This window comes from Epibacterium ulvae, assembly GCF_900102795.1.
Taxonomy (GTDB): Bacteria; Pseudomonadota; Alphaproteobacteria; order Rhodobacterales; family Rhodobacteraceae; genus Epibacterium; species Epibacterium ulvae.
Window position 1 is genome coordinate 346030 of sequence record NZ_FMWG01000003.1, and the last position, 57278, is coordinate 403307.

General features: G+C 51.2%; 55 protein-coding genes and 2 tRNA genes (2 of these 57 only partly in view). 27 read left to right on the top strand and 30 right to left on the bottom strand.

Going from position 1 to position 57278, the window contains the following annotated elements; translation table 11 throughout:
• Positions 1–338, bottom strand: the 5' end (the start) of a protein-coding gene (locus BLP79_RS06620; protein ID WP_090217637.1) for a hypothetical protein. The gene continues 928 nt to the left of window position 1, outside the view; only the first 338 of its 1266 coding nucleotides appear in the window; it begins with the start codon at positions 336–338; its stop codon lies off the left edge, out of view.
• A gap of 99 nt (positions 339–437) precedes the next feature.
• On the bottom strand, positions 438–1190 hold the full coding sequence (locus BLP79_RS06625; protein WP_090217475.1) for a cytochrome c biogenesis CcdA family protein: 753 nt from the start codon (positions 1188–1190) through the stop codon (positions 438–440).
• A gap of 93 nt (positions 1191–1283) precedes the next feature.
• On the opposite strand from BLP79_RS06625, the gene BLP79_RS06630 reads away from it, so the two are divergent.
• Positions 1284–1517, top strand: a complete 234-nt coding sequence (locus tag BLP79_RS06630; RefSeq protein WP_090217477.1) for a sulfurtransferase TusA family protein — start codon at positions 1284–1286, stop codon at positions 1515–1517.
• 91 nt (positions 1518–1608) lie between these two features.
• On the opposite strand, the gene BLP79_RS06635 is transcribed toward BLP79_RS06630, so the two are convergent.
• From BLP79_RS06635 to purC, 6 genes are all read right to left on the bottom strand, one after another.
• The gene (locus tag BLP79_RS06635; RefSeq protein ID WP_090217478.1) at positions 1609–4824 is read right to left on the bottom strand and encodes an Rne/Rng family ribonuclease; all 3216 of its coding nucleotides are present in this window, start codon (positions 4822–4824) and stop codon (positions 1609–1611) included.
• 596 nt (positions 4825–5420) lie between these two features.
• Entirely contained in the window at positions 5421–6761 is a 1341-nt protein-coding gene (locus BLP79_RS06640; protein ID WP_090217480.1) for a sigma-54-dependent transcriptional regulator, read from the bottom strand.
• A 27-nt stretch (positions 6762–6788) separates the two neighbouring features.
• Positions 6789–8573, bottom strand: a complete 1785-nt coding sequence (locus BLP79_RS06645) for a sensor histidine kinase (protein WP_090217481.1) — start codon at positions 8571–8573, stop codon at positions 6789–6791.
• A 36-nt stretch (positions 8574–8609) separates the two neighbouring features.
• Complete coding sequence (gene purQ, locus BLP79_RS06650) at positions 8610–9278, bottom strand: phosphoribosylformylglycinamidine synthase subunit PurQ (protein ID WP_090217483.1); 669 nt, start codon at positions 9276–9278, stop codon at positions 8610–8612.
• Complete coding sequence (purS, locus tag BLP79_RS06655) at positions 9278–9508, bottom strand: phosphoribosylformylglycinamidine synthase subunit PurS (protein ID WP_090217484.1); 231 nt, start codon at positions 9506–9508, stop codon at positions 9278–9280. Before purS ends, purQ begins: the two co-directional genes overlap by 1 nt.
• Positions 9509–9627: 119 nt before the next feature.
• The gene (purC, locus tag BLP79_RS06660) at positions 9628–10389 is read right to left on the bottom strand and encodes a phosphoribosylaminoimidazolesuccinocarboxamide synthase (RefSeq protein WP_090217486.1); all 762 of its coding nucleotides are present in this window, start codon (positions 10387–10389) and stop codon (positions 9628–9630) included.
• Positions 10390–10662: 273 nt separating this feature from the next.
• Here purC and BLP79_RS06665 point away from each other — a divergent pair, with 273 nt between their 5' ends.
• The 6 genes from BLP79_RS06665 to BLP79_RS06690 all read left to right on the top strand — a co-directional run bounded on the left by BLP79_RS06665 (position 10663) and on the right by BLP79_RS06690 (position 16498).
• Positions 10663–11010: a DUF1476 domain-containing protein gene (locus BLP79_RS06665; RefSeq protein WP_090217639.1), complete on the top strand. Its 348-nt coding sequence runs from the start codon at positions 10663–10665 to the stop codon at positions 11008–11010.
• Positions 11011–11251: 241 nt separating this feature from the next.
• Positions 11252–11569, top strand: a complete 318-nt coding sequence (locus BLP79_RS06670) for a DUF1476 domain-containing protein (protein WP_090217487.1) — start codon at positions 11252–11254, stop codon at positions 11567–11569.
• Between the two features lie 207 nt (positions 11570–11776).
• Entirely contained in the window at positions 11777–13705 is a 1929-nt protein-coding gene (locus BLP79_RS06675) for a GNAT family N-acetyltransferase (RefSeq protein ID WP_090217641.1), read from the top strand.
• A 69-nt stretch (positions 13706–13774) separates the two neighbouring features.
• Positions 13775–14809, top strand: coding sequence for a betaine--homocysteine S-methyltransferase (gene bmt, locus BLP79_RS06680; RefSeq protein ID WP_090217489.1), 1035 nt, complete (start codon positions 13775–13777; stop codon positions 14807–14809).
• Positions 14810–15090: 281 nt separating this feature from the next.
• Positions 15091–15792: a corrinoid protein gene (locus tag BLP79_RS06685; RefSeq protein ID WP_090217491.1), complete on the top strand. Its 702-nt coding sequence runs from the start codon at positions 15091–15093 to the stop codon at positions 15790–15792.
• The gene (locus tag BLP79_RS06690; protein WP_408607917.1) at positions 15785–16498 is read left to right on the top strand and encodes a DUF1638 domain-containing protein; all 714 of its coding nucleotides are present in this window, start codon (positions 15785–15787) and stop codon (positions 16496–16498) included. Before BLP79_RS06685 ends, BLP79_RS06690 begins: the two co-directional genes overlap by 8 nt.
• 26 nt (positions 16499–16524) lie before the next feature.
• Here the strand turns inward: BLP79_RS06690 and BLP79_RS06695 are convergent, their stop codons facing one another.
• Positions 16525–16935: a SufE family protein gene (locus BLP79_RS06695; RefSeq protein ID WP_090217495.1), complete on the bottom strand. Its 411-nt coding sequence runs from the start codon at positions 16933–16935 to the stop codon at positions 16525–16527.
• 137 nt (positions 16936–17072) lie between these two features.
• On the opposite strand from BLP79_RS06695, the gene BLP79_RS06700 reads away from it, so the two are divergent.
• Positions 17073–17594: a hypothetical protein gene (locus tag BLP79_RS06700; protein WP_090217497.1), complete on the top strand. Its 522-nt coding sequence runs from the start codon at positions 17073–17075 to the stop codon at positions 17592–17594.
• Between the two features lie 62 nt (positions 17595–17656).
• Here the strand turns inward: BLP79_RS06700 and rnd are convergent, their stop codons facing one another.
• Positions 17657–18814: a ribonuclease D gene (rnd, locus tag BLP79_RS06705; protein WP_090217499.1), complete on the bottom strand. Its 1158-nt coding sequence runs from the start codon at positions 18812–18814 to the stop codon at positions 17657–17659.
• 234 nt (positions 18815–19048) lie between these two features.
• Here rnd and BLP79_RS06710 point away from each other — a divergent pair, with 234 nt between their 5' ends.
• On the top strand, positions 19049–19234 hold the full coding sequence (locus tag BLP79_RS06710) for a hypothetical protein (RefSeq protein WP_090217500.1): 186 nt from the start codon (positions 19049–19051) through the stop codon (positions 19232–19234).
• Here the strand turns inward: BLP79_RS06710 and purN are convergent.
• From purN to BLP79_RS06730, 4 genes are all read right to left on the bottom strand, one after another.
• Positions 19231–19833, bottom strand: a complete 603-nt coding sequence (gene purN, locus BLP79_RS06715) for a phosphoribosylglycinamide formyltransferase (RefSeq protein ID WP_090217502.1) — start codon at positions 19831–19833, stop codon at positions 19231–19233. The two genes, BLP79_RS06710 and purN, sit on opposite strands and share 4 nt — an antisense overlap.
• Positions 19830–20876: a phosphoribosylformylglycinamidine cyclo-ligase gene (gene purM / locus BLP79_RS06720; protein ID WP_090217504.1), complete on the bottom strand. Its 1047-nt coding sequence runs from the start codon at positions 20874–20876 to the stop codon at positions 19830–19832. The genes purN and purM overlap by 4 nt, the downstream gene beginning before the upstream one ends.
• Before the next feature lie 156 nt (positions 20877–21032).
• The gene (rpiB, locus tag BLP79_RS06725; protein WP_090217642.1) at positions 21033–21473 is read right to left on the bottom strand and encodes a ribose 5-phosphate isomerase B; all 441 of its coding nucleotides are present in this window, start codon (positions 21471–21473) and stop codon (positions 21033–21035) included.
• 148 nt (positions 21474–21621) lie between these two features.
• Positions 21622–22596 carry an MBL fold metallo-hydrolase gene (locus tag BLP79_RS06730; RefSeq protein ID WP_090217506.1) on the bottom strand — a complete coding sequence of 325 codons (975 nt, stop codon included), beginning with the start codon at positions 22594–22596 and terminating at the stop codon, positions 21622–21624.
• Between the two features lie 124 nt (positions 22597–22720).
• On the opposite strand from BLP79_RS06730, the gene BLP79_RS06735 reads away from it, so the two are divergent.
• Positions 22721–23656, top strand: coding sequence for a LysR family transcriptional regulator (locus tag BLP79_RS06735; protein ID WP_090217508.1), 936 nt, complete (start codon positions 22721–22723; stop codon positions 23654–23656).
• Positions 23657–23760: 104 nt separating this feature from the next.
• Positions 23761–23836: transfer RNA gene (locus BLP79_RS06740), tRNA-Ile, on the top strand.
• Positions 23837–23872: 36 nt separating this feature from the next.
• Here BLP79_RS06740 and BLP79_RS06745 read toward each other — a convergent pair.
• The gene (locus BLP79_RS06745; protein ID WP_090217510.1) at positions 23873–25195 is read right to left on the bottom strand and encodes an ATP-binding protein; all 1323 of its coding nucleotides are present in this window, start codon (positions 25193–25195) and stop codon (positions 23873–23875) included.
• 99 nt (positions 25196–25294) lie between these two features.
• Between BLP79_RS06745 and BLP79_RS06750 the strand changes: the two genes are divergently transcribed.
• The 3 genes from BLP79_RS06750 to BLP79_RS06760 all read left to right on the top strand — a co-directional run bounded on the left by BLP79_RS06750 (position 25295) and on the right by BLP79_RS06760 (position 28946).
• Positions 25295–26194, top strand: a complete 900-nt coding sequence (locus tag BLP79_RS06750) for an MBL fold metallo-hydrolase (RefSeq protein WP_090217511.1) — start codon at positions 25295–25297, stop codon at positions 26192–26194.
• Between the two features lie 66 nt (positions 26195–26260).
• Positions 26261–26335: transfer RNA gene (locus tag BLP79_RS06755), tRNA-Asn, on the top strand.
• 271 nt (positions 26336–26606) lie between these two features.
• The gene (locus BLP79_RS06760) at positions 26607–28946 is read left to right on the top strand and encodes a methyl-accepting chemotaxis protein (protein ID WP_090217513.1); all 2340 of its coding nucleotides are present in this window, start codon (positions 26607–26609) and stop codon (positions 28944–28946) included.
• Between the two features lie 228 nt (positions 28947–29174).
• Here the strand turns inward: BLP79_RS06760 and BLP79_RS06765 are convergent, their stop codons facing one another.
• The 7 genes from BLP79_RS06765 to BLP79_RS06805 form a co-directional block, all read right to left on the bottom strand.
• Positions 29175–29675 (bottom strand): DUF305 domain-containing protein, encoded by a 501-nt coding sequence (locus BLP79_RS06765; RefSeq protein ID WP_232716193.1) that lies wholly within the window; start codon positions 29673–29675, stop codon positions 29175–29177.
• A gap of 6 nt (positions 29676–29681) precedes the next feature.
• On the bottom strand, positions 29682–31058 hold the full coding sequence (locus BLP79_RS06770) for a YncE family protein (RefSeq protein ID WP_090217515.1): 1377 nt from the start codon (positions 31056–31058) through the stop codon (positions 29682–29684).
• Between the two features lie 112 nt (positions 31059–31170).
• A complete protein-coding gene (locus BLP79_RS06775) occupies positions 31171–31938 on the bottom strand; it encodes an anti-sigma factor family protein (protein ID WP_090217516.1) in 768 nt (255 codons plus the stop codon).
• Positions 31939–31945: 7 nt separating this feature from the next.
• A complete protein-coding gene (locus tag BLP79_RS06780; protein WP_090217518.1) occupies positions 31946–32467 on the bottom strand; it encodes a sigma-70 family RNA polymerase sigma factor in 522 nt (173 codons plus the stop codon).
• A 1412-nt stretch (positions 32468–33879) separates the two neighbouring features.
• Complete coding sequence (locus BLP79_RS06795; protein WP_232716191.1) at positions 33880–34248, bottom strand: DUF2322 family protein; 369 nt, start codon at positions 34246–34248, stop codon at positions 33880–33882.
• Between the two features lie 29 nt (positions 34249–34277).
• A complete protein-coding gene (locus tag BLP79_RS06800) occupies positions 34278–36758 on the bottom strand; it encodes a hybrid sensor histidine kinase/response regulator (RefSeq protein ID WP_090217524.1) in 2481 nt (826 codons plus the stop codon).
• A gap of 19 nt (positions 36759–36777) precedes the next feature.
• Positions 36778–37272, bottom strand: coding sequence for a putative pterin-binding protein (locus BLP79_RS06805; RefSeq protein WP_090217526.1), 495 nt, complete (start codon positions 37270–37272; stop codon positions 36778–36780).
• 304 nt (positions 37273–37576) lie between these two features.
• Here BLP79_RS06805 and BLP79_RS06810 point away from each other — a divergent pair, with 304 nt between their 5' ends.
• The 3 genes from BLP79_RS06810 to BLP79_RS06820 all read left to right on the top strand — a co-directional run bounded on the left by BLP79_RS06810 (position 37577) and on the right by BLP79_RS06820 (position 39889).
• Entirely contained in the window at positions 37577–38191 is a 615-nt protein-coding gene (locus tag BLP79_RS06810; RefSeq protein WP_090217645.1) for a response regulator transcription factor, read from the top strand.
• Between the two features lie 74 nt (positions 38192–38265).
• Complete coding sequence (locus BLP79_RS06815; RefSeq protein ID WP_090217527.1) at positions 38266–38604, top strand: TfoX/Sxy family DNA transformation protein; 339 nt, start codon at positions 38266–38268, stop codon at positions 38602–38604.
• Positions 38605–38716: 112 nt separating this feature from the next.
• Positions 38717–39889 carry a threonine/serine exporter family protein gene (locus BLP79_RS06820; RefSeq protein WP_090217529.1) on the top strand — a complete coding sequence of 391 codons (1173 nt, stop codon included), beginning with the start codon at positions 38717–38719 and terminating at the stop codon, positions 39887–39889.
• A 58-nt stretch (positions 39890–39947) separates the two neighbouring features.
• On the opposite strand, the gene ndk is transcribed toward BLP79_RS06820, so the two are convergent.
• Complete coding sequence (gene ndk / locus BLP79_RS06825; RefSeq protein WP_090217647.1) at positions 39948–40370, bottom strand: nucleoside-diphosphate kinase; 423 nt, start codon at positions 40368–40370, stop codon at positions 39948–39950.
• A 206-nt stretch (positions 40371–40576) separates the two neighbouring features.
• Between ndk and BLP79_RS06830 the strand changes: the two genes are divergently transcribed.
• From BLP79_RS06830 to BLP79_RS06840, 3 genes are read left to right on the top strand one after another with little or no spacing between them, the layout of a single operon-like run.
• Entirely contained in the window at positions 40577–42433 is a 1857-nt protein-coding gene (locus tag BLP79_RS06830) for an ABC-F family ATP-binding cassette domain-containing protein (RefSeq protein ID WP_090217531.1), read from the top strand.
• Positions 42433–43053 carry a MarC family protein gene (locus BLP79_RS06835; protein WP_090217532.1) on the top strand — a complete coding sequence of 207 codons (621 nt, stop codon included), beginning with the start codon at positions 42433–42435 and terminating at the stop codon, positions 43051–43053. The genes BLP79_RS06830 and BLP79_RS06835 overlap by 1 nt, the downstream gene beginning before the upstream one ends.
• A 40-nt stretch (positions 43054–43093) precedes the next feature.
• On the top strand, positions 43094–43675 hold the full coding sequence (locus BLP79_RS06840) for a TIGR02281 family clan AA aspartic protease (RefSeq protein WP_090217533.1): 582 nt from the start codon (positions 43094–43096) through the stop codon (positions 43673–43675).
• Positions 43676–43691: 16 nt separating this feature from the next.
• Here BLP79_RS06840 and BLP79_RS06845 read toward each other — a convergent pair whose 3' ends face one another.
• Positions 43692–44150 carry a DNA polymerase III subunit chi gene (locus BLP79_RS06845; RefSeq protein WP_090217535.1) on the bottom strand — a complete coding sequence of 153 codons (459 nt, stop codon included), beginning with the start codon at positions 44148–44150 and terminating at the stop codon, positions 43692–43694.
• Positions 44151–44157: 7 nt separating this feature from the next.
• Positions 44158–45630 (bottom strand): leucyl aminopeptidase, encoded by a 1473-nt coding sequence (locus BLP79_RS06850; protein ID WP_090217536.1) that lies wholly within the window; start codon positions 45628–45630, stop codon positions 44158–44160.
• A gap of 250 nt (positions 45631–45880) precedes the next feature.
• On the opposite strand from BLP79_RS06850, the gene lptF reads away from it, so the two are divergent.
• The 6 genes from lptF to rsmA all read left to right on the top strand — a co-directional run bounded on the left by lptF (position 45881) and on the right by rsmA (position 53472).
• Positions 45881–47023 (top strand): LPS export ABC transporter permease LptF, encoded by a 1143-nt coding sequence (lptF, locus tag BLP79_RS06855; RefSeq protein ID WP_090217537.1) that lies wholly within the window; start codon positions 45881–45883, stop codon positions 47021–47023.
• Positions 47020–48123, top strand: a complete 1104-nt coding sequence (gene lptG, locus BLP79_RS06860) for an LPS export ABC transporter permease LptG (protein WP_090217539.1) — start codon at positions 47020–47022, stop codon at positions 48121–48123. Before lptF ends, lptG begins: the two co-directional genes overlap by 4 nt.
• A gap of 1 nt (position 48124) precedes the next feature.
• Positions 48125–50296, top strand: a complete 2172-nt coding sequence (locus BLP79_RS06865) for an LPS-assembly protein LptD (protein WP_090217540.1) — start codon at positions 48125–48127, stop codon at positions 50294–50296.
• Positions 50281–51555, top strand: a complete 1275-nt coding sequence (locus BLP79_RS06870) for a peptidylprolyl isomerase (RefSeq protein WP_090217542.1) — start codon at positions 50281–50283, stop codon at positions 51553–51555. Before BLP79_RS06865 ends, BLP79_RS06870 begins: the two co-directional genes overlap by 16 nt.
• Positions 51548–52543 (top strand): 4-hydroxythreonine-4-phosphate dehydrogenase PdxA, encoded by a 996-nt coding sequence (gene pdxA / locus BLP79_RS06875; protein ID WP_232716186.1) that lies wholly within the window; start codon positions 51548–51550, stop codon positions 52541–52543. The genes BLP79_RS06870 and pdxA overlap by 8 nt, the downstream gene beginning before the upstream one ends.
• 83 nt (positions 52544–52626) lie before the next feature.
• Positions 52627–53472 (top strand): 16S rRNA (adenine(1518)-N(6)/adenine(1519)-N(6))-dimethyltransferase RsmA, encoded by an 846-nt coding sequence (rsmA, locus tag BLP79_RS06880; RefSeq protein ID WP_090217545.1) that lies wholly within the window; start codon positions 52627–52629, stop codon positions 53470–53472.
• A 67-nt stretch (positions 53473–53539) separates the two neighbouring features.
• Here rsmA and BLP79_RS06885 read toward each other — a convergent pair whose 3' ends face one another.
• From BLP79_RS06885 to prfA, 3 genes are all read right to left on the bottom strand, one after another.
• Positions 53540–54256: a DUF4167 domain-containing protein gene (locus BLP79_RS06885; protein ID WP_090217547.1), complete on the bottom strand. Its 717-nt coding sequence runs from the start codon at positions 54254–54256 to the stop codon at positions 53540–53542.
• Positions 54257–54475: 219 nt separating this feature from the next.
• The gene (gene prmC, locus BLP79_RS06890) at positions 54476–55318 is read right to left on the bottom strand and encodes a peptide chain release factor N(5)-glutamine methyltransferase (RefSeq protein ID WP_090217548.1); all 843 of its coding nucleotides are present in this window, start codon (positions 55316–55318) and stop codon (positions 54476–54478) included.
• The gene (prfA, locus tag BLP79_RS06895; protein WP_090217550.1) at positions 55315–56370 is read right to left on the bottom strand and encodes a peptide chain release factor 1; all 1056 of its coding nucleotides are present in this window, start codon (positions 56368–56370) and stop codon (positions 55315–55317) included. The genes prmC and prfA overlap by 4 nt, the downstream gene beginning before the upstream one ends.
• Positions 56371–56499: 129 nt before the next feature.
• Between prfA and BLP79_RS06900 the strand changes: the two genes are divergently transcribed.
• On the top strand, positions 56500–56709 hold the full coding sequence (locus BLP79_RS06900) for a hypothetical protein (protein WP_332835847.1): 210 nt from the start codon (positions 56500–56502) through the stop codon (positions 56707–56709).
• On the opposite strand, the gene BLP79_RS06905 is transcribed toward BLP79_RS06900, so the two are convergent.
• Positions 56706–57125, bottom strand: coding sequence for a DUF1499 domain-containing protein (locus BLP79_RS06905; RefSeq protein ID WP_090217553.1), 420 nt, complete (start codon positions 57123–57125; stop codon positions 56706–56708). The genes BLP79_RS06900 and BLP79_RS06905 overlap by 4 nt on opposite strands.
• 3 nt (positions 57126–57128) lie before the next feature.
• Positions 57129–57278, bottom strand: the end of a protein-coding gene (speB, locus tag BLP79_RS06910) for an agmatinase (RefSeq protein ID WP_090217648.1). It continues 795 nt past the right edge of the window; 150 of the gene's 945 nt are visible here — the last part of the coding sequence; the start codon falls outside the window, past its right edge — the gene reads right to left on this strand; its stop codon occupies positions 57129–57131.

Here is a 57278-nt window from a genome sequence, read left to right on the forward strand (position 1 = left end):
TAGGTCCAAGCGGTGCGCCCCAGTTGAAGATAGGTGCCCGCAATCGAGGCCTCCATACTATCCCGCACGATATCAGACCACACAAGGACGTCAAAATCCGTCGCTGTCTCATGGCCTTGTATGTTGGATCTTACATGCCAGCCATACCGACCAGATGTTGTTCGAGGGCTCAACCCTATCTTATATTCTGAGATCTCCGCCTGTATTGCGCTTTCTTTGCGATAAAGTTCACGATAGCGCCGCGGATGAATAGGGTCATATCCCGGAATGTAGAAAACACGCCGCCGTTTCACCGGTCTTGCGTTGTCGTTTTCAAATCTATTCTCTTCGTTTGTCATGTCTGCCCCAAGACGCTTTAAGGCAACCATAATTCTACTTTCCGGCAAGAGTAAGGCCCCAGATCGGGGCCTTAGATTTGTAGATCAAACTGTGTTGGATTAGCCCAAAGTTGCCAATCCTGGGAATGTTTCGACCAGCCACCAGCTAAAGTTTGTAAAGAGCCCCGTCACCAACATGATCCCAACCAGCAGCAATAGACCCCCCATGGCTTTTTCGATCATCCCCATATGACGCTTTAGCTTGTTCATAATGGTCATGGAACGGTTCAGGAAAATCGCAGCCAAGAGGAATGGAACACCAAGGCCCATTGCATAGATCCCCAACAAAAAGGTGCCGCGTGCAACCGAGGCCTCAGAAGCCGCAAGAGACAAGATCGCGCCAAGCTGTGGGCCAATGCAAGGTGTCCAGCCAAACGCAAAAGCCAAGCCAAGCACATAGGCTCCAAGTGCAGACCCTCCTGATTTACCAGCCTCCACGCGCGCTTCGCGATCAAGAATAGGAATGCGGAAAATCGACAAGAAATGCAGACCAAAGATAATCACGACAACACCTGAGACTTGCGCGAAGAGCTCTTGGTTCTGAAGCACAAAAGCGCCAAATACCGATGCCGTAAATCCAAGGAGGAGAAATACCGTCGACAAACCAAGCACAAAGAACAACGCCGCGAGGATCGCCTTTTGACGTGCCGCAGAAGATCCTTGGATTTCACCAATCGAAACACCGCTCATATAGGCAAGATAGGGCGGAACAATCGGTAATACGCAAGGGCTGAGAAAACTGATAAGCCCGCCAATCAAGGCCACCAGCATGGCAGGGACAAGGCCTGCGTCTATGATATCAATTCCAAACATGCTTCACATTTAGACACGCTTTTGCTCCACGTCACGGGGGCAAGCGGTCACATCCTTGTGGACAGGCTGTAATATCCCTTTTATTTGACAAATATGACAGATCACACAATGACATTAGACACGATTGGGCTGTTGTGTCCTCTTCCCGTTTTAAAAGCGCGCAAGCAATTGAAATCCATGCAGATAGGTGCGGTTTTGCGCATGCTTGCCGATGACCCTGCGGCCATAATTGACGTTCCACATTTCTGCGCTGAAGCAGGGCATGAATATTTAGGACAGGAAGACGCCGAAAATCATCAGATCTATCTCATCCGCAAAACAACCTAGTCTGATCGCTTTGCTGTAAGGATCAGGGTATTCATACAAAAAAAGCGCGCTTCAAAAAGCGCGCCTTTTCTAATGTCTTCTTATCTTTGATTTAGCGAGACCACCAACCACGTCTTTTAGGCTTAGCCGGAGTAGTTTCCTCAGCAGATTCACTGATCGCTGGTTCTGTTGGTTTCTCCGCTAAGGCGACGGCAGTGTCAGTATTTTCCGCTGCTGCAACCTCTGGGGTTGTTGAAGATGCGGCAGTGGCCACGGTTGATTCACTCGCAGGCGCGGCGTCGGCCACAACAACATCACTTTCAGGCATAGTCTCAGCCGCTGGCGTATCGTCTTCTGTTGAGACCTCTACAGGCACGGCGGACGAGGTTTCTGCAGGCCCTGTCTGTACTGCAGGGGCCTCTTCGACCATTGGCTCAACATCTGCCGTTACATCTGAAGCAGGTTCCTCAACCGTTTCAACTGACGCGTCGTCACCATCTACTGCCGTATCCGAAGATGTCTGCTCCGTTTCTGCAGGCATCTCATCGGCAATATCAACCTTGTCCTTGGTGCGTCGACGTGATCGCGTACGGGTCCGACGTTTTTTCTCCTCTTTGGGAGGCGTGTCCCCTTCTACGCTTGCGTCACTTTCGGCTGTTTCAGCCTCGGCAGCCTCATCTGATATCGCCTCTTCGGTCTCGGGTTTGGTCTCGGTGGTGTTTTGCTCATCACCATTAGACTTGCGGCGACGACGACGACGACGTTTGCGTTTTGGCTTTTGCTCGGTGTCTTCCGCCTCAGGCGTTACGTCAGTTGCTTCGCCTTCAATAGTCTGAGCAGCATCTTCGGCGTCCACCTCATCCATGATGCTTGTGTCCACAGACACAACAGGTGCTTCTGCTGCAACAACTGTGCGCGATGCTGTTTTGAACTTCTCGATGGTGAAATCCGGGCTGACCAGATGAACATCACCCTCAATTCGAACCGACAACCCATAGCGCGCTTCAATCTGTGCAATATGCTCCCGTTTCTGGTTCATCAAGAAATTCGCAATCGGCACAGGGCAACGCACCAAGACCTCGCGCGAACGACCGCGTGTGCCTTCTTCTTCGATCTGACGCAAGATTGACAGGGCCATACTATCGTCTGAACGGATCAAACCAGTGCCGTGACAATGCGGACATGGCTGTGTCGTCGCCTCAATCATACCGGGACGCAGGCGTTGGCGTGACATTTCCATCAAGCCGAATCCAGAGATGCGACCAACCTGAATACGCGCACGATCCGTTTTTAGTTTGTCCTTCATACGCTTTTCGACGGCGGCATTGTTCTTACGCTCATCCATGTCGATAAAGTCGATGACAATCAGACCCGCCAAATCACGAAGGCGCAGCTGGCGTGCAACTTCTTCCGCGGCTTCAAGGTTGGTTTTCAGTGCCGTCTCTTCGATTGATCCTTCTTTGGTTGCCCGACCAGAGTTCACATCAATTGCGACCAAGGCTTCGGTCACGCCAATCACAATGTAGCCGCCAGATTTCAGCTGCACAGTTGGGTTGAACATGCCACCCAAATAGCTTTCCACCTGATAGCGTGCAAACAGCGGCATCTGATCCTGGTAATGCTTCACGTTCTTTGCATGAGACGGCATGATCATTTTCATGAAGTCTTTAGCAATGCGATACCCGCGCTCACCTTCGACAAGCACTTCATCAATCTCGCGATTATACAAATCACGAATCGAACGCTTAATCAGATCACCTTCTTCATAGATCTTTGCAGGTGCGATAGATTTCAGTGTCAGCTCACGGATTTGCTCCCACAAGCGCTGCAAATATTCATAATCGCGCTTGATCTCAGCCTTGGTGCGCTTGGCACCCGCAGTGCGTACAATCAGCCCGGCACCCGTTGGCACATCCAATTCAGTCGCAATCTCTTTCAGCTTCTTGCGATCCGATACATTGGTGATTTTACGAGAAATACCACCACCACGCGCAGTATTCGGCATCAAGACGCAATACCGCCCCGCCAAAGACAGATATGTGGTCAATGCAGCACCTTTGTTGCCGCGTTCCTCTTTCACGACCTGAACCAACAGGACCTGACGAACCTTGATCACTTCTTGGATTTTATACCGGCGTGGGCGTGGCTTGCGAGCAGGACGAATGTCTTCGCTGTCGTCTTCGTCTGCAACAGATTCAATACTGTCATCTTTAGACGTCGCATCAGCACGCTTTTCGCTTTGATCGTCCTCAACTTCGTCCGAAGTAATCTCTTCACCAAGCTCTGCCTCAACCTCCTCAGCATCAGCACCGCTAGGTGTTGTCTCGTCAGTCGCAGGAGCACCCTCTACTTGTTCAGAACTCTCTGCATCAACGGTTTCTGGTGTCTCCGCATCCACATGTTCAGCAGTGCCATCAGTATTTGAAGGAACCTCTGCACTGATAACCGCGTCGTCTTTATCCGCTTCTGCAGCGATCGTACTTGGCCCTTTGGGCGTCTCATCCGAGTTTTCTTCCGCCTCAGTCGCCGTCTGATCGCTTACCTCGTTGGAAGGTTCAACATCAGATACAGGCGCAGCTGCCGCTACTTCCTCCGACTCGACATAATCCGTCACAACAGCAGCCTGAGCCTCTTCAGCCTCAGCATCTCGCGTGGCTTGTGTCGCTGGTTCTACGATTTCAGAAGTCGGTTCTTCGGTCGCAACACCCGCAGCAGGCGTCTCTTTGGTTGCCTTAAGCGCTATCGCGTCGCTCGTTTCTGGCACATCGGCGATCACAGAATCTGAACCGCTCTCAGATCCAAGATCAATGGTTTCCATACCAGATATTTGGGCGACGGTACCATTTTCAGATGAGGCCTGTGGCTCAGCTGCATTTACATCGGAACTTTCACTTTCAGTGGAAGCCGTCGTATTTTCCACTGTCGCTGTTTCAGTTTGAGCAGCCGCTTTGGAACCACGCGATTTACCGCCCCGACCTTTACGGCGAGAGCGTGTTGGCTTTGGCTCATCATCTTCATCTCGCGCCCGCATTGCTTCTGCATAGGCGCGCTCTTCTTCCATCAGCGCTTCGCGATCCGCTACAGGAATCTGATAATAATCCGGATGGATTTCAGAAAACGCCAAAAACCCATGACGATTACCGCCATAGTCTACAAATGCAGCCTGCAGTGAGGGTTCGACGCGCGTTACTTTTGCGAGATAAATATTGCCAGCCAGCTGGCGTTTGTTTTCGGATTCAAAGTCAAACTCTTCAACTTTATTTCCGTCCACCACCACAACGCGGGTTTCTTCCGCATGGGTGGCATCGATAAGCATCTTCTTTGCCATAGGTCCTTGTTGCACCGTCCCCGCGCAATTGGTCGCCGCCTGCTTCCAGGTGGGCGGGTTAATCTCGGGGGGTGTCTTGTCTGGGCGATATAGGACGGCGCGTTACAAAGACCTATGCCCACACCATAGGGTGTGCTCAGATCCTTTGTTTCTATGCTCTTCGCCTGCGCGCGCGTCATCGCGTTTCTTCTCCGACAGGTGGGGATATCCGCGCCCTGCCCTTATTTGCCTGCGCCGATACAACGGTTCAGGCTCTAAACTGTTTCGCACTGCGAAACCAATCAATCTGCTTAGCTTTCTCGGCTATGGCCGCACAAAAGCTATAAGCAGCGAATCTCTTGTATTTTCAGGGCCGCTCACTGATGAAAGCCCAGCCTCACAATCATAAGACCTGTGAGTAGGGAATTACAATGGGCAAGTTTAGCAAACAAAAAGTTACTTTTTGCATAAAAACCGTAAACATGGCCTTATCAGAAATGAGCCGTAAAATAGAAACACGCGCCATCATTCAAAAATGACGACACGTGTGTAAATTCACCAATTGGCAAAGCTCAGTTCAGCGACAGCTGTCTGAACAACTGAAATGTAGCTCAGACCTAAGACGCCAGATAATCCGAGCGTTGCAATCCGTATTTTGCCATTTTCTCGTTCAATGTCCGCCGGGGTAAGCGGAGCTCATCCATGACTTTAGCAATCGACCCTTTGTGGCGACGCATTGTATTGTCAATCAACATCCGCTCAAAGGCTTCCACATATTCCTTCAACGGTTTTCCTTCGGTTGTCATAACCGGCTGCATTTCTTCATGATCAGACATCAGCAAAGAGGCGATGCTTCCTGAACCACGACGTGATTGAAGCACAGCCCGTTCAGCAATATTAATCAACTGACGTACATTTCCCGGCCAAGGAGCTTGAAGGAGTTGGGCAGCTTCTTGGGCGCTAACCTGCGGCGCCTCACAACCATATTCTTCGGAAAATTGCTCACTCAAGCGGGTAAAGAGCGCAAGAATATCCTCTCCCCGTTGGCGAAGCGGAGGCACCGTAATTCGCAATGCCGCCAGTCGATAAAAGAGATCAGGCCGCAATACATCTTCACAGGTTTTTCCAACTTCCTGCAAATTTGAAATGGCAATGATACGGGTCTCGCCCGGAATACCTTGCTCATTGATGACACTCAAAAGCTTTGCCTGAACGCTTTCGCTCATGGCGTCCACGTCCTCAAGCACCAGCGTCCCGCCACGGGCCTCCTCTACGGCAGGTAACATGCTATCATCAGGCTGCATCGGTCCAAACAAGCGCTTGCACAGCGCCTCTTCTTCTAGGGCCGCACAAGAGACCAAAACAAATCTTTTACCCGCCCGGCTGCCAACTGCGTGAAGAGCATGCGCAACCAACGTTTTGCCCGTGCCTGTCTCGCCATCAATCAAAACATGGCCATCTGCTTGACCAAGATCCAGAATATCCTCTCGCAGCCGATCCATCACAGGGCTGGAGCCGATAAGTTTTTTCATAATCTGCCCGCCATCCGAAAGCTCCCGTCGCAAGGCGCGATTATCAAGCGTCAATCGGCGGGCGTTGCTTGCCTTCTTTGCAAGCTCTGACATCCGATCTGGGTTAAAAGGTTTCTCCAGGAAATCAAACGCTCCGACCCGCATCGCCTCAACCGCCATAGGGACATCCCCATGGCCCGTAATCATAATGACCGGCAAAGCGCTATCTGATCCCATCAATTTTTTCAAAAATTGCATACCGTCGATGCCAGGCATTTTGATATCTGAAATTACAATACCCGGATAATCAGGCCCCAAGACCTTTAATGCATCCTCAGCACTGGCAAAGGTCTCTGTGTCATAGCCAGACAAAGCCAACCATTGGCTGATTGACTGGCGCATATCTTTTTCATCATCAACGATCGCGATCTTCATGGCCTGTGCCATAGCGCGTTCCTTCCTTTTCAGATGCCGCTACTCTGCGGCTTCCATACCGTTCACAAGGATCGGCAATTGCATCTCAAACACGGCACCGCCATTTTGTCCGTTGCGTGCGGTCAACCGTCCCCCTAGGTCGTTCACGATCCCAGAAGAGATGGCAAGCCCCAGTCCAACCCCGTCCCCGGCCTGTTTCGTGGTGTAAAAGGGTTCAAAAAGGTTATCGAGATCACTGATCCCTGTCCCATTGTCACGCACCGCAAGCGTGGCTGTCTCACCTGCTGCAAGAATGATTTCCACCTCCGGATCATCCACCGATTTCGTCGCATCCAGTGCATTTCGAAAGAGGTTCACCATAACCTGTTCAATCCGCATCTGATCCCCCATCACAAGGACCGGATCATCGGGAAGAATCCGGGTGATCTTTACCTGGCGTTGGCGCAGCTGCGGTTCCATCATCGACAGGCTTGAGGCAAGAGCATCGCCCAAGTTTACAGGGCGAAACGTATCCCCCCCCTTACGCGCATACGATTTAAGTTGGCGCGTAATAGCTCCCATGCGCTCCAGCAAATCATCAATGCGCGCAAACGAAGACAGCGCTTCATCAGGGCGGTTACGATTAAGCAAAAGTCGCGCCCCTGCGAGATAAGTTTTCATCGCCGCCAGAGGCTGATTCAGCTCATGACTTACGGCGGCGGACATTTCTCCCAAAGCTGCGAGTTTTGAGCTTTGCGCAAGGCTTTGTTCCGCCACTTCAAGGCTCATTTGCATCCGCTCCCGCTCGGCGATTTCTCGCTGCAAGCGTGTATTCAATACGCGAAGCTCTGCCGATTCACGCTGAAACAAAGCCATGCGCAACGCTGTTTTTCGGCTGAGCGCATAAAATGCCAGCGCAAAAAAGATGGCGAATCCCATGATTTCCAGCGCCAGAACCGTGTTCACCTTCTCGCGGATCGACGCATATGTGGTAAATGAGGTCATACGCCATCCATGAAACGGAATACGCGTCTCCAAGCGCATCACCGCCTCCCCTTGTAGGTACGCATCCGGCGGCAATACCGTCCAATCCGCAGTAGCACGAATGGCGCGCTGGATTGCACCTTGCGGGGTTTGCAGTTTTAGCGCGTCATCTTCTGACAAGCCACGCCAGCGCGATTCTGTTGCGAGAATGATATTATTCTCACTGTCAGTCACCATCACCGCATCAGAAATACCGGCCCAAGCGCGCTCAAACTTTTGCAGGTCCACTTCCACAACGATCGCTCCAAGAACACCTGATGCGTCTTGCAAGCGACGAGAATAGCTAAAGCTAAATCCCCCTACTTCGCGTGGAATGGCCGAAAAAACCGTGGTATTTGAACGGATCGCGTCGAGGAAATACGCATCACTCCGGTGATTGACACCAATTCGATTGCGATTGGTTGCGGCAACCGTTCTTCCGTCTCGATCCAGCAGCATGATCGAGGCAGCACCGATCTCGTCCACAAAAGAAATCAAACGCTGGGTCGAGAGCGAGAAATCATCATCTTGCAGGGCCGTGATCAACGCCTGATCCCGCGACAGAAGCTGCGGCACAATCGCATGGCGGCGCAATTCACTCAACAAGTTACCAGAATACAGAGCAAGCCTAAGCTCAGCGCGATTGCGCGTCGTTTCCGTAAACCTATGGGTGAGACTGCGGTTTGTCATCCAAACCGTGACCGCTGCAATGGCCAGAACCATCAGTACGGCAAAACGTACACGCCAAGAAATCGCGCGTGATGGGAAACGCGCCGCGACAAATCTACGCGCGGCGCTTCTTTTTGTTTTCAAAGCGGTCATTGGATCAATTTAGATCCAGACCCGCTTGTTCACAAGTCATGCCGTAGCAAGCATGCCTGCCAATGCGCGAAACATTGCTGTGCCATCTGTGCCACCATGGCCCTGATCCGCAGCGCGTTCAGGATGCGGCATCATTCCCAAAACGCGACGGTTTTCAGACAAGATCCCTGCGATGTCATCGACAGATCCATTGGGATTTTCAGCATAGGTAAAGGCCACGCGATCCTGATCTTTCAGAGCTGCGCGGGTCTCAGTATCGGCAAAGTAATTGCCATCGTGATGTGCAATTGGAATGCCAATCACATCACCTGCAGTATACCCTTCAGTAAAGACGCTATCTTGCGTCGCTACTTTCAGATCCACAGTCCGGCAAATATACTTCAAACCAGCATTGCGCAGCAAAGCACCAGGCAAAATACCAGTTTCAGTCAAAATCTGGAAACCATTGCACACGCCCAGCGCGTAACCGCCCCGATTGGCGTGATCAACAACTGCCTTGCAGATGGGGGATTGAGCTGCGATTGCACCGCAACGCAGATAATCGCCGTATGAAAAACCACCGGGCACACCAACAATGTCTACGCCTTCTGGCAATACACTGTCTTTGTGCCATACCATAGAAACATCGAAACCGGCCTGTTCAAACCCAACCGCAAGATCGCGGTCACAGTTTGATCCTGGAAAGACAACAACCGCCGCTTTCATCACAGCATCTCGACGCTGTAGGATTCGATTACGGTATTTGCCAATAGCTTTTCACACATCTCGGTCACATCCGCCTCTGTCGCATCAGATGCGAGATCCAGATCAATCACCTTACCCTGACGCACGCCTTCCACTTTCTCAAAGCCCAAAGCCCCCAGCGCGTGGCGCACAGCCTCACCCTGTGGATCCAGAACTCCGTTTTTCAGCATTACATGCACCCGTGCTTTCATTGCATCTTTCCTCAGGTTGCGGTTGTATTTTATCAAAGCCACCTTGGCGAACCCAAAGCGCTTTCTGTGTCTTAAAACTCAAACTCCCCGCAGCGGTCAGGCAAAACGGGGAGAATACTTTAGTTCACCAGCGTGGGCTTGCCCGGTGTTGGCGGGTTTTGCGGCATCACGCCCAAGCGCCGTGCAACCTCGCTATAAGCATCAGTCAAACTGCCCAGATCGCGACGGAACACGTCTTTGTCCAGTTTCTGGCCTGTCTTGATATCCCACAAGCGGCAACTGTCCGGTGAAATTTCATCAGCGACAACCAAGCGTTGGAAATCCCCTTCGTAAACACGGCCAATCTCAATCTTGAAGTCGACCAGACGAATACCAACTGCCAAAAAGATACCAGAGAGAAAATCATTCACTCGCAGCGCAATTGACAGGATATCATCCATGTCTTGTTGGTTTGCCCATCCAAACGCTGCGATATGTTCTTCCGAAACCAGAGGATCCCCTAACGCATCATCTTTATAGCAATATTCTACGATAGGACGGGGCAATTGCGTCCCCTCTTCGAGCCCTAGACGTTTTGAGATGGATCCTGCTGCATAGTTGCGAACGATCACTTCTAGCGGCACGATTTCACAAGAGCGTACCAGTTGCTCACGCATATTGATCCGCTTCAAGAAATGAGTTGGAACACCAATCTGTCCCAGACCAAGCATGAAAAATTCACTCAGCAGATTGTTCAGCACACCTTTGCCTTCGATCACATCGCGCTTTTCGGCGTTGAATGCGGTGGCGTCATCTTTGAAATACTGCACAATTGTGCCGGGCTCTGGCCCTTCAAAGAGAGTCTTTGCTTTGCCTTCGTAAATTTTAGTGCGACGTGCCATGGACAGCCTTTCGGGGGTAAAGGGCGGGAATCTAAACCCGTTGTATGCCGCCCTCTTAAGGCAAGGTTGTCTTGGCCGCAAGATTTGCGACCGTGCGCGCCAGCCTGAGAGGGCGTTCGAGACTGGAAATTTGACAAAAAGCACATATCTAAAGAGTCGATTTGACGAACAATACGCTCGCCAATCCAGACGCATTCCCGAGACGCCTCGCTTTGATTGGTTTCAACGTCTCCGGATCTCGCGCAGGAACTTCAGACATTCGGGAGGCATATGATGACGACCTTTGATGAACGCGAAACCGCTTTTGAAAATAAATTCGCCCATCAACAAACTCTTCTCTTTTTCGCACTGGCCCGCAGCAACAAATTATTAGGCCTCTGGGCGGCTTCAATACTGGGGAAGCCCAAAGATGCCGCAGACGCATATGCGGCATCTTTGGTACATGAAGAGCTTCGCACCGCGACACCAGGTCGCGTGCTGGAAAGGGTCGCCGAAGATTTACACAATAGCCGTTCGATGGAGGCTGTAGCTAAGAAACATTCGCAACTCCTAGCCGACGTGATAGAAGATCTGTATCACAATCCAAACCAACGCATTCCCAATCCCACAGCATTGCCCTGATAGCCAGATCAAGCAGCTTTGTAACAGTCGTATAAATGATTAATTAACCTTGCCGTTAATCAAGGATTTGTTCACACAACTTTCTCGCGTATCAATCTTTATAGACAAACGGTTGAGCCGACAGAAGTTGGCACCTCTGGTTTCAACAGCCACGGTAAAACCTTCTGGCTGCTGTAACCTGAACGATCTACGCCCGTTGTCCCTCCAAGACTTTTTAGATCAAATGTTAAGAGGTGACCAAATGAGACTACTGCACGATCGTAAGCAAGCCCTGGAAAATAAATTCGCTCATGAAGCTGAGCTCGACTTCATGGCAGATGCACGCACAAACAAGATGCTGGGCATGTGGGCTGCAAAAAAACTAGCTATTTCTGGCGATGACGCAGAGGCGTTTGCATCAGAATACGTAAAGACTGGTATCAGTGCCACGCCGCAACACTGCGTAATATCCAAAGCCGCAAAAGACCTGAAAGGCCACGTGAGCCGCTCGGATATCAAACGTAAATTCGCGGAACTCGCTCCAAGCGCCCACCTTGAGACCATTCAAGTCGTAAATTAGAACCTGCCAAACCTTATCCCTCGGGCTCTTGCTGCTTGGTGCAAGCCCGAGGGGCACGCATAGATAAAGAACCAAAATTACAAACAATTTCATTTAGATAAGAACAATCTATTTCCCCTAGTTAACATATCCGAAAATTCCACACGTTAGACCTTAACCCGATTAGCGATGTGGGAGTGCCTGATGGGCATGCGCTGGGAGAACGAGATGGGAAATTCAAATGAACAGGGCAATCCTGCATCAAAGCTGATGCGTGTGATCTTACCGTTATCAGCCATGACATTGTGTCTATGGTTTCTTCAATCACGGATCACCCTGCCAAGTATTGATGAAATGTCACAAGCTATGGCAAGCGTGCCCTTTGTGAATTGGCTCGGCGCAGGTTTGGCCACAGCAGTCAGTTTCTGGTCACTTGGCAGATACGACGGGGTCGCTCATCGCCATTTGCAGACAGGACTAGATGGAGCACAGGCCCGTCGCGCCGGGATGATCGCAATTGCGTTTTCCCAAACCGTGGGTTTTGGTGTCTTAAGTGGATCGTTTGCACGTTGGCGGCTACTGCCAAATTTAACGCCTGCCCGCGCAGCACAGCTTACTGTCTTTACTGGCTTGACCTTTATCGTCGCGCTCGCAGGGCTTTGCGGTGCCGCATTACTATTATTTATGCCATTTATAGCTGTCGGCTGGCTTGGCGCCCTGCTTTTAGTCACCTGCCTTGCTACATTGGCCACCAGTTTCGTCTGGCCCGAGGTTCAGTTTAAATCCATTACGCTACGCTGGCCTTCTTTGTTTGCGCTTTCGGGCCTCACATTGTGGGCAGTGATCGACATCACCGCAGCCGGAACCGCGCTCTGGCTACTATTGCCCGCCGATAGTGGTATCTCCTTGCGGATGCTCTTACCTGCCTATTTCATTGCGCTTGGGCTGGCAGTGCTCTCGTCAGCGCCGGGTGGAACAGGCCCTCTTGAACTTGGGTTAATCACTTTGCTCTCAGCGCATGATCCAGCGCTTATTTTATCTGGAATTGTCAGCTTCCGCCTCGTGTACTACGCTCTTCCTGCGCTTTTCTCAGGCGTGTTTTTACTTTGGCCACAATTATTGGGGAACCTCCTGCGTTTGAAACCCAACGCAGCGCTGTCTGATACCCGCTATGATCCTGCTCATACGATTCCGTTTTCGCGGCCACGTTCTGAAACTGCCGTAATACGACAAAACGGTGGCCACTTGCAGCGTTTCAAAGACACTCAAATCGCCCTTCTGAATACACCACAAACAAGTGTCGCCCTGTTTGATCCAATTGCGGGGCCGAGTGGGTCGCTATTCGCAGCATTGATTCAGTATTCCAAAGCGCGAAACGCTGCGACCTGTTTATATAAATGCAGTCCCAAAATCGCACTCAGTGCCCGGAATGCCAATTGGAAAATTCTGCGGATCGCATCTGAAGCTGTCATTTCACCACTCAAATTTGAAGAAACTGGATCCTCTAAACGCCAACTGCGTCGCAAACTGCGCAATGCTCAAAAAGCAGGTATCGAGGTTCGTCACGCGGCGAACACGCCCCCTCTCGATCAATTGGCAGACGTAGATGCCAAATGGCGCGCAGCCCATGGTCAGGCTCTTGGCACGACGATGGGACAATTTGAACGCAACTACATAACGGCACAAGAGATTTTCATCGCCTGGAAAGATAACGCGATTATCGGCTTTGCAAGTTTTCATACCTCTGATCGTGAATGGTGTCTGGATCTCATCCGTATGGGCGCAGACGCACCAGACGGAACGGGTCACGCTCTCATGCGCGCTGCAATTGACGCAGCATCCGAACAGAACATTGCACGTCTTTCCTTGGCAGCTGTTCCAGATCACAAATACGCAGCGCGCGTTGACCGTGGCCTGCGTCGCTTTAAAAGCTGTTTCGCCCCGCGCTGGGAGCCGCAATATATCGCTGCTCCAACATGGCCACAGCTCGCTTTGTGCCTGTTGGAACTAATACGCCTGGTCCATAGACCCAAACCCGTTCAACCAGCGCTCACTTGGACACCGTCGGACCAAACACAACACGTTTCAGATCGTGATCACAACCTGCTTCATAATCAAGATGAAGAAAATGCAATTGCCATCGCAAAACGTGCATGACAGATGAGGCATTGAATTTTCCTTCCGACACGCATCGCGCCTCGGATTTCCGTATACAGGATACACAAGATGGCCGACAAATTTGCAGCTGCCTTACAAGAAAACGATGTATTACTCGCTGACGGTGCGACAGGGACGAACCTGTTCAACATGGGTCTGCAATCCGGTGATGCGCCTGAACTGTGGAACACTGATGAACCTGCAAAGATTAAAAACCTCTATAAAGGTTGGATCGATGCGGGCAGTGATCTGTTTCTCACCAACACATTTGGCGGCAATGCCTCCCGTTTGAAGCTGCATGATTCACAAAGCCGTGTCGGGGAATTGAACCGTGTCGGAGCAGAACTCGGCCGGGAACTCGCTGACAAATCAGAACGTAATATCTTGGTCGCAGGATCCATTGGTCCCACCGGTGATATCATGGAGCCCGTCGGAGATTTGAGCCACGCATTGGCGGTGGAGATGTTTCATGAGCAGGCGGACGCTCTGAAAGAGGGTGGTGTTGATGTTTTGTGGTTGGAAACCATTTCGGCCCCGGAAGAGTTTAAGGCAGCCGCAGAAGCGGCCTCACTAGCTGGTATCCCATGGGTGGGCACCATGAGCTTTGATACCGCAGGCCGGACAATGATGGGAGTGACCTCCACGGAAATGGCGCATCTCGTAGAAGGTCTTGCAACACCACCAGTGGCCTATGGCGCCAATTGCGGAACAGGTGCTGCAGATATTTTACGTACCACTTTGGGCTTCTCAGCGGCGGGATTTGACCGTCCTATTATCGCAAAAGGCAATGCAGGAATTCCTAAATATGTAGATGGAAGCATTCACTACGACGGCACGCCTGAGCTTATGGCAAACTATGCAGTAATGGCGCGCGATGCTGGCGCCACCATCATCGGCGGATGCTGTGGTACAATGCCTGTACATATCGAAAAGATGCGCGAAGCATTGGACACTCGCCCCCGCGGGGACCGCCCTGCTCTGGAACAAGTTGTAGAGGCTATGGGGCCCTTTTCCTCAGAAACCGACGGCACCGAAGCAAGCGGATGTGGCGATGCGCAATGTGGCAGCACCCGCCGCGGCCGTCGTGGACGCCGTCGCGGATAAGCTGCCCTCTTTCAATCTGTAGGATGTCAAATACTGTTTGGCATCCTTTTCTATTTAGATCAGAACCGCAGAAGCCTTGCCGAAGTGTTGGAAATTATCAAATTTCCCAAGATTTCCATGCAGAATTCTCATTATCAATCTCGCTCTTTTCGCAGTATAGGTCGGTTCGGAACGCGCCCATGTCGCAATTCGTGCAGTCGAACCAATCGATTTTGGTGAAAACAGCAATACACCCAAAGGCCAGACCGGGGGTTCTCCCCGCCCAGTAAGGAACACCGCTTATGTCTGATGAAGAAGACGACATCATCCTCGCAGAACTGGATGACGAAGAGCTCGTCCAGCAGATGTTTGACGATCTTTACGACGGTCTCAAAGAAGAGATCGAAGAAGCTGTCAACATCCTGCTAGAACGCGGCTGGCAACCCTATGATATTCTGACCAAAGCGCTGGTCGGCGGCATGACGATTGTTGGTGCTGACTTCCGCGATGGCATTCTGTTTGTTCCCGAAGTTCTTCTGGCCGCAGGTGCGATGAAAGGTGGTATGGCCATCTTGAAGCCGTTGCTTGCGGAAACCGGCGCACCGCGCATGGGCTCTATGGTTATTGGCACTGTCAAGGGGGATATCCATGACATTGGCAAGAACCTTGTTGGCATGATGATGGAAGGCGCAGGATTTGAGGTCATCGATCTTGGGATCAATAACCCTGTCGAAAGTTACATGGATGCACTGGAAGAACACAAACCAGACATTCTTGGCATGTCCGCCCTGCTGACCACAACAATGCCATACATGAAAGTGGTCATCGACACCCTGGTCGAACAGGGAAAACGCGATGACTACATCGTTCTTGTTGGTGGCGCACCATTAAACGAGGAATTTGGCAAAGCGATTGGCGCGGACGCCTATTGCCGCGATGCCGCTGTTGCCGTCGAAACGGCAAAAGACTTTGTTGCGCGCAAGCACAATCAGGCAAGTGCCTGAGGCAAAACGTAAAGGACGTGCTGCCCGCTTGAAACAACGGGCGGCGCGTGCCCCTGCCATTCCGACAACATTCTCCTCTCCGCAGGACGCAGAGAACCGCACAAGAAAAAAAGAGCCAAAAAAGGGGCGTGTACTGCTTATTGCATGTGGCGCACTCGCTCGTGAAATCCTTGCGATTACACAACTCAATCAGCTGGCGCATCTGGACCTCACTTGCCTGCCCGCAAAACTGCATCTTTATCCAGATCAAATTGTCACAGCTGTAGAAAGCGCAGTGCGCGAACATCAGTCAGAATATGAGGATATCTTTGTCGTTTACGCCGATTGTGGCACTGGCGGACGGCTGGCCGTGAAATGCGCAGAGCTTGGCGTGAAAATAGTGGCAGGCCCGCATTGCTATTCGTTTTTTGAAGGCAACGACGCCTTTGCGGGACGCACACAAGATGGGGAAATTACCGCATTTTATCTTACCGATTTTCTAGTCAAACAATTCGATGCGTTTGTATGGCAGCCTATGGGCCTTGATCGCCACCCTGAACTCCGCGACGACCTGTTTGGGCATTACACCAAATTGGTATATCAATCGCAGATTAAGGATCCAGCACTTCTTGCAAAAGCAAAAGATTGCGCCGCGCGCTTAGGCCTTACCTTCGAACATCGCCATACGGGTTACGGCGATCTGGAGAAAACTTTGCGCGACCTGTGAGACGCCCACAGGCTATATCGCGCGCCCTAGGCCTGAGCTGAAACCACTGTACGAATACGTTCAATCATAGCCCGCAGCCCATTTGAACGCTGTGCCGAAAGATGATCGTTTAGCCCTAACCGTCCCAGCTCTGCACGGGCGTCGACGGCCAAAACTTCTGCCAGTGTCAATCCATCGTACAATTTCCGCAGCACAGCAATCAGACCCCGCACGATCATCGCGTCGCTGTCTCCTTTAAACGAGAAGACACCACCTTCGATCGTCGGATGTAACCAGACCTGGCTTGCACAGCCATCTACTTTGGTGGAGGCAACTTTCAGCGCTTCATCCACTGGATCCATCGCCTTGCCCATATCGATCACATGACGATAACGATCTTCCCAGTCTTCAAGGAACTCAAAGTCTTCGACGATCTCTTCAAAAGCGGCGCTGGCCATAGGCTTTTATCCTGTTTCTCTGTTCACGGCAGGTTCACGACCTATGACGGGTGGCGTTGCTTTTCAACCGCTTTTCAAAAGGAGTACAATCGGGTAGTCACAACTAAGACTTCAGGCGATGACACTCAGGCGGACAGATGAAAACAACACTCGCAGTGCTTTTAACGGGAACATTAATTGTGGCTGGTTGTGGGAACTTGCGCGAGTCACGTCTTAATCCGGGAAATTGGTTTGGCAGCTCAACCCAAGCGCCCGTCGCAAGCACCAAGCCTAAAGAAGAGATCAATCCTCTGCTGCCCGTACAGAAAAGAGACGAGGGTATCTTTGCCAAGCGTCCCGAAGAAGACCGAAGCACCCTAGTCAACACGATCAGTGCCTTGCGTGTGGAGCCCACGTCGACAGGGGCAATTGTATCTGTGGAAGGTCTTTCCAATCAGCAAGGAGCCTACGATATTGAATTGCGCCCAGTCAAAGACGCCCCTGCAGATGTGTTAGAATTTGAATTACGCGCTGACCATCCCAGAACCGATGCACAGGCTTCCACATCACAGAACCCTCTTATTCGTGCAGCGCTCAGCCTGAGCACACAAGATTTAAATGGTATCAAATTAATCCGGGTGGTTGGCGCAGAAAACGTGCGTGAGACCCGTCGCCGATAAGATCACATGTGTGTGGTCCTATCGGTAGGTTTTCAGCTCAAGCTATGGTTTGCCCTCGCGGATTAAAGCTCGACAATTTCCACAGTTTGACCACGCGCCGCCAATGCGATTTTACCATCGCATAGCCGCAAAGCATCATCCCCAAACACTTCTTTGCGCCAACCGGATAGAGCGGGTACATCCCGCAGTCCTGCGGCCATTGCATCAAGATCAGCACTTGGTGCAATCAGCTTAGCCGCGACGCCTGCGTTTTCAGTTTTTGCCTTTAACAGGACGCGTAAAAGGTCTGCCAAGGCGGGATTCACTTGCAACTTCTCTTTGCTACGATCTGGTTGAGGCATCTGATCTGCAGGGCATTTCACACCCTTTGCAACAGCCTCCAGAATGCCTTCAGCAATTGCCCCTTTGCGCGCCTCACGCAGCAGCAATCTTGACCCACCAAGATCCCCTGCGGTCTTTGGTTTGGTCGAGGCCAGTTCAACCAAGGCATCATCTTTGAATACACGGTTGCGCGGCACATTGTTGGTTTGCGCATAATGTTCCCGAAAGGATGCCAGTTCGCGCACCACGGCCAGAAACTTGCCCGAATTTGTACGGGTCTTCACCCGTTTCCATGCATCCTCTGGACGGATATCATACGTCGCAGGATCAGTCAGAACTTGCAGTTCCTCACCCAACCAATGCGCACGGCCACTTTTGGAAAGCTCTGCCTGCAAGAATTCATAAATCCGTCGGAGATGAGTCACATCGGCAATCGCATAAGTCTGCTGGGCCTTGCTCAGTGGGCGACGTGACCAATCCGTAAACCGAGAGCTTTTGTCCAAGCTCTGTTTGGCAATTTTTCGCACAAGTGTTTCATACCCCACCTGCTCCCCGAACCCGCAGACCATCGCGGCAACCTGAGTGTCAAACAACGGCTTTGGAAAGACTTGCGCATCTACCCAAAAAATCTCCAGATCCTGACGGGCGGCATGGAAAACTTTTACAACGGATTCGTCGCGAAACAGATCATAAAGCGGTTCAAGAGATAGCCCTTCCGCAAGAGGATCCACAAGTACAGCGTCGGTTTCACCATCTCCGTCAAACGCCAATTGGATCAAACACAGTTTGGAATAATAGGTACGTTCACGCAGGAACTCGGTATCGACGGTAACAAAAGGATGGGTCGCGGCTTCTTCACAGAAAGACGTCAGCTCTTGGGTGGTCGTCAGCGTTCTCATAAATCGAGGCTTTTCTTGTTGTTCTTGCTTGTTCCGCCCGTGATACGCGCTTGGCTCTCACAATGCAATTAGGTGCGGCTGCCTGCGCCCCTATTCGGAACCGCTCTGAATAGCCATTGCAACACTCGCGCAATACGACATCAATATGTGTGATGAAATTTGCATCATATATGAATTTTCAGAATTCAATGCTCCGAGATAGGATGAAACTCCATCTAGAAAAGGAGCACCTAAATGGCCTTGGTCGAACATATTCGAAACGTACCCTCGATCACCCTACAACCCGAAACACTTATTCAATATGGCATCGCAGTGCTGTTGATCTTAGGGCTCGGGCTACCTGCTCTTTGTGCACCACAACACCGCGCGACCAGCGAGTTAGAGTGGCATGGTAATTCAGGATCACGTGCCCTGCCCTAATTGGGCAGGAAAACTGGGTCTTTCACACCCGCTGCAAAACGGCGCAGGACGGCTGGATACAGCTTATGTTCTTCGACAAGCACACGCGCAGCCAAACTGTCGGCTGTGTCATCCGCATGGACAGGTACACGCGCTTGTCCTAATATCGGACCGTCATCAAGCCGTGGAGTGACTTCATGCACGGTACACCCTGCTTCGGCATCCCCAGCCTCGATAGCGCGGGCATGGGTGTGTAGGCCTTTGTATTTTGGCAAAAGCGAGGGGTGGATATTGAGCATATGCCCCTCAAAATGGCGCACGAACCCTTCTGTCAGCACGCGCATAAATCCTGCAAGGCACACAATATCTGCGCCGGATGCCAGGATTGGTTTTACCAGTTCAGCTTCAAAAGCAGCGCGATCCTTGCCAAATGGGCGATGATCAACAACAGCTGTTGGTATTCCAAGCGCCGCGGCTTTACCTAAACCGCCAGCATCTGCACTGTTCGCCAACACCAGACAAGGGCGGCCAAAGTGATCGCCCGTCATGGATTGCGCAAGTGTCACCATATTGGAGCCGCCACCTGAAATCAGGATGGCGACTTTTTTATGCTCATTCACAGCAATTTACCTGTGTAACGCATGCCGGCGCCTTTGGTAACAACACCCATGCGCGTCACAGTTTCACCTTCGCCTTCCAGAACAGCGGTCAACGCATCAGCGCGATCAGCGGCAACAGACAAGATCATCCCTTGTCCACAATTAAAGGTTTTGAGCATCTCTGCCTCAGCAATGCCACCTGTCGCCGCCATCCATTTAAAGATCTCAGGCAGATCCCAGCTGTTCAGCTCGATATCAGCACCCAAATCATCAGGAAGTACCCGTGGTAGGTTTTCGGTCAAGCCGCCCCCAGTAATATGGGCCAGCGCATGAACGCCGCCAGCTCGGATCGCGGCAAGAGATTGCTTCACATACAGACGCGTCGGAGTGAGCAACGCTTCCCCCATAGTGCCTTCTCCAAAGGGGCATGGCGAATCCCAAGTCAGGCCAGAGACTTCGACAAGTTTACGAACGAGCGAATAGCCGTTGGAGTGCACACCATCAGAAGCCAATCCAAGCAAAATATCACCTTCCTGCACATCGGCAGGTAGGGCAGTTCCACGCTCCATCGCGCCGACAGAAAACCCTGCGAGATCGAAATCGCCGTCAGGATACATGCCAGGCATCTCAGCTGTTTCGCCACCTATCAATGCACAACCTGAACGAACGCAACCTTCGGCAATACCTTCGATAATACGGGCAGCAGTGTCGGTATCCAATTTACCCGTCGCGAAATAGTCCAGAAAGAACAACGGCTCAGCGCCTTGGCACACCAGATCATTCACACACATTGCAACAAGATCTATCCCAACACCGTCCACAACACCGGTATCAATGGCGATGCGCAGTTTGGTGCCCACGCCATCTGTCGCGCCAACAAGAATAGGATCAGAGTAGCCTGCGTCCTTAAGATCAAACAACGCACCAAAGCCGCCAAGGCCGCTCATTACTCCGGACCGGTTCGTACGCTTTGCGGCCGGTTTAATCCGGTCTACCAGGGCATTGCCCGCATCAATATCCACACCCGCGTCCGCATAGGTCAGGCCGTTCTTGCCACTGGTCATCTCTTGGCTCCTCTGAAATGGATGCGCAGCCTTTACCGCAAGGGGCGCACAAAGGGAATAAGGGATTCAATGATCCTCTCAGAAGTTAAGTTTACACATGAAAAAGCCGCCTCAGACCTCGTCTTTGGCGGCTTCAAACACTCAACTGTACAGCTCTTAGGCTTCAATCATATCCACGCGCGTGGCATGGCGGCCGCCTTCAAATTCCGCATCAAGGAAAGCATCCACAATCTCAGTCGCAAGAGACTCGCCAACGATGCGAGCCCCAATCGACAGGATATTTGCATTGTTGTGTTCGCGGATCATACGCGCAGAAAACGTATCCATGCAGACACCGCAACGGATGCCTTTTACCTTATTGGCCGCCATCATGATACCCTGACCGGTGCCACAAAGAATGATGCCCAAGTCACAATCACCAGACGCAACACGTTCTGCCGCAGCCTGCCCATGTTTGGGGTAATGCGTGCTTTCAGGTGTGGTTGGCCCGATATCGACCGCTTCAAAGCCTTTGTCAGAAATATGCTGTGCAAGTGCTTGGCGCAATTCGATGGCGGCGTGATCGCTGGAAAGAACGATGCGTTTCTTGTCCGTCATGGTGAACAGATCCCCCGTGGTATGAGCAATCGGCCTCATCGACCGAATAACCGACCTTTTGCACCAATTGCGCACATTGTCCAACCACCCAAACGGAAAATCGGCTCTTTGCTATCAAAGAGCCGATCCGAAGTTTGCGAAAATTAACTCACCCTTGGCCAAACTGCCATGGGGCTGAGACATATTCATATGCATCTTTGCTGCGAGACACCTGCCCCAATCCCGGAAAATCCAGATGTGCTCCAGTGACCAGCAGGTGATCGCTAGCGGCGCGGTCTAGCATAGCGCGGCGTGTCTTCACTGTCGTTTCAGGATCCGCATCAAACGCGATCGTCCATTCAGGCTGTGCAAATTGCAAAGCGGTTAGGTGAATGACGTCGCCCCAGAACAGGACACCTTCGCTGCCACCATCCAGCATGAAACCACTGTGACCTGGCGTATGCCCCGGCAAAGGTACAGCCGTTAATCCAGGTGCGACTTCAGCTTCTCCTTCAAACAGATTCAAACGGCCTGCATAAGGCGCAGTTGTATCTCTGGCCATTTGGAAGAAGGGTCGATTTTCCTCAGGCACGCTGGCAAGAATGGCATCATCATACCAGAAACCATGTTCTGTTGCAGAGACGACAAGCTCAGCATTGGAGAAAACAGCCTGCCCAGCGCCATCGATCAAACCGCCTGTATGATCCGGGTGCATGTGGGTCAGCAGGACCGTTGAAATGTCCTCAGCTTTGACACCCGCAGATTTTAACGCGGCCCCAAGCCCACCCAGCCCCGGCCCCATCAATTGCGCGGTTCCAGCGTCAATGAGCGTCAACTTTCCAGCGCGTTCAACCAGATAACCACTGACAGGCACTTGCAGTGCGTCATCTTTAAACCGGTAAAGCGTGCCCGACATCGCTACAGCCGCTTTGTCTTCATCAAAACCAGCGATGATCTGCTTGCCCAATGCAATGTGCCCATCCAGCAGCGCCGTTACCGTTGCATCCCCGACCTTAAAGCGATGGAAAGCCCCCTCTGACTGCGACGTTTCTTCGGCTCTCGCAGATTTTGGCAATGATGTCGCTGCAGCGACAAGCGGAGCAGCAAGGGCTCCATTTAAGAGATGTCTACGGGAAAGTGTCATGCTCAGATCTCCATATCAGAAACGTCAGTAATTCATAACTGCGGCAAACATACGGGTTGTAATTTATTGAGAGTACCCACATCTCGATGATGACAGGTATTAGCATTGCTTATAAGGTGCCGACATGGACCGGTTGAATTTATTAGAAACTCTTGTCACTGCAGTGGATCAGGGCAGCTTAAACCGAGCAGCACAACAGCTCGGCCTGTCACAACCTGCGGTAAGTCAGCACATAAAGCATCTGGAACATCTGTTTGGCCAGCCTTTGCTAAATCGCTCTGCGACGGGAGTTCAGCCAACGCGTGCAGGGACGCTTGCAGTCTCACATGCCAGAGATCTGCTAAAAGGCTTTGCTACGCTCGAAACAGAACTTACTCCCCAAGCGGATAACTTCACCGGAAACTTTCGCGTGAGTGTTGGCAACATGCTCGGTCGCGTAATTCTTGCACCACTGCTCATTGAAATGGGTCAGTGTTACCCAGACCTGAATATTATTGTGCGTATGGATGATCGTTGCGTCGACGTTGTCGCAGAACGATTCGATCTGGCGATCCGGGCGGGGGGATTAGGCCCGGCCTCTGGTTATGGGCGCAAGATCGGCGCTCTTCAAACTGTGTTGGTGGCCGCGCCAAGCTATCTGGCGCAAGCGGGCCATCCAAGTTGCCCAGATGATCTACGCACAATGAAATACGTCCAATATGGCGAGAACACGCATAGCAATGTGCTAAAATTGAATGATGGTGAAACTTGGCGCACGATTGATATCACGACAGGATTCACCGTAGATGACCCACAAATGCTTCTTGATGTGATGGCAACGGGAATCGGTTTTACGCACATGCCGCTTCTTCTGGCCGAACCTGAAATCTGTGCTGGAAAGCTAGCAATCATTCTGCCGCAGTTTCAGACACAAGACAAAAGCATCTATGCCGTTCATCCGACCCCCTCAGGCTATGACCCAGTGCAGTCCGAGATTTTACGTCGTCTGCAAGATCGCCTATCAAAAATCACACGCCGGCCTCTGCAAAACACTCCAGTTTTAAAGATGGTGCCCTCATAAATAGTTTCAGCAACCGGCTCGCCAAGTTTAGATGAGAAATCACCAACATTTATGTTGCTTAACGGATTGATAGCGAGATCGTTCGGCTCTATAACGCAGCTGTCGGGAGATTAGCTCAGCGGTTAGAGCAGAGCGCTCATAACGCTTTGGTCCAGAGTTCGAATCTCTGATCTCCCACCACCTCCTCAACAGCAGATTGGCCTTTATACCAGCCGCTCAGTCACGCCCTAGCACAAGCTCTGCTTTCAAGCCCCCTAGATCTTCGCTTTTTCCAAGCCGCAACACCCCCCCGTGCGCACGTGCCACATCCGCAACAATCGCCAGTCCTAGGCCAACGCCACTGCCTTTATTTTGATTTCGCGCCGGATCCAATCGGGTAAAAGGGCGTACTGCCTCATCCCACAACTCTTCCGGGATGCCCGGTCCATCATCTTCCACGCAAATCTGTATGCTGGCTGACGAGATAAAGATCGAGAGCCTCGCTCTTGAACCATAGCGAACACCATTTGAAATAAGGTTCTGTACCGCCCTGCGAATACCTGCACCATTTAGTGTAACGGTTTCTGCTGTCGCGATATCCCCGAGCATCACATCTTTACCCTGACGCTGCCAATCACCAACCACACCCTCTGCCATCGCTTTAAGATCAACCGCTTCTGGACGACTAGTCGAAGAATCGCGAGCAAAGTCCAAGAATGCATCCAGCAAAGCTTGCATTTCATCCACATCCCGCAGCAAGGGCGCTATCTCTTCTTCGTCCAGCAAAGACAATCCGAGTTTAAGACGCGTCAGCGGTGTTCGCAGATCATGGCTAACACCGGACAGAATCAAAGTGCGCTGTTCTATCTGTCTTTCGATTCTTGCACGCATGTCCAAAAACGCCTGCCCGGCAGCGCGCACTTCGGTTGCCCCACTTAGCACATAGGGCATGCTCCGTCCCCGACCAAAGGCTTGCGCGGCTCTGGCCAGACGTTTGATCGGCCGCAACTGATTGCGCATATACACAAAAGAAATCATCGTCATAAGCAGACTAAACACCACAAGCGTCAGAATAAGCTGATGTGGAGCCGCAGCAGTCAGGCGCCTTTGGTCCAATAAAATCTCAAATGAACCAAGATGCGTCACAGTAAAAATGCGCACCTCTTTGTTGTTTGGAAACTGAACCGCTAAAAGGTTTGGCAGGTTCTTCTGCAGCGTTTTCTGCACCACCCGTCCTGAAAAATCGCCCAGTCCCAAGATATCTTTTGGGGATGCAGCACTTTGTGGCAAAAAGCGAGCTGTAATATTGAGCGGTCCAATATACGGCTGCAAACGCGCAATGGCCGCGTCCTGTGTCTCTTCCTGCTCCACGACATCATGCAGCAAATTGATCTCGCGAAGAATGGTCCGTGACATCTGTGCGGTCACATCTTCAAGATCACGTTTGACAAAAGAGACCGAGACGACCAATTGCAAGGCAACAACGGGAAGCAAAAGGATCAGCGCAGCACGCCCGTAAAGACTGCGCGGCATATAACGTTTCATTCCACGAGGCGACATAAGGACCGATCCGTTTCAGTGTGGTTTCTTCGTGCACCTTGGTAGCCGAAGGCACAATATAGTTTCAAACGAATCTGAAACCTCTTACGCTGAGCAACCATGTCCGATCCATCTACGCCACTGCAGGTCGAACACCTAGAACCCGACCTGCGCCTGCTGCGCTGTGCGAACCCGTCTCCAATGACTTACACAGGAACCAACACTTATCTACTTGGTCGTACAGACATCGCTGTAATTGATCCGGGCCCCGATGATGCTGCTCATCTGCAGGCGATTTTGGCAGCTATAACGCCAGATCAGCGGATCAGCCATATAATTGTAACTCACAGCCACAAAGACCACTCCCCCCTCGCTGCTGCCCTTGAACAAAAGACAGGGGCGCCCGTTCTCGCATTCGGTGCTGCAGACGCTGGACGAAGCCCTGTAATGAAACGCTTGGCGCTGCAAGGTCTACAGGATGGCGGAGAAGGGATTGATTGGGAGTTTTGCCCAACACACGCGGTAAAAGATGGTGACACAATAACCGGAAAAGACTGGGAGCTGACGGTTCTTCATACTCCGGGGCACCTTGGCAATCACATTTGTCTCGCTTGGAATGAAGCCTGCTTTACCGCTGATCACGTTATGGGATGGGCCAGTTCACTTGTTTCTCCGCCGGATGGCGATCTCACAGATTTCATGGCCTCCTGTAGACGCCTCGCGCAATGCAATTGGCGCATATTTTATCCTGGACATGGGGCACCTATTACAACTCCCAACACTCGCCTTAATTGGCTCATAGAACATCGGTTAACCCGGGAAACAGCTATTATCGAAGCTTTGACACGCAAACCAATGACTGCTGAGGCCCTAGCGTTGGCTATTTATTCTGATATTGACGCGAAACTCTTACCTGCAGCAACCCGGAACGTCCTTGCGCATCTGATTGACCTATATGGAAAAAACCGAGTGATTTTCAGCGACCCTCTATCACAAGCAAGTTTATTTTCCCTGGCATAGTTTTTTCAAAAATCTCACTTTTTCCTCTAGACCTCCTTTAATCAACGTCCTATACGAGCGCCACATTCCGACGTAGCTCAGCGGTAGAGCAGTTGACTGTTAATCAATTGGTCGTAGGTTCGATCCCTACCGTCGGAGCCAACTTCCTTTATGAGAAGTTGGAAAAAATGATAGAAATTTCTTTTTGGATTTTTTTCATTTGAAGTGAATGAATACATTACCTTCATTTCCTGATGAGAACTACGCTTTCCTAACTAGAATTACACCTAAACTGCTCCGAAAATCTCACGATTTTATGAGCCATATTGGCTCATTTATCACCGATGTACTCGTAGAAGTTACTAAATATACACACCTTTAGAAGAACATTCTTGCGTCAGGATTCAGGGTATCTATGCCGCAGGAGACTTCAATGAAAATATTGGCGAATATGAAACTGGCGTGGAAATTGCCGCTAACAATAGCAATCCCAGCCGTAGTCGTTGTAATGATAAGCGGGCTCCTGCAGCTGAAGCAAACAGCCGATGCAATCGATCAGGAGCATCGCACCGCTTACACAAGCTATGTTGAATCGAAAGGTTCAGAAATTGAACGCTGGCTCTCCGACAGCCAGGTTGATTTGCTAGCAATCGCAGACACCTACGGCATTCAGACCGCGTTGAATGAATTCTCTTCCGCTTGGGATGCATATGCTGGAGCCGTAAGCGATGATCTGCGACGGCTCTATATCTCCGACAATCCAAATCCCACCGGGCAAAAAGACGAGCTGGTACTTGCGAAAGATGGTTCCACTTGGTCAGAAGTGCACAACCGTCATCATGTCGGCCTGAGATCTTATCAACGTGCACGCGGCTACTATGATCTTTTCCTTTTCGACACGAACGGAGAGCTCATATATTCCGTTTTCAAAGAAGATGACTTTGCGCTCAATTTTACCAACGGTGTCTACGCTCAAAGCGGCCTGGGTGAAGTGTTCCAAGAAGGTATCAAATTACAAAACGGGCAATTCTACATGACGGATATCGCCCCCTACGCCCCAAGCGCGGACGCCCCCGCGATGTTCATGTCAACGCCGGTCTTTCACGAGGGACAAAAAATCGGCGTTGTCGCCATCCAGCTGCCTTTGGATGTGATGACAGAAATTTTGTCGAATTCAGAACTCATTGGCACAACTGGTGAGGTTTATCTAGTCGATAACAACGGAAAAGCACTTACAAATTCCCGTAGAGAGGGCGGGTTTTCCACGCTAGACTCGCTTCCAGCACTATCCCAAATCACATCAGCTCTCTCCGGTGGAACTGCATATGTGAAAACAGCAACTGGTGTATCGGGACAAGATGTTGTTGCAACAACTTCAGATGTCAAAACCCCGCGTGGAGATCTGTGGGGGTTAGTTTTTGAAATCGACCGTTCCGAAGCTATGCAATTCACACAACATGCGACAATTACCACTGCACTGGCAACCTCCATCACAGGTCTCGTACTCTGCCTGCTTGCATGGCTGACGGTGCGCAGCCTGATTCAGCGTGTCGAAATACTTGCACATGAAATGGAACAAATTTCAGAACAAAATTATGGTCAGGAGATTGCCGGCCAGCGCAAACAAGATGAGGTAGGTTTCATTTCACGCACCCTTGCAAAACTGCAAGTTCGATTGCGTGACGGTGCTGAGGCAGAAGCGCGCGAAAAAATCGTCCAAAAGAACAACAAGAACGTCGTAAATATGCTTAGTGAAGGCCTTGTTGATTTGGCAAAGGGTGATTTCCGCAATCAAATCACTGAAACATTCCCTGAAGAGCATGTCAAACTTCGCGATAGCCTGAACAACGCAATGACCGGCCTAAACGATGTAGTTCTTACAGTTCGCGACACTGCGGACAGCATCAACCGTGGCGCGCAAGAGATTTCGGGCTCCGCAGATGAGCTCTCACAACGCACCGAGAGCCAAGCCGCAACGCTGGAACAAACTGCCGCTGCCCTAGAGGAGGTAACAGCCAGCGTTCGCTCTGCCACTGAGCATGTTGAAAGCGTAGAAAAAACCGTAGGCACTGCGCGATCTAAAGCGCTAGAAAGTGGAGAAGTTGTCGGAGAGACAATTGAAGCCATGACCGAGATCGAGCAATCTTCTCAGAAAATCAGCCAGATCATCAACGTTATTGACGACATTGCCTTTCAGACCAATTTGCTTGCGCTAAACGCAGGGGTCGAGGCCGCCCGTGCAGGAGAGGCTGGACGAGGATTTGCCGTCGTTGCATCAGAAGTTCGCGGACTTGCGCAACGCTCCGCAGACGCCGCTATGGAAATTAAATCTCTGATTGAGAAAAGTGGTCAACAGGTCGGCCGGGGCGTAAAGATGGTTGGGCGAACAGGCGACGCTTTGACAGTCATTATCGAACAGGTTCAGGACATTTCAGGACTGGTAAGTCAGATTGCCCAGTCGTCGAGAGAACAGTCCACCGCATTAAGTGAAATTAATACTGGCATGATCCAGCTTGACCAAGTGACGCAGGGCAATGCGGCCATGGTTGAAGAAAACACAGCCGCAGCACATCTTTTGAGAGGCGATGCTTCAAAACTGATCCACCACGTGGATCAGTTCAAAACTTCGGGAAGCAATTCCAAAAACTCGATGCCTCCCATAGAAACGCTCCCTGCTGTTCAGCAGTCGGCATCGGAATTCGATGAAGACCCATTTGAAGAAACCGAACCTTTCGTTCATCAAGCTGCCAACGATAAATGGACAGATTTTTGAAACAGAGTAAGACTCGAATAATTACTTACAGCTCCTCCACTAAATTGGAGGAGCTGTAAAACATTGTTGCAGAACAAAGAGACATACAAAGCTCGGAAACATTTTCATGGCCCCTGTAGTGCACGCCGATCCGTGACATAGGGCCCTATGCACATCGATTGGCCCGTCGCGGTGATCTCTAGTAAAAGGTCAATGTTTAGATGATCTGCCAAAAACGGTTTTTCTTGACTAAGACTTGCGTGTTCCATCAAGCGCCGGAAAGTCTGACAGACTTTTGTCAGGGCCTTCTCGCAAGATCTTGAGCCGAGCAAGCATGGCTTGTATCTCAACCTGTTGTCCGTCGATTATCTCTTCGGCAAGACGCCGCGTCAAAGGGTCATCTCCGTGCACCAGTTGGAGTTTCGCCATGTCAATAGCCCCCTGATGATGTGGTATCATCATCGCTAGAAAATCTACATTCACGTCATCAGAGTAGCCCGGTGCGTGCATATCCTGCATCATCTTGGCCATATCCTTATTCATCTGCTTCTGAAATGGTGTTACATCTGGACCTAACATCGGCAAGTGATCGGAGTGACGAGTGTTACGCGTATCACTCCGCCTAGAGCTATCGAGGTAATTGTCTGGGTCTATCCCGCAGATATCTTCCGGCTTGAATGCGAACGGTTCAGTTTCCTGTGCGCCACCAATACCGACGAGGCGACGCAAGCGGTCAGCTAAGCTAGTCATTTTCTCTTAACCAGTGTGCAAGGGGGAACCAGGGCGCAAATAGATGAGATTCACACTCTGCTTGTTGCGAAGCTGTCCTGAAGGCAATTCAAGCGACCCAAGAGGAATCTGCGCGATGTGCTGGGGGTGGAAAGGATCAGTGACATCAAATACACTGGTAACGGTCTGGCCTTCGTTGGGGGTGCCCGGAAGTTCATCCTTTTCATGTGCCACGTAAAGGCGGGTGGCATCGGGATTGGTCCAAATCCCGTGACTGTCGCGACCATGGCTGAAAAAATGGCCAACCACCCGGCGCTGACCGGCGGCTGCATCACGGTCGATGATAGCAATGCGGCTGGAGGCAACACCGTTGGGGCCATCATCGTCAATCCGCGCAAAGCTTGCATAAACGACACGGCCGTTGTCATTCTCGCAGAACTCCACATGGTTCGGGCGCGCGCCATCTTCGAAACGGATGTGGTCGAGCAGTTCCTGGCCTCCTTCGATACGGCGCACAGAGATACCGTCCGCGATCTTGTGGCTGATCCACATTTCTTCACCGTCGGGCGACACTTTCTGAAACGGTGTAAAACCGAACGGGTCCTGTTCCGAAATATCGATCGTCTGGCGTCGCACCGGGTTCGAATAACCATCGGAACCCAGATTGACATCAAAAATATCGATTTTCGAAACTTTTTGAGAAATCACAAAAGCCGTCCCGCCATCTTTCGAAAACCAGACCTGAGCGGGGCCGTCAATGGTGGGCAGATAGCGCCGCACCGCGCGAATGGGCTCACCATGAGCCTCGGCAATTGCATCTTCAACGTCACAAATCGCAAACCGGTTTTCCCCGCGCAGGGCGACCCAAAGTTCCTTGCCGCTGCGGCTGAAGGTTGGTTCATGCGGTTCACGCCCGACAAGAACACCAGAGCTGATCACATCCGGGCTGGTATCGGGTCCCGCCTTGGGATTGGGACGGTTTCCAATGACCCTAAGGCTCCGTGTATCGACAAGATACACGTTACTCGTGCCACGCCCTGTGCAGGCGATCATCGTTTGATCCGGGTTTGGTGCCGCGCCATGAACAGTGATGGCACCGTGATACAAAGCTTTGTTGACCATGGCGGTATGGGTCGGAACTACGCCACGGGTTACGAAACGAAATGGTGGACGCGGGTCTTCGTCAAACGACGTCAGATTAATCGTGCGCTCGATCAGATTGGTGTTCGGATCAATCACCGAAAGCGTATTGGAGCTTTCATTTGTTAGAATTACACGATCCTTGAGCAAGATATCCGGACTTCGCACCTGCTGTGCAGTTGCATTTTTACTGGCGCGCGCCATGCTCATAGTAAGCGCAGCTGTGGTCGCCGTACCTTTTATAAAGCGTCGTCTGTCAAGCATCTGTTGTCCTTTCGAGCGGATGTGTAAGCTTCAGATAAGGACAAGACAGACTGCAGGTTTGTTTATTCCCACCTCCTCAAGCGGATCACGTGTTCTTGACTAAATCAAAAGATCAGATTTGACCTTGCGCACGAACGAACTCTGCCGTCGCATAGAGCCTCTCTGGGCTAAGATTCCCCGAAATTGCAAAACCTACCTCATTTTGCGCCCAATACGCTGAACGAAAGTATGCATCTGAATGCTGCCGGATCGGAATGGTTCTCACAGGATCAATATCACTACGCATGAAAATTGTTAGTTTGCGGCCATTCTCCCCATGATAGATCAACAATGCCGCCGGCTGTGTTTCCCCCATCATGAGGCGCCCACCAGCTAGTTTCATTCCAAGTGGTTCAAGATCTGGAACAGGCGTGTCTCGTAACAAGGTTTTGATCAGCCAGTGGCCTTCTAATATTTCGGCAGATGATACGTCCAGATCCGGAGCGTCATGTGCCCCAAATGTAGCGTAAGCGAGCGCGCCACGTTGGCCTAGGCTGGTACCGAGCGGATCGCCGAATACAACGTCCAGAGCGATCCAGCCCATGCAGACCCCGATTGTTAAGATTGCGCAGGCCGCAGCGAGCATGCGCCAGGGTCGCAAGACATGGTCTGTTTGAACGGTCTCCACGAATTTCTGAGGGATCGGTTCAGCAAAGACAGGATCAAACACTTGTCGCAATACGATTGTCTGCTGCCTGAATGCAGCGATTGTTGCAGCAAGCTCGGAGTCCCGCGCAATTGCATCAGCCACTAGGGCCCGGCGGGCCGGATCAATCGTCCCGTCAGCAAAGGCAATTAGGTCGGCCTCGGTGATCGTAGCGTTTGGTTTGCCGTCTGTCATGTCTTCCTCACTTCACACGAAAGAGGGTTGGGCCGGTTCGCAGCGCAACGATATCCTCTCCAGTCGTTCGACGAAGTGCCTGCCGACCTCTAAACAATCTGCTCATCAATGTGCCTTGCGGTATTTTCAAAACTTTCGATGCTTCGCGGTAAGATAAGCCCTCAATGGCCGTAAGGGAGATCGCGGCGCGCTGTTCAATCGGCAATTGGTAAAGCGCCGCCAAAATGTCGTTCACTTCCATCTGTTGTTCCTGATTGGCGATCGCGGAGACGACCAGGGGCGAATCCTCCAGAAAATCCATCGGAATCTCACGTGCACTTGCTTTCTGTCGAGTATTGATGTGAGAATTATACATGATCCGAAACAGCCAGCTTCTGAGACTTCCAGGTTTGCGTAACATGTGTTTCTTGGCAAGCGCGCGTTCCAAAGTTGCCTGTAACAGATCATCCGCTTCATCTTTGTCGCGTGTGAGGGATCGTGCGAAACGCCTCAAGTGTGGAATTTCCTGGACTAGTTTGTCTCCGAACATCACTGCCCTGCCTCCATCCCGTTGCTGCGGGTTGTTGCGATTACCTTGAATAGACAGGTCGGAGCGATAAATATTCCATAATCACAAAAAAATTGTCTCAACAGGAAAATGCAGTTAATCAAGATATTTGTGGGCATGCCGAGGCTCAGTCTAACAAACACCCAAACCGCCACCACGACCGACCGAAGCCTTTCAGGTTTCGCTCACCGGAGTTGACTTCGGTGAAAGTACGGTTTTGTTTCCGGCCTAATTCGCGTCCGTGAATAGAATGGCCAGATTATCGTTTTGGATTGTCCCCCCAAAAACATACATAATCCGCAACCTTTTAAGGATTTTTCTACAATATGAAATTTTTCGTAATGATTTTAACTTCGGTAGTTCTCGCGGCCTGCACTTCAATTCGTCCGGTACCGCTTACCGAAATATTAAACCTTCCAATTGTTCAAGTTGGCGATCCCCTCCCTCAAGAGGGCGAATTCGTCGTTTTTTTTCCAAAGGACACTTACATTCCAGTCGTACTGAATGCGAACGGATCCCTTTTTTCATCTGAAGTTCAACTAAACGGAAAAGTACAGCTTTCGAGAGATCTATACCTTTACAAGTCGTGGGGAAGCCACGATGGCATACATTGGGAAAATTCGCACAAATTGATAGATGTAAGTTTTGGAGGAGGTTTCGACGTAGAAGGGCTTAAATCAAATATTACGTTAACGGCAAACTAGCTCTCGACTGTCTGACTTCAGCGCCTACGGGTCCGCAATTTGTCAACATGACCTAGCCAGGGGGCAAAGTACAGTAGCTCCGGAATAAAGGTTCTGCTGGACCGAATGGGCGGGCGGGCGAACCCACTCGCGCCTCCTTCCGGGCAGCTGTGGTGCGGGATTGCGGATATCTGAGGTTTATAATCTCAAGGTCGCGACCGTCATTGCATGTGCTTGAGACGCAATAGAGCGACTTGACACCATTTCTCTAGCGCGACTCGAGTATCCTGAGAGCGGAATAAAGCAGCACCCCTTTTGCCAGGCCTCACGAAACGCGGGATTAAACGAAGACTGTCGTTTGTCGGGGTGGCAAACCCAATACCATTTTTATCGTCAGGCACATCTGGATTACAACGTCGCTGAATAAGCACTGCAGCGCGTTTGCCGCTGGGCGGCGGGGCCCACGTCGTGTCAGGCTCAAACCTGATTGAACGGGGTCCGCGACGCTTCAACGTTTTATTGTAAGCCGACCAGTCGGTGGTCTTGTACTTGGTGGAGGCCCAATTGCTCATGACTTACGGCTATTATGCTGGTTTCACAAAGTGAATCTCCTCAGGCGATTTGTGCCACAAAGCCATGGTTGTAAACACTATCGCCCCGCAAAGAGACACACAGTTCGGGACCATTTTTTAATAGTCCCCGGAAATCACGCTAATTCGAAACTTGGAGTCCTACGTGCAATACTTTGCCCATCGTGAGAATTTCCAACAAAAGGTCAATATTTGGATGCGCGCCAGGCCGGCTCTTTGCATCAATTGTATGTTCTGCAAAAACGTCCAAACCGTGCTTTGCGGCATCTGCGGTGATGTCTCCAAAGTGCAAATGGAGATAATTGTAGACAGCCAACGAGCCTTGCTTTCCAGGCTTATTTTCAATCGACGCGACAACATCCCCCTTGCCATCAAGCAGATCGATGCGCGTTAGGTTTTCGATTGTCGGTAAAAGTTTAAGATTATCCTTGAAGGACGCGGTCGGGTGGATCATTTCTAAATCCTTAGGTTGGGCAATAGAAACTGCCATCTACCAGTTCAAAAGAATAAAAACTATACTCACAAATATTCTTTCAAATGCGCGTTTGCTTTCTCCCAAATAGAGGCAAAATGAGCATAGCCAGGATCAACGCCTGCATCGGCCATTTCAATACTCAATAGCAGCTCACGTAATTCACCAAGACCTAACACGGCTGCCGACCCAGCCAAACGATGTGCTTCAGCGCGTACCTCGTTTGACAATGCGCTTTGCAGAGTACGTGAAAAACGCACAACATCCTCCTGAAATTCAACCAAAAAGACACGCGCACGTTCGGGGCCCAGCGCTGTAAAATATTGCGCAATATCAGAGCCAGCCGTGCCCTCGGATTCCTGGCTGAGACCACCAGCCCGGCGGAAGATCACATCTTCCAAAGCGGGTTTGTCGATAGGTTTGGTCAGTACCTCTACAAAACCAGCCTCCAGAATATGCTCATGGTCGTCAGCGCCCACATAGGCTGTGAGAGCCACGATATCTGTGTCTGGCGCTAGGTTTTGATCTCGAATACGTGTGATGGCCTCTATACCATCGACTTCTGGCATGCTGATATCCATCAGAACCAAATCAAACGTGGATTGCCTTACCGCCTCTACAGCCTCTGCCCCCCCCGAGGCTGCGGTCACATTATGACCCATTTTTTGCAAGCGCTCCAAAAGCAATTCACGATTGATGTCATTGTCTTCGACAATCAACAGACGTGCATGTTGCGTGGGGATCGCGGCGCTACGCGCATTTGTTTCCTTCGTAGCCTCTGCAGGAGGTAAATTAACGGAAACAATAAATGTGCTGCCTTCTCCCAATTCACTTTCACAAGATACGCGTCCTCCCATTCCTTGGACCAAGCGTTTGGTGATCGCCAAACCCAAACCTGTTCCCTCGCTCACACGTCCATAGCTTGCATCGACGCGCACAAAGTCATCAAAAATCTGTTCCAAGTGATCAGCCGGGATGCCTTTGCCGGTGTCTGCAACTTGAATTTCAACCTGATCAGTATCGTCGATGCGGCACACATCAACCATCACAGCCCCTTCTTCTGTGAACTTTATCGCGTTGCCCACCAAGTTTAGCAAAATTTGCTGGAGCGCACGCGACTGCCCCAAAACATGTGACGTTTCGCCAAGATAGCAATGTACAGAGAGATCCAGACCTGCCCGCTGAGCACTCGCTTGCTGGCTTCCGACCAAAGCAGTCACAAGACCTTCCATATCAAAGGCAGAAACGCTCTCGACGCTTGCCCCAGCTTCCAGGCGCGACAGTTCAAGTATATCGTTCACATGGTGTAGCAGGAGTTCACCAGAAACCCGCATCGCATCAATATATCGTTTTTGCCCGTCGGTCAGGGGCGTATCTTCCAAAACATCAACAGCGCCCAGTATTCCTGTCAGCGGCGTGCGCATTTCGTGGCTCATAACTGTCAAAAGAGCTGCTTTGGCGCGTTCCCCCGCAAGCGCATTGTCACGGGCACGTCTCAACTCCTCTTCAACCGCATATCGATCAGAAATATCACGTAGATAGCTGACGAATACAGCATCTACCCCGGATTTTGCCGCGCTGATGGACAGTTCAACCGGGAACATCTCACCATTTTTACGGCACGCTTCCAACTCAATTCGTCCGCGGTCAGTTAAACTAGAGGTACCATGCTTGACACAGTGATCAAATCCAGCCGCGTAGACTCTTTGAAGATACTTTGGGACCATGAGCTGGAGAAATTCTGCGTTGATCGCTTCTTCTCGACTATAGCCAAAAACGGTTTCAGCCGCGCCATTATAATCCTGAATGCGCCCATCATGTCCAACCACCAAGACGGCATCCAGAGACGAGGAGACCATCGCTTGTAGCTTTGAAGCGACTTCTATCTTTTCGATCGCCATTGCCTGTCCACGTCTGTACAATCCAGCGAGCAGGCAAACTGTAGCGATCAACGCTGTGATAAGAACAAACACAACGGCTGCGAGCTGCGACAACAGTGCATGCAGACCGACGCGGTTACTTTCATTGAGTGTCGAGTAGACTTCTAATCCAGTGAGCGCGAACCGTCTAATGCTCTCACGATTGTCTTGCAGCAGGCTATTAAGCAGTGGAAGCTGAGCAAACAGTTCAGCATCTGTGCTATCGATATAGGTAGCCATCTCATCGATTTGCGACTGGATATCATGAAGATGCCTTAAAGCTGTTTCGTTTTCACGCAGGGGGGCAAAGACACGGCTTTCACGAACGGTTATAATGCGACTGTAAAACACATCAAACACACGCCTTAGGCTTGGCAGATCCTCAAGTGACTGCACCGCAAGCGCCGCATTTTCGACTTTTAGGTGTTCAACTTCAATCTGCGTCAGGTTCCACTGGCGATTGTCAGTCTGAGCGATAGACAGATCTTCCAATCTGTCTAATACTCTCGCGCCAAGCCAAACCGCCTCCAGCAATAACAGGAGAATGATGGCAATTGTAAACCCAACTAAAATCCGGGGAAATTTAAATTCCAGGCGATCTTCGCCCATTCATACTCCCCTTCATTTTTTACTTTGAAACAATAATTTTCTCTAGCTGCCAGATGCTGCGTGAATATACAGCCTCGGTCTGGTAGCTTGGGTCACGATCATAAGGATAGACGATCCAGAGTGGCCCTTTGTTTCGCACGCTCATCGAGGCGCCGTTACGTTCATATGCAACGATAGGCCCTCCAGCAATAGCGTCAGTGATTGGAATTGTTACCGAATAGTCGTTGATCGCAACCGCCTGTAACTGGCCACCTGAAACGTTAAGCTGTTCAAGAAGCGTGGAGAGGGCCACCCCTTTAAACTGTTGCACGCCTTCAGTCCAAATCGTGTTGGTTTCGAACCCTTCAGCAGAAACCGCGCGCAAATCATCAAGCGTGTAAGAATGGCTTTCGCGTAGGCTACCATCATCATTCAACACATCAACCTGAAGAAGTGTCGCACCGGCATGCGCGCCCCCTACGCCCGCAAAAACTATCGCGACAATCATCACCATGCGCTTGAGAACTGCGATCATTCGATTTGCTCCTGATATTTACTGAACAGCGCGACTATTCCACAGATTGCTGCTTTGTGCATTGGCGACTGAGGATATTACTCTATCCTTTCGTATAAAGGTTTCTACTCTCTGAACGTTTGAACTAGGCTAACGTGCCTTAACGATAAGATTTTCGGCAGATTATCATAACCCAATGGATTTGGGATATTGGAGAACGAAAATGCAAGATCTTTCGCACAGTGCACTCGCAAAAGTTGATGGTTTTGAAACTAATAACGCGTTAGGCTTAGAAGACTATTATCAACATAAGGTTGCTTCGTTGATGCGTATACTTCTTGCAGATGACCACGACATGGTCCGTGAAACGATTTCCGCCTATCTAAAATCAGAAGGCGGAGCCGAGGTGGAAACCGCAGTAGATCTGCAATCTGCATTGTCACTAATTGAATCTGACGGTCCTTACGATCTGGTGCTTCTGGATTACAACATGCCCGGTATGATGGGATTGGATGGCCTGTCACGGGCGCTCAATGCGAACGGAAATAAAGGTGTTGGCATTTTGTCTGGTAGCGCCCCTGCCCGTACGGCCCAGGATGCGTTAGACGCAGGTGCGATTGGTTTTATTCCCAAAACCATGGGCGCACAGTCCCTTTTGAACGCGGTCCGGTTTATGTGCGCAGGTGAAGTATATATGCCCGTGTCTTTGATGCGCGAACAATCCAACACCCGCGATCATCCAATCGCACAGAAGTTAAGCCCGCGTGAGATGGAAGTTCTGGGCGGGTTGAGCCGCGGCTTGTCCAACAAAGAAATCGCACGTGAGTTGGAACTGCAAGAGGTCACTATCAAACTTCACGTACGTACCCTGTGCCGCAAACTAGACGCGAAGAATCGCACACAAGCTGCTCTGATTGCCAAAGAAGCTGGACTATTTTAGCAAGCACAGATTGCGCGCCCTAGAATATTGGTTTTCTAGGTGACTCCCTACGGTGTTTTCATTATGTTCTCGCTATGGCGACACCTGTTTCATCCATCAAATACCTCGGCCCAGCCTATGAAGAGGCTTGCCGCAGGGCTCAGATAAATTCAGCAGAAGAATTGCGCGCGCTTGGCGCGGATGCTGCATATGCAAAGCTTCTGAACTCTGGCAGCAAACCACATTTTATCGGTTACTATGTTTTGGTAATGGCCCTACAGGGACGTCCATGGAACGATTGTAAAGGGGACGAGAAAAAAGCGTTGCGCCAGCGCTTTGACGCCATCAAAGCGCAAAGCTTTGACAAAGATCTCTCCGAATTCGAACGTATTCTGGACAGCATTGGTGTAATCGAACCTCAACGCGGCACCTAATAATTTTTCAACCTAATAGATGGATTCTACTTGTAGTTTTCCCAAGAGAGCCATTATTTGGCATCCTCTTAGCTCAACACGTCTTCACTTTGGACATTAGGATTGCTCCGACATGGCGCCAGCCGCTCTTATACGTGATATCGTTCACATCGGTGAAACGCTGCACCAAAGTGGCTGTGCTCCTTATAAAATCGAGAAATACGTGCAGCACTATGCCATAACTCAAGGTATAAATGCAGTCGTGCAGGCAACCCCCACATCACTGACCTATCATTTTCCAGACGAAGACAATCAAATGGTGATCCAGCGCTTATCTCCAGCCTCGATTGACCTTAGTTTGTTGGCCGATACCATTACAAGGATCAGTCACCCGACACTCCCCCCAGTGGATCGCGCCAGTGCTTACCCACTCTGGCTTATTCTGGTGGCAAATATTATCCTGCCTCCAGCCTTTCTTTCCCTAATCGGCGTGAGCGCACAGACGGTATTTTTGTCTCCACTGCTGGGGTTACTCGTCTGGCTTTGCCAACAGATGTGTCAAGGGGATCGTGCGAAATTGGTCGAGTTTCTCAGCGCAGTTGTCGCTGGACTCACTGTTTCATTCTTCAGCAGTCAAGGATACGAAGTCCCGCTTTGGGGGTTGGCCATTGCTGCCGTTATCTTATTTGTGCCCGGTCTTTCTATTGCCAATGCTTTGGAATGTTTGGCTTTCAACGACCTAATTTCTGGGGTCAGCTTATTAGCACACTCCTTATTTGTGTTGATGAAATTGTTCATCGGCATCTACATTGGGTTGAGCTTGGGCGGCATTTTCTGGGATAGCCCACCATCTGCGCCAAATGTGAACGAAGTGCCGGGCTGGCTGGCTTATGTTGCCCTACCAGCTCTATCATTTTCGATTGGACTGATATTCAACGCACGTCTACGCGATATTATCTTGGCTGTTCCCGTTACAATCATCGGCATGTGGGGCCCACTTTATCTAGGTTTTGGCGCGGGTTGGATTGTCGGCACTTGGGTCAGTGCGACCTTGATCACTGTCTATGGCACCTGGCTGGCCAAAGTGCTGAAATTGACCGGTGCGATCTATATCGTACAAGGCATTATTATTCTTGTACCTGGCAGCCGCGTCTTGATGGGGGCCACGCAATCGTTGTTTTCAGAATCTTTGATGGCCATGCCGGGTGTGGGATTGTCTGCCTTTTTGATGTTTGCCGCCATTGCTGCCGGGCAAATGACAGCCTTATCGTTTTATTCGCAAAAGAACCGCAACTTGATTTCTTAAAACAAAAAAAGCTGCCGCAATCCTGCAGCAGCCTCATAATTTAGTGCGCTAAGCGACCTTAGCCAACCAGCTCAAGACCGGAGAAGAAATATGCGATTTCTTCTGCAGCGGTCTCAGGTGCATCTGAACCATGTACAGAGTTTTCACCAACAGATTCAGCAAACTCTGCGCGGATGGTGCCAGCGTCTGCGTCTGCAGGGTTGGTTGCGCCCATAACTTCGCGGTTTTTCGCGATCGCGTCTTCACCTTCCAGAACCTGTGCAACAATCGGCGCAGATGCCATGAATTCACACAGTTCGTCGTAGAAAGGGCGTTCTGCGTGAACTTTGTAGAATTCACCAGCCTGGGCTTTGCTCAGGTGGATACGCTTTTGTGCAACAACGCGCAGGCCTGCTTCTTCAAATTTGGCATTGATTTTGCCAGTCAGGTTGCGACGGGTTGCATCAGGTTTGATGATCGAGAAGGTGCGTTGAATTGCCATGGTTCGGCTCTCCTGAATAAAATGCACGGGGCCAGCCCCCAATGCGTGAAAACTTTGCGCGCCGCGTAACATGCCTTTGGTCTCTTGGGAAGGGAATTGTTCTTTTAAATCTTTCGGCTCTCCTAGCGCTTGGCGTGGGAGTTTGCCCCTTGAAAAGAAGACCAAAGCGCATTGACAGGCTGCGCCCACTGCGCCACACCGCATCCATGTTACGGATCTCTGATATTTCTTATGCCGTTGAGGGTCGTCCGCTTTTCGACGGCGCAAGTGCAACCATTCCCGAAGGCCATAAAGTCGGTCTGGTGGGCCGTAATGGTACAGGCAAAACCACGCTGTTTCGCCTGATCCGCAGCGAATTGTCGCTTGAAAGTGGAGAGATCACCCTGCCCGGCAAGGCACGCATTGGCGGCATTGCTCAGGAAGTACCTTCATCGCAAACCTCTTTGATCGACACCGTGTTGGAAGCTGACATTGAACGTACCGCGTTAATGAAAGAATCCGAGACCGCAGAAGATCCCACACGTATTGCCGAGATCCAAACCCGGCTTGTTGATATTGATGCCTGGTCCGCCGAAGCCCGCGCCGCTTCAATCCTCAAAGGATTAGGATTTGACTATGAAGATCAGCAACGCCCCTGCGCTGATTTTTCCGGCGGCTGGCGTATGCGTGTCGCTTTGGCTGCAGTGCTTTTTGCGCAACCAGATCTTTTGCTGCTGGACGAACCGACAAACTACCTCGATCTTGAAGGGGCTTTGTGGCTTGAACACTATCTGGTGCGTTATCCGCATACAGTCATCATCATCAGCCACGACCGCGAATTGCTAAACCGATCTGTAAACGGGATCCTGCACCTTGAGGATCGTAATCTGACGTTTTACAGCGGCAATTATGACCAGTTTGCCCGCCAACGCGCGGCAAATCGCGCCAACCAAGCAGCGGCTGCCAAAAAACAAGAAGCCCAGCGCGCGCATTTACAGTCCTTTGTGGATCGTTTCAAAGCGAAGGCCACAAAAGCCAAGCAAGCCCAAAGCCGGGTCAAGATGCTGGAAAAGATGGAGACTATTCGCGCCCCGGAAGATGCAGCGCGCACTGTGTTTTCCTTCCCGAAACCCGAAGAGTTATCACCGCCCATTATCGCCACTGAAGGTGCCAGCGTGGGCTATGACGGGAAGGCGATCCTAAATAAAATGGATCTGCGCATTGATCAGGATGATCGCATCGCGCTGCTGGGCAAGAACGGACAAGGGAAATCAACCTTGTCAAAAATGCTATCTGATCGCCTGCCCGTCTTAAGTGGCAAAATGACGCGCTCAAACAAATTGCGCATCGGATTTTTTGCACAACATCAGGTGGATGAGCTGTATGTAGATGAAACGCCGCTTGAACACCTGCGGCGCCTGCGTCCGAATGAAACTCCTGCACAGAACCGGGCACGGCTTGCCGGGTTTGGGTTAGGCGCAGATCAAGCAACCACCGAGGTTGGGCGTTTGTCTGGTGGTCAAAAAGCGCGGCTGTCTTTGCTGATCGCAACATTGGACGCCCCCCATATCCTGATCCTGGACGAACCAACCAACCACTTGGATATTGAAAGCCGTGAAGCCTTGGTCGAGGCGTTGACGGCCTATACCGGCGCGGTCATTCTGGTAAGCCACGACATGCACCTGTTGAGCCTTGTTGCAGACCGTTTATGGCTTGTATCAAATGGTACCGTGAAACCCTATGAGGGTGATTTGGAAAGCTACAGAAGCTTCCTGCTGGAACGCGACAAACCCGCGCAAAAACCAAAAGCAAAGGTCGAAAAGGAAGTCAAACGCGTCTCCCGCGACGAAATCCTTGCCCTGCGCAGCGAAGTTCGCAAATGTGAAGCACGCGTCGAGAAACTGACCGACATGCAAGAAAAGCTGGATCAAAAGCTTGCAGATCCACGTCTTTATGAAGACGGCAACTCTGCAGACATTGAGGTCTGGAAAAAGAAACACAACGAATGTGCCGAGGCCTTAGATCGTGCTGAGGGTCTTTGGTTGGATGCTCTCGAAAAGCTTGAAAAGGCAGAAACCTCCTAATGGACACCAGCTTTCTGATCACTTCATTTGTTACGCTCTTTGTCATCATTGATCCAATCGGCCTGACCCCACTGTTTATCGCGCTGACCCAGGGCATGCCACCCGAGCAGAAGCGAAAAGTCGCAATTCGCGCTGTCTTAGTGTCAGGCGGAATTCTCGCACTATTTGCGCTTTCTGGTGAAGCCGTATTGGGTTTCATTGGGATTTCCATGCCAGCGTTTAGAATAGCTGGAGGGATCTTGCTGTTTCTGACAGCGCTCGACATGTTGTTTGAACGGCGCACGAAACGGCGTGAAGATCGGCAAGAGGAAGAAGAGCACGAAGATCCGTCAGTCTTTCCGCTGTCAATTCCATTAATCGCGGGGCCCGGTTCAATCGCAACCGTTATTCTTCTCGCTGGCGAACAATCCGGCTTTATAGGCTTTGCGGCTGTCATGGGAGTTGTGGCAAGCGTCTTATTGATCTTGCTGGCTTTATGCCTCACCTCAGGTGCTTTGGCCCGTCTATTGGGAAAAACAGGCGTAACAGTTGTCACCCGTCTTCTTGGCATGCTGTTGGCCGCCTTATCTGTTCAGTTTGTCCTTGATGGGCTGCGCGATTTCGGGTTCGCAGCCTCGTAATTGGTCGCTTGGCACCCTATCTCATATGCGGGAGGCCCAGATGGACGGACATGACACAGCGCAACTTATCTACTTAGGTATCTTGCTTGGGGCAGGTGTTTTATGGTTTGTCGCTCAGCGTCGGATCGGTCTGAATAAGATCCTGCAGTATATTGCGATTTGGGGGTTTATTTTTGTCGGCGTAATCGCAGCATATGGCCTATGGGACGATATTCGCGGCACCATCCGGCCACAGCATGCAGTTCATCAGGACAATGGTCAAATCAATGTCCCGCGCGCACGGGACGGGCATTATTACCTAACACTGCAAGTGAATGACACGCCTATCACATTCCTCGTCGACACGGGCGCAACGCAGATGGTTCTGACACAACAAGACGCGTCCCAGATCGGCCTCAAACCGGACACCCTGCCATATCATGGCAGAGCGCAGACAGCCAATGGTGAGGTGCGCACCGCACGTGTTAGATTAGACAGCATTGATATTGGCCAAGTGCGCGATACAAACGTCACGGCGTATGTCAATCAAGGTGAATTACAAAATTCACTGCTTGGCATGGGGTACCTTCAACGTTGGCAAAGCATCGAAATCCGGAATAACGAGCTCATTTTGACCCGCTAAATACAGGAAACAAAGCCTAACTCTCTGCTTTCTTTTCCCAGCGACCGCTCGCTTCAGACCAATATTGCGCAGCGCATCCCGCTTGGGTTAGCGATTTCCACTGAACGCGCGCACGACTGACTGCGTCTGGGTCCGTGCCATCAAATAAGATACAGACACGTTCCAACGCATTCACTTCAGCCGCTGATATCTCTGCGCCATCCACAGACATCATACAGGCCGGATTATTTGAAGTCTCCACCGCAGCGGTGAGCAAAATCGGCTGTAAGCTGTCATGAGGGCCGCCAGCAAGCCCATGTGCAAGAAACCCATCATCAGGCCCAAGCCACAGGCGGTCATCTAACCATTGCATGCGTGCAGGATCTGTCCCCCGTACCGCAATGCGCCAACCAGCACTGCGCGCTTTATCAAGCAGCACTGGCAGCGTTTCTTCCAGCGGGCGCTGGGTCAGATGGTAAAAATAGGCAGCCCCCATTGCTGAATTATTGCACCTCAAACTTGTCCTGAACCAGACGGTTTAAGGCCATAACCCCCCAACCTGTCGCACCTTTAGGTGCATATGCTGTCTCGGCGGATACAGAAGCAACGCCCGCGATATCAAGATGGATCCATGGGGTTTCATCTTTCACAAAACGTTGCAGGAACTGCGCCGCAGTAATCGAACCCGCAGGGCGCCCGCCGACGTTTTTCATATCAGCGATCCGTGATTTCAACTGATCATCGTAAGCCTGACCTAAAGGCATACGCCACGCGCCTTCGCCTTCGGCACCCGCTGCTTTTAAAAACGCGTTACAGAGCCCATCTTCATTAGAGAAGACACCCGCGTTTTCATGCCCAAGCCCAATGATGATCGCGCCTGTCAAGGTTGCCAGATCAATCATACCTGCAGGCTTAAAGCGCTCTTGCGCGTACCACATAACGTCGCACAAAACCAAACGCCCTTCCGCGTCCGTGTTGATGATTTCAACCGTATCACCCTTCATGGACTTTACCACATCACCTGGGCGGGTCGCATTGCCGGATGGCATGTTTTCAACCAGACCAACCAGACCCACTACATTGGCTTTCGCCTTGCGTAATGCAAGCGAACGCATGGTTCCGGCTACAACACCGGCCCCTCCCATATCCATGGTCATGTCTTCCATACCGGCAGCGGGTTTGAGAGAAATACCACCCGTATCAAAAACAACACCTTTGCCGACCAAAGCTAAGGGCGCAGCGTCATCCAAGCCACCTTTCCATTGCATCACAACAACTTTGGATGGGCTAACAGACCCCTGCCCGACGGACAGCAATGTGCGCATGCCCAGCTCTTCCAGTTGGTCTTCGTCCAGAATTTCAACTTCAAGACCGATGGATTTCATGTCATCCAGGCGATTGGCAAATTCGGTGGTGGTTAGTATGTTGGCAGGTTCATTGACCAGATCACGGGTCATGTGAACACCTTCAGCAATCGCAAGCGCAGTTTCTAGAGCAACATTCAGTTCTTCAGGCGCTTTGTGGGCGATGCTTAAACGTGCCGTACCTTCCGAGGTGCTAGATTTATGATCTTCAAATTCATAAGCCCGCAACGCAAATCCAAGAGCCAGATCACTGGCTTTATTCATGGAACCAGCCATAAGAGTCACAGCAGAACTGCCTGCATTCTTGGCCAGCTTTGCGCCAACTTTTCGCACTTCCACTGGTGTTATTTTGCGCGACAAAACCACGATATCAAGTGCCTCTGCCAAGAGACCTGCAGGCCACGCAAGCGTGATTACATCACCAGACTTTGCTTTGGAAAACCGTTTACTTTCGACCAGACGCGCAATAGCTCCCTTGCAAAAGCGGTTTGCCGTACGTGCAGCCGGATCCAATGTACCTTCAGGGGTGACCATAACCGCGAGTCGACCGGTGGTTTGGGCCATTGATTTGGGGTCGAACTCAATAGCGGTGACGCGGGGGGAAAGGCTCATCTGAGAAACGCTCCTGCATTAAATCTGGGTCTGGAAACAAGAGGTAGCCTGCACTCTGACCGATGACTAGAGCTTATCCGCTTTGATCGACGGGAAAAATTCACAAACACACAATCAAAAATAGAATTCAAGCTGATTTCCGCTTGTGCAACCTCAGTATGATTGCGCCTCACAAGAGAAATGCAGTTTTCCCCGCTTCACAAATACTCTATGGTCGCGACTGACGAACAACAAGATCTGGGGGGATCACGTGTCACGCTACGACAGATATGTGCTGTCCCAATATCTGCTATTTTTTGGTTTCTTCGCACTTATACTTGTTGCTGTATTCTGGGTGAACCGCGCCGTTATCTTGTTTGACAAGTTAATCGGCGATGGCCAATCCGCTTTGGTGTTTTTAGAATTCACAGCGCTTGCTCTGCCAAACCTAATCCGTATGGTGCTGCCGATCGCGGCTTTTACAGCCGCTGTTTGGGTCACCAATCGGCTAAACGGCGAAAGCGAACTCACTGTTTTACGTGCAACTGGCAGCAGCCCTTGGCGAATGGCACGACCCGCATTTGCGTTTGGACTAATCACCGCCGGAATGATGCTGATACTGACCCATGTATTGCTGCCCACATCGATCCGCCAGTTGGAAATTCGCGAAGCAGATGTTGCGCGAAATGTGACGGCCCGTATCCTGAACGAGGGAGATTTTCTGCATCCTGCAGAAGACGTGACATTTTATATTCGCCAGATCGATGATGACGGCACATTAAATGACGTATTTCTTTCTGATAGCCGAGACCCAGATGTGACCATCACCTACACCGGCACACGTGCTTTTCTAGTGCGAGATGAAGACCGGACGCATCTAATAATGGTCGACGGTCTTGCGCAAAGACTAGAATACAGCTCTCGCCGTCTTTCTACCACGGCATTTGCGGATTTTTCCTACGATATCAGTTCACTTGCCAAAAATTCCGAAAACGAGGCGCGCAACCTCCGTGCAATCCCAAGTCACGAGCTGCTTACGCGGCGCAGCGACATAATGGCAGAAGAAGACTACACAGAAGGTGAATTGGCTGAGGAGTTTCACTTGCGATTTGCGCGGGCGTTTGTCTGTATCGCCGTGACATTGATCGGTTTTTCTGCGTTGATGATTGGCGGCTTTTCCCGCTTCGGCGTTTGGAGGCAGGCGCTGATGGCATTTGTGTTGCTGATCCTCGTCGAGGGGCTGCGCGGTGTCGTGGCTGATCCCGTTGTTGAAAATGCAAACCTTTGGCCACTCATTTATCTTCCCACCGCAATTGGTCTGTTAATTGCGACGCTCTTTTTGCAACTGTCCGCTCGCCCTATCGGAGCTATCCTCAAGCGTCGCAAACACGCACAGCGCGAGGTATCAGGATGAAGCTGGACCTTTATTATGCGCGTCGCTTTCTGCAGTGGTTTTTGATCATTTGTGGTGTTCTTTTAACACTGGTCATGTTGATCGACCTAAATGAGCAGATACGCCGTTTTGATTCAGAAGATCTGAGCTTTGGCCAGCTTCTGGGGCTAACATTCTTAAATCTTCCCGCCGCCATAAACGAATTCCTGCCCTTGATTATGATCCTTACAACCATCGTGTTGTTTGTAGGTTTGGCCCGTAGCAGTGAATTGGTCGTCACACGCGCCATTGGTCGATCTGGCATTCGAGCACTGATGGCTCCGGTTCTGGTGTCGGGCGTGATTGGCGTTCTCGCTTTAACGACTTTAAATCCGATCGCTGCCGCGACATCGAACCGCTACAATGATCTGGCTGAAGGCTACCGCAACGGTGGAACTGCAGCCTTATCCATCAGCGAAGATGGGATTTGGCTCCGTCAAGGTAGCGCAGAAGGACAGTCTGTTATCCGCGCACATGGATATCTTGGCCAAGGCAATGACATCATTTTACAAGATGTGAGCTTTCTGTCTTATGCACCTAATGCCGGACCTGTTACACGGATACTTGCAGAAAGCGCAGAATTGCAGGATGGCAACTGGCTTTTGACAAATGCCAAAGTCTGGCCTCTGACCGTCGGTCTGGTCCCTGAACGTGGGGCGCGTGAACATGAAAGCCTGCTGATCCCGACAACCCTCACTTCTGAACGTATTCGCGACACATTGGGTGCGGTGGATGGGATCTCCATTTATGACATCCCGGATGCAATTTCAGATCTCGGCCAAGCTGGATTTTCGACCATTCGTTATGAAGTTTTGCTGCAGGTTGAATTTGCACGCCCATTTTTTCTGATCGCTATGGTTCTTGTTGGAGCGGCTTTCACGATGCGACACACCCGATTTGGTGGGACAGGTCTTGCGGTTCTTATGGCTGTCCTGTTGGGATTTGGTCTGTACTTCATTCGCAACTTTGCACAAATTCTGGGAGAGAACGGGCAAATCCCCGTAGCTATGGCTGCTTGGGCTCCTCCCATTGCTTCAATTATGCTGACACTGGGGCTTTTGCTCCACGCTGAGGACGGATAATATGCGCCGCTTACTGATGCTTTCTGTTTTGCTGCCCTGGACGGCTCTGGCAGAACCAAGCAATGCACAAACCCTGCCCGCCCCTTTGGCAAACCAAACCCAATCCCAACCTGCTATTCTGGTTGCCGACAAGGTCTTTGTAACGCCTGAACGTCAATTGATCGCGACAGGTAATGTTGAGGTCTTTCAAGGAGATGTACGCCTAAAGGCGCAAGAGATCAGCTTTGACAATAGCAGTGGCCAGCTTAAGATCACCGGCCCTATCCGACTGGATGAAGGACAAGAGACCACGATCCTTGCTGATGCAGCTGAATTGGACAATAACCTGCAAAACGGCATTCTCAGTTCTGCACGTTTGGTGTTTCAAGAACAGGTTCAACTCGCAGCGCTTCAGATGACACGTGTGAACGGGCGCTACACACAACTTTACAAAACTGCTGTAACCTCTTGTGATGTTTGTGATGATGGTCGACCACCCCTGTGGCAGATCCGCGCAGAACGCGTGATCCACGACGAAGAAGAACGGCAGCTCTATCTGGAAAACGCGCACCTTCATGTGCGCAATGTCCGCGTTTTTTACCTTCCTGCGTTGCGTCTCCCCGATCCAACACTTGATCGGGCGAGTGGCTTTCTAGTGCCCTCTTTACGCACCACATCAAATCTGGGAACTGGTGTGCGAGTGCCCTACTTTTTTAAGATCGGTGACCACAAAGACCTGACAGTTACCCCTTATATCTCTCCGCGAACACGCTCATTAGAACTACGCTACCGTCAGGCCTTTCGCACGGGCGAGATCAGTTTGAACGGCGCCTATACCCGTGATGATCTGCAACCTGACGATGATCGAGGCTTCTTTTTCGCTGATGGGCGTTTTCGTGTTCTGCAAGACTATAATCTGGCGTTTCAGGTCCGCACCGTATCAGATGACGCCTATATCGCAGACTATAGCCTGCCCGATGTTGACCGTTTGCGTTCTCAGATCACATTGGATCGTACCCGGCGCGACCGTCTTTTTGCTGGGAGTTTGATCCATTACAAAACTCTGCGTGACAGCGAAGATCAGAACCTCATCCCGTCCATTATCGCAGATCTTTCCTATGAACAGCGCTGGCATCCGAGCTGGCGCAATGGTGAATTTTCTGCGGCATTCCGCAGTCACAGTCATCGCCGTATCTCTGATGCGAATGCAACGTTAACGGATCCTATGGGGCGTGATGTGGCCCGGTTAAATGTTGACCTGAACTGGCAAGAAAGCTGGCGTCTGCCTTTTGGCGTCATCGGCAGCTGGCAACTTGGGGCCGCGGTCGACCATGTCAGATTATCTGATGATGATCTATTTGGCGTAAACAGCACACGGATCACCCCGCGCAGCGCGCTCACATTTCGTTTGCCAACAACACGCCGCGAACGATCGGGCGCGACCCAGTATTTTGAACCAATTCTACAGCTGGGGTGGACCGACGTTTCAGGCGATGACGTTCCCAATGAAGAGAGTAACTTTGTCGAATTTGATCAAGGCAACCTGCTGTCTCTGTCTCGTTTCCCATCAACCGATGCACGAGAAGATGGCGCCTCTTTGGTTTATGGTTTCAATTGGGCACGCATTGCCCCACAAGGCTGGCAGGCAAGTGCTACTGTAGGTCAAGTGTTTCGCCAAGAGGCCAATTCTGACTTCACAAAGAGTTCCGGCTTAAGTGGAACCTCATCTGACCTTTTGCTTGCGGGGCAATTGCAGTTTGCAAATGGAACTGCGCTCACCATGCGCGGTCTTCTGAATGGGTCTCTGAATTTTTCAAAAGCTGAGGTGCGCGGCAACTGGCATAACGATAAAGCGCGGATCACTGGCAGCTATCTCTGGCTTGGCACGGATCCCGATGAAAATAGATCAGACGCCACCTCAGAACTCTGGTTCAACGGTGGCTATCAGTTGACAGGCAATTGGCGGACACAGGCGAATTTGCGGTATGATATCTCTGATGGCCGCGCCACCCGTGCAGGCCTGGGTTTTGCCTATCAAAATGAATGTGTCACCGTCGATCTTTCGGTCAACCGACGCTATACATCAACAACAAGTGTTGAGCCTTCTACCGATTTCGGCTTTACCATTGCCCTGAACGGCTTTTCAGCAAAAAGCGACAGTAAAAACTACAGGCGATCATGCAGCAACACATGACTTTCCCATACGCTCCTCTTTTCTCAGCGATCAAAGGTGGCTTCGCGCGCTCATTTCGCAACATAACAATCGCGGCTGCGCTTTCAGTTGTTGCGTTGAGCCCAGCTCCTGCCAGCGCACAAAACTTGTTCTCGACTGCAATTCGTGTTGATGACCGCATCATCACGCATTTTGAAATCGAGCAGCGGATCTTGTTTCTACGAACGGTGGGAACGCCTGGTAATCTAGAAGAACGGGCCAGAAACGAACTGATCGAAGACCGGCTCAAACTTGCCCAAATCGACCTTGCGGGCATGCTTCCCACTGCCGAAGACGTTGATGAAGGTATGGTGGAGTTGGCACAGCGTGCGAATCTTCCAATGGATGAGTTCTTAGCCGCATTGCAGAACGCTGGCATTGATCAAGAGACCCTGCGCGATTTTACCCGTGTCGGTTTGGGCTGGCGCCAATATGTCGCCGCGCGTTTTCTGGCTAGGGCGCGCCCAACAGAACAAGAGATTGACCGGGCGATGGGAACCGCGGGCAGCGGCAGTGTTGAGGTTTTGCTTTCAGAACTGATTATTCCGCTGACCCCACAAAACGTTGCTCAGGTGGAGGCTTTCATTGACGAGGTTCGCAAACAAAAAGGGTTTGATGCCTTTTCAGCCGCGGCGGCACAGGCCTCTGCAGCAGATAGTCGTGAAAACGGCGGGCGTCTTCCGTGGGTCAACCTGTCAAATCTGCCACCGCAATTACAGGAAATTGTGCTAAACCTTGAAACCGGTGAGATCACCGAACCTGTTACACTGCAAGGTGCCGTTGCTTTGTTCCAAATGCGTGGCATTCGCGAAGCCGAGGGGCGCGCAGAGCGATTTGCAGCAATTGAATATGCGACCTACTTCATTCCAGGCGGACGCTCTCCAGATGCATTGGCACGCGCACGCAGCATCCGTGATCAAATCGACACTTGTGATGACCTATATGCAATCGCCAAAGACCAAGACCCTTCTGTGTTGGAAATTCAAAGCCTCGCTCCCGCAGATATTCCACGGGACATCGCATTGGAACTGGCAAAGCTGGACCCCGGCGAAACATCCGCCGTTGTCACACGCAATAACGGGCAAACACTCGCTCTGGTGATGCTATGCGGGCGTACGGCTGAACTTGGCGAAGGGGCCAACCGCGATACGGTCGCAAATGCCCTAACCCAGCAGCGTCTGGAAACGCTGGCCAACAGTCATCTGGCACAGCTCAGAGCGGATGCACGCATTGTTGAATAACCCTGCTGCCGCATCTGCACCAATTGCACTCAGCTGTGGTGAACCCTCTGGCATAGGTCCCGAAATAGCGGTCAAAGCATGGGACAATTTGCGAAACACTTGTCCTTTTGTTTGGATCGGCGACCCTAAACATCTGCCAACAGACACCCCTGTTGTACATATAGAAGACCTTTCCAAAGTCTCTGATGTTGCGAAGACCGCTTTTCCGGTCTTACCACTGGCGTTTGACGGATCTGTCAGCTTGGGCAAAGCGGACCCGAACAATGCGCGCGGTGTCATAAAATCGATTGAAACCGCCGTCGATCTAGTCAAATCAGGTCACGCGTCGGCGCTTTGTACGGCCCCGATCCATAAAAAAGCTCTAATTGATGGTGCTGGGTTTACATTTCCAGGTCACACTGAATTTTTAGCCCATCTTGCAGGCGTGGACCGTGTGGTAATGATGCTGGCCAGCCCCGCTTTACGTGTTGTTCCGACCACCATTCACATTGCGCTTGCGGATGTTCCTAAAGCACTGACAGCAGATCTGCTTCGGGAAACGCTTGAAATCACCGATCATGCCTTGCGCACCCAATTTGCGATCGACACACCCCGGATCGCAATTGCAGGATTAAATCCACATGCTGGTGAAGGTGGTGCAATGGGGCAGGAAGAATTAGATTGGATTAATGATCTAATCCAAGAATTGCAGCAAAAAGGGCATGATGTCAGCGGACCACATCCGGCAGATACTTTGTTTCATGCCACCGCACGCACGCGCTATGACGTCGCTGTGTGCATGTATCACGACCAAGCCCTGATACCCATTAAAACGCTTGATTTCGATCGAGGTGTGAATGTGACCTTGGGGCTACCTTTTATTCGTACTTCCCCAGATCATGGCACAGCATTTGATATTGCAGGAACCGGTCAAGCGAACCCCAGCAGCCTCATCGAAGCACTAAAACTGGCGCAACAGATGACACAAGCAAACAGCGCTGCACCTTGACGCACATGCCACACAGGCCTATCCCCGCGCAGTGACAGACTTTCTTCAGCAGCGCGCATGTCATGTGCGACCATAGGAATGCTATGAGCTCTATCGATACTCTCCCTCCTCTTCGTGAGGTCATTGCAACACATGAACTGTCAGCCCGTAAGGCGCTTGGTCAGAACTTTTTGCTGGATTTGAACCTCACGGCAAAAATTGCACGCAAGGCTGGAGACCTTTCAGAATGCGACGTTCTGGAAATCGGACCGGGCCCCGGTGGATTGACACGAGGCCTGCTTGCCGAAGGAGCGCGGCGGGTTCTGGCTGTTGAAAAAGACCCCCGTTGCATGCCTGCGCTTGCTGAAATTGCCGAAGCCTATCCCGGCCAATTACACGTAATCAATGGCGATGCACTAGAGATTGACCCACTTGAACACCTCTCATCTCCTGTACGAGTCGCCGCGAACTTGCCCTATAATGTGGGAACGGAACTTTTGGTGCGATGGCTCACGCCCAAAACATGGCCCCCCTTCTGGCAAAGCCTCACATTGATGTTTCAAAAAGAAGTGGCCGAACGCATTATTGCGCAGCCTGGCAGCAAAGCTTACGGACGACTTGCTCTGCTTGCTCAATGGCGCAGCGACGCTAAAATCGTTCTGCACCTCCCTCCTGAAGCGTTTTCGCCGCCACCCAAGGTTCACAGCGCAGTGGTACATCTTGATGCGCTCGAAGAGCCACGCTACCCAGCTGATGCAGCAACCTTATCGCGGGTTGTCGCAGCCGCGTTTAATCAAAGACGCAAAATGCTACGATCATCTTTAAAAACGCTGAGTCCAGAAATCGAAGATCACTTGGTCGCTGCAGGTATCGCCCCAACTGAACGCGCAGAGCAGGTCAGCCTCGAAGCGTTTTGTACATTGGCTCGTAGTTTAAAACCCACCGAATAGTGATTTCACACCAAAAAAACCCGCTTCACCTAAATGTGAGCGGGTTTTTCATTGAAATCACAGGATATTACTCAGCCGCTGTCGGTTGATCATCACCATCAGGCGATGCCTTAGGCGTAGCAGTATCGTCCGCCTCTGCTGGCTTTGGCTCTTCTGCCTTAGCCTTGGGTTTTCGGCCACGTGGCTTTGGCTTGGCAGGCGCCTCACCCTCTTCGGTCGCCGCAGCGCTTCGGCGCTGGCGGGGTTTGCGTGCTGGCGCTTTCTTAGGTTTTGCTGCAGCAATTTCTTCGCCCTCCCCCTTGCTCTCGGGAGTTTCCACCAGGCCTGTGTCTGTCGCTGCAGGCTCGTCTTCACGTGGATCGACAATCTCTGGCTGCGGTGCACTTGCGAGATCCACAGAAGAGGACGTAGTTTCAGCCGCTGCTGCTGCCGCTGCTTCACGCTCTTGGCGTTCTATACGCTCAGCACGCTCGCGATCACGTTCAGCCTGACGCTCACGGTTTTGTCTCTCTTGCTCTTCACGACGCGCTTCGATTTCGCGCTGCGCCTCATTCAACAACCGCAGATAATGTTCTGCATGTTGTTGAAAATTCTCAGTAGCAACGCGGTCGTTACTCAGCTGAGCATCGCGTGCAAGCTGGTTATATTTATCAATGATTTGTTGCGGCGTGCCGCGAACCTTGCCCTCAGGACCTGAGCTGTCAAATACACGATTGACAACATTTGCACCGTTAGGACGGTTACGGTTCGATTTTGACCGCGAACGTGATTTAGACGATCTCATATGACTAACGTCAGCCTTAACTTATTATGTCGATAATCCCGATTGCGCGTCTCAGCGCCGGTTTATCGACTATTTTGGGCTTGATGTCGCAGCAGAGGAAATCATTCCTCACTCTCTAACGACACCTTGAGTAACCATTTATGGCGCGATGGCACAAGGGGGCTAGTGCATTTTTTGAGTGTTTTTCTTTCAAAATTGCAAAAAATCGCCGATTTTTTTCTAATCTGCGCGTTTTCCATAAACAACACGATCACGACCATCCAGATCTGGGATCACACGAACGTCAACCAAACCAGCTTCGGTAAACAACTGTGAAACGTCAGCGCCCTGCGTTGGTCCAATTTCGACCATAACTCGCCCGTCTTGTGCCAGATATTGCAAAACATCCCGTGCGATCAATCGATACGCCTCTAAGCCATCCGCCCCATCCGTGAGCGCCATTTCAGGTTCGTATCGGCGTACTTCATCTGACAGCTCTTCCATTTCGGCCAAAGAGATATAAGGCGGATTTGAAACAATCAGATCATAACGCCCATCGACCGCAGAAAACCAGTTTGACTGCCGCACATCTGCGCGTTCAGTTACGTTATGCAACAGGGCATTTGCGCTCGCCTGAAGGCAGGCTGCTTCGCTCAGATCTACGCCAAGCCCTCTCGCCTTTTGCTGCTCAGCCAACAGTGTTACCAGAATACAGCCAGATCCTGTGCCAAGATCCAAGACCTGTGAAAAGGGCATGGCAAGAGCGGCTTCAATCAGGATCTCTGTTTCAGGCCGTGGATCAAGCACCTCTCCTGAGACCTTGAAACGGCGACCATAAAACTGTCGTTCTCCTATCAAATGAGACACAGGCACACGGATAGAGCGTAGCGCAATCAATTGCTCATATCGATCTGCAACTTCATCCGCCAATTGTTCTGGCGCAATCAACGTCACGCGGCTTGCCTCTATCTGCGCAGCATGAGCCAAAAGTATTCTGGCATCGCGTGCAGGATCAACCACCCCTGCAGCCCTTAAGCGGTGCGTGGCTGCAACCATGGCCTGCGCCGCTGTTTGCTGGGTCATTGGGCCATCTCAGCTAGGAGGCGCGCCTGCGCATCTGCCGTCAACGCATCGATGATCTCGTTCAAGTCTCCCTGCATCACCTGATCCAATTTATAGAGCGTCAGGTTGATACGATGGTCTGTCATACGTCCCTGCGGGAAATTATAGGTCCGAATGCGCTCTGAGCGATCCCCTGAGCCAACCTGGCTTGCACGATCAGCAGAGCGTGCACTATCAATGCGCTGTCGCTCCAGATCGTACAGACGCGTTTTCAAAACCTGCATCGCGATCTCACGATTTCGGTGCTGTGACTTTTCAGAACTGGTGACAACAATTCCGGTAGGCAAATGGGTAATGCGCACGGCAGAATCAGTGGTGTTCACATGCTGCCCCCCCGCGCCCGAGGATCGCATAGTATCGATCCGCAAGTCGTTGGCTTCGATCTGGATATCCACATCTTCAGCTTCTGGTAGAACCGCTACAGTCGCCGCTGATGTATGGATGCGCCCGCCGCTTTCTGTGGTTGGGACACGTTGAACACGGTGCACGCCGCTTTCATACTTCATCCGTGCGAAAACATTTTCGCCTTTGATATGGGCAACAACTTCCTTAATGCCACCAAGCTCGGTTGCATTTTCTTCGATGATCTCAACCTTCCATCCCATCGCTTCTGCATAACGATGATACATCCGCAGCAGGTCTCCTGCGAATAACGCCGCTTCATCTCCGCCGGTACCGGGGCGGATTTCCAGGATTGCCGGGCGCACGTCCGCCGCGTCTTTCGGAAGAAGCGCCAACTGCAGCGCGTGTTCCACCTCGGGCAAAGCGGCCTGCAACGCTGGAATTTCTTCCTCGGCCAATTCCTTCATATCTGGATCATCCAGCATCGCATTGGCTTCATCTAAATCAGCGACCAACTGACGATAGGCAGAGATTTGCTCCGCCACCGGGCGCAGATCAGAATATTCTTTTGCAAGTGCTGCGATATCTCCTCCAGCAACGCCATCTGCCATAGCAGCTTCAAGATATTGAAACCGTTGCAAGATCTGTTCCAGGCGTTCTTCGGGGACCATGTGGGCTCTTTCCGGTTGGGCAGTTTTGGTAAAATCTGTTCTCTGTGATATGCTAGGGACATGCGACATTCCAGTGCTCTTCTACTGTCTTTCGCTCTGTGCCCTACTCTCAGCAGTGCGGACGTCCCTTTGACTGCGACAAAAGCAATTGAATGCTATTGTACAAATACCTCTGGCCACAGAGTAGAATTGGGGCAGACCATCTGTCTTTTTGTGGATGGTAAAGCCTTTATGGCCCAATGTCAGATGTCACAGAATGTCCCAATGTGGCGCAAGGTCGAAGAAACCTGTCTGTCAGCGCATTTGTCACCGATGCCACAGCGCCTACCCCGCCTTTAAAGGGCATTCAGCTGCGCAATCCATTCGTCGACTCGTGCGGCGTTTACTCCAAAATCCTTATAACCGAAACGCAACCTTGCATGGATTTTCAAATCCGCGCCATCCTGCCAAACTGTCGTGTAATCAGGGAACCCAAAGACCTTGCTTCGGCTGACAAACGTCACCATGCCGCTCTCAATTGATCCAGCCAGTACCGTGGTGGCAGAATCCTGGCCCGCAATCGCCGCAAACTGCATCAGCCTTTGCGCCTTTTCTGGAAGAATACGGTATACACCACCTGTCAGCGTTTGATCCGCGTCAAACTCGGTTTTCTTATGCCAGTCGTCTGGATTACTCGGCAGCAGGCGCGGTACGAACAATCCAACGCTTAGCACCAGCGCAGCTGCGGTGCCAAATCCACCAAGACGGTTCGCCACTTTTTACCCTTGCCCCCCGGGTAAGATACACAACATTTCATACATCAGGTTGGCGGCCACCAGCGCGGTATTGCCAGAGGGATCATAAGACGGTGAGACTTCGACCAGATCGCACCCGACAACATTCAACCCGCGCAAAGACCGCAACAACTC

Excerpts from the sequence above, each read along its gene's own strand:
- BLP79_RS06625 (WP_090217475.1), bottom strand. The coding sequence starts at position 1,190 with ATGTTTGGAATTGATATCATAGACGCAGGCCTTGTCCCTGCCATGCTG.
- BLP79_RS06630 (WP_090217477.1), top strand. The coding sequence starts at position 1,284 with ATGACAGATCACACAATGACATTAGACACGATTGGGCTGTTGTGTCCT.
- BLP79_RS06635 (WP_090217478.1), bottom strand. The coding sequence starts at position 4,824 with ATGGCAAAGAAGATGCTTATCGATGCCACCCATGCGGAAGAAACCCGC.
- BLP79_RS06640 (WP_090217480.1), bottom strand. The coding sequence starts at position 6,761 with ATGGCACAGGCCATGAAGATCGCGATCGTTGATGATGAAAAAGATATG.
- BLP79_RS06645 (WP_090217481.1), bottom strand. The coding sequence starts at position 8,573 with ATGACCGCTTTGAAAACAAAAAGAAGCGCCGCGCGTAGATTTGTCGCG.
- purQ (WP_090217483.1), bottom strand. The coding sequence starts at position 9,278 with ATGAAAGCGGCGGTTGTTGTCTTTCCAGGATCAAACTGTGACCGCGAT.
- purS (WP_090217484.1), bottom strand. The coding sequence starts at position 9,508 with ATGAAAGCACGGGTGCATGTAATGCTGAAAAACGGAGTTCTGGATCCA.
- purC (WP_090217486.1), bottom strand. The coding sequence starts at position 10,389 with ATGGCACGTCGCACTAAAATTTACGAAGGCAAAGCAAAGACTCTCTTT.
- BLP79_RS06665 (WP_090217639.1), top strand. The coding sequence starts at position 10,663 with ATGACGACCTTTGATGAACGCGAAACCGCTTTTGAAAATAAATTCGCC.
- BLP79_RS06670 (WP_090217487.1), top strand. The coding sequence starts at position 11,252 with ATGAGACTACTGCACGATCGTAAGCAAGCCCTGGAAAATAAATTCGCT.
- BLP79_RS06675 (WP_090217641.1), top strand. The coding sequence starts at position 11,777 with ATGGGAAATTCAAATGAACAGGGCAATCCTGCATCAAAGCTGATGCGT.
- bmt (WP_090217489.1), top strand. The coding sequence starts at position 13,775 with ATGGCCGACAAATTTGCAGCTGCCTTACAAGAAAACGATGTATTACTC.
- BLP79_RS06685 (WP_090217491.1), top strand. The coding sequence starts at position 15,091 with ATGTCTGATGAAGAAGACGACATCATCCTCGCAGAACTGGATGACGAA.
- BLP79_RS06695 (WP_090217495.1), bottom strand. The coding sequence starts at position 16,935 with ATGGCCAGCGCCGCTTTTGAAGAGATCGTCGAAGACTTTGAGTTCCTT.
- BLP79_RS06700 (WP_090217497.1), top strand. The coding sequence starts at position 17,073 with ATGAAAACAACACTCGCAGTGCTTTTAACGGGAACATTAATTGTGGCT.
- rnd (WP_090217499.1), bottom strand. The coding sequence starts at position 18,814 with ATGAGAACGCTGACGACCACCCAAGAGCTGACGTCTTTCTGTGAAGAA.
- BLP79_RS06710 (WP_090217500.1), top strand. The coding sequence starts at position 19,049 with ATGGCCTTGGTCGAACATATTCGAAACGTACCCTCGATCACCCTACAA.
- purM (WP_090217504.1), bottom strand. The coding sequence starts at position 20,876 with ATGACCAGTGGCAAGAACGGCCTGACCTATGCGGACGCGGGTGTGGAT.
- rpiB (WP_090217642.1), bottom strand. The coding sequence starts at position 21,473 with ATGACGGACAAGAAACGCATCGTTCTTTCCAGCGATCACGCCGCCATC.
- BLP79_RS06730 (WP_090217506.1), bottom strand. The coding sequence starts at position 22,596 with ATGACACTTTCCCGTAGACATCTCTTAAATGGAGCCCTTGCTGCTCCG.
- BLP79_RS06735 (WP_090217508.1), top strand. The coding sequence starts at position 22,721 with ATGGACCGGTTGAATTTATTAGAAACTCTTGTCACTGCAGTGGATCAG.
- BLP79_RS06745 (WP_090217510.1), bottom strand. The coding sequence starts at position 25,195 with ATGTCGCCTCGTGGAATGAAACGTTATATGCCGCGCAGTCTTTACGGG.
- BLP79_RS06750 (WP_090217511.1), top strand. The coding sequence starts at position 25,295 with ATGTCCGATCCATCTACGCCACTGCAGGTCGAACACCTAGAACCCGAC.
- BLP79_RS06760 (WP_090217513.1), top strand. The coding sequence starts at position 26,607 with ATGAAAATATTGGCGAATATGAAACTGGCGTGGAAATTGCCGCTAACA.
- BLP79_RS06765 (WP_232716193.1), bottom strand. The coding sequence starts at position 29,675 with ATGACTAGCTTAGCTGACCGCTTGCGTCGCCTCGTCGGTATTGGTGGC.
- BLP79_RS06770 (WP_090217515.1), bottom strand. The coding sequence starts at position 31,058 with ATGCTTGACAGACGACGCTTTATAAAAGGTACGGCGACCACAGCTGCG.
- BLP79_RS06775 (WP_090217516.1), bottom strand. The coding sequence starts at position 31,938 with ATGACAGACGGCAAACCAAACGCTACGATCACCGAGGCCGACCTAATT.
- BLP79_RS06780 (WP_090217518.1), bottom strand. The coding sequence starts at position 32,467 with ATGTTCGGAGACAAACTAGTCCAGGAAATTCCACACTTGAGGCGTTTC.
- BLP79_RS06795 (WP_232716191.1), bottom strand. The coding sequence starts at position 34,248 with ATGGCAGTTTCTATTGCCCAACCTAAGGATTTAGAAATGATCCACCCG.
- BLP79_RS06800 (WP_090217524.1), bottom strand. The coding sequence starts at position 36,758 with ATGGGCGAAGATCGCCTGGAATTTAAATTTCCCCGGATTTTAGTTGGG.
- BLP79_RS06805 (WP_090217526.1), bottom strand. The coding sequence starts at position 37,272 with ATGATCGCAGTTCTCAAGCGCATGGTGATGATTGTCGCGATAGTTTTT.
- BLP79_RS06810 (WP_090217645.1), top strand. The coding sequence starts at position 37,577 with ATGCGTATACTTCTTGCAGATGACCACGACATGGTCCGTGAAACGATT.
- BLP79_RS06815 (WP_090217527.1), top strand. The coding sequence starts at position 38,266 with ATGGCGACACCTGTTTCATCCATCAAATACCTCGGCCCAGCCTATGAA.
- BLP79_RS06820 (WP_090217529.1), top strand. The coding sequence starts at position 38,717 with ATGGCGCCAGCCGCTCTTATACGTGATATCGTTCACATCGGTGAAACG.
- ndk (WP_090217647.1), bottom strand. The coding sequence starts at position 40,370 with ATGGCAATTCAACGCACCTTCTCGATCATCAAACCTGATGCAACCCGT.
- BLP79_RS06830 (WP_090217531.1), top strand. The coding sequence starts at position 40,577 with ATGTTACGGATCTCTGATATTTCTTATGCCGTTGAGGGTCGTCCGCTT.
- BLP79_RS06835 (WP_090217532.1), top strand. The coding sequence starts at position 42,433 with ATGGACACCAGCTTTCTGATCACTTCATTTGTTACGCTCTTTGTCATC.
- BLP79_RS06840 (WP_090217533.1), top strand. The coding sequence starts at position 43,094 with ATGGACGGACATGACACAGCGCAACTTATCTACTTAGGTATCTTGCTT.
- BLP79_RS06845 (WP_090217535.1), bottom strand. The coding sequence starts at position 44,150 with ATGGGGGCTGCCTATTTTTACCATCTGACCCAGCGCCCGCTGGAAGAA.
- BLP79_RS06850 (WP_090217536.1), bottom strand. The coding sequence starts at position 45,630 with ATGAGCCTTTCCCCCCGCGTCACCGCTATTGAGTTCGACCCCAAATCA.
- lptG (WP_090217539.1), top strand. The coding sequence starts at position 47,020 with ATGAAGCTGGACCTTTATTATGCGCGTCGCTTTCTGCAGTGGTTTTTG.
- BLP79_RS06865 (WP_090217540.1), top strand. The coding sequence starts at position 48,125 with ATGCGCCGCTTACTGATGCTTTCTGTTTTGCTGCCCTGGACGGCTCTG.
- BLP79_RS06870 (WP_090217542.1), top strand. The coding sequence starts at position 50,281 with ATGCAGCAACACATGACTTTCCCATACGCTCCTCTTTTCTCAGCGATC.
- rsmA (WP_090217545.1), top strand. The coding sequence starts at position 52,627 with ATGAGCTCTATCGATACTCTCCCTCCTCTTCGTGAGGTCATTGCAACA.
- BLP79_RS06885 (WP_090217547.1), bottom strand. The coding sequence starts at position 54,256 with ATGAGATCGTCTAAATCACGTTCGCGGTCAAAATCGAACCGTAACCGT.
- prmC (WP_090217548.1), bottom strand. The coding sequence starts at position 55,318 with ATGACCCAGCAAACAGCGGCGCAGGCCATGGTTGCAGCCACGCACCGC.
- prfA (WP_090217550.1), bottom strand. The coding sequence starts at position 56,370 with ATGGTCCCCGAAGAACGCCTGGAACAGATCTTGCAACGGTTTCAATAT.